The organism is Caballeronia sp. LZ033 (assembly GCF_031451265.1).
In the GTDB taxonomy this organism is placed as follows: Bacteria; Pseudomonadota; Gammaproteobacteria; order Burkholderiales; family Burkholderiaceae; genus Caballeronia.
This window is the reverse complement of the sequence record NZ_JARUXQ010000002.1, coordinates 1076200-1132370: the sequence shown is the minus strand read 5'-3', so window position 1 is coordinate 1132370 and position 56171 is coordinate 1076200. Positions and strand designations below refer to the sequence as shown.

Annotated in this window: 57 protein-coding genes and 1 pseudogene (2 of these 58 only partly in view); 40 read left to right on the top strand and 18 right to left on the bottom strand. The window is 62.0% G+C overall.

Annotated features, from left to right (window positions below; all coding sequences use genetic code 11):
- The 5 genes in view from QCE62_RS20905 to QCE62_RS20885 are tightly spaced (at most 33 nt apart) and all read left to right on the top strand, a layout consistent with a single transcriptional unit that may run on beyond the window.
- On the top strand, positions 1-388 hold the 3' portion of the coding sequence (locus QCE62_RS20905) for an SDR family NAD(P)-dependent oxidoreductase (protein ID WP_309922915.1). It extends 371 nt beyond the left edge of the window; the window shows 388 of its 759 coding nt (coding positions 372-759); its start codon lies off the left edge, out of view; its stop codon occupies positions 386-388.
- An 18-nt stretch (positions 389-406) separates the two neighbouring features.
- Positions 407-709 carry a hypothetical protein gene (locus QCE62_RS20900; RefSeq protein ID WP_409017889.1) on the top strand — a complete coding sequence of 101 codons (303 nt, stop codon included), beginning with the start codon at positions 407-409 and terminating at the stop codon, positions 707-709.
- Positions 706-1761 carry a GTP-binding protein gene (locus QCE62_RS20895; RefSeq protein ID WP_309922666.1) on the top strand — a complete coding sequence of 352 codons (1056 nt, stop codon included), beginning with the start codon at positions 706-708 and terminating at the stop codon, positions 1759-1761. Before QCE62_RS20900 ends, QCE62_RS20895 begins: the two co-directional genes overlap by 4 nt.
- 32 nt (positions 1762-1793) lie before the next feature.
- The gene (locus QCE62_RS20890) at positions 1794-2981 is read left to right on the top strand and encodes an extracellular solute-binding protein (RefSeq protein ID WP_309922913.1); all 1188 of its coding nucleotides are present in this window, start codon (positions 1794-1796) and stop codon (positions 2979-2981) included.
- Between the two features lie 33 nt (positions 2982-3014).
- Positions 3015-4079 (top strand): GntR family transcriptional regulator, encoded by a 1065-nt coding sequence (locus QCE62_RS20885; protein WP_309922664.1) that lies wholly within the window; start codon positions 3015-3017, stop codon positions 4077-4079.
- Positions 4080-4337: 258 nt separating this feature from the next.
- On the opposite strand, the gene QCE62_RS20880 is transcribed toward QCE62_RS20885, so the two are convergent.
- A complete protein-coding gene (locus QCE62_RS20880; protein WP_309922662.1) occupies positions 4338-5243 on the bottom strand; it encodes a LysR family transcriptional regulator in 906 nt (301 codons plus the stop codon).
- A gap of 117 nt (positions 5244-5360) precedes the next feature.
- Between QCE62_RS20880 and QCE62_RS20875 the strand changes: the two genes are divergently transcribed.
- The 6 genes and pseudogenes from QCE62_RS20875 (at position 5361) to QCE62_RS20855 (ending at position 9219) form a co-directional block, all read left to right on the top strand.
- Positions 5361-5951: a flavodoxin family protein gene (locus tag QCE62_RS20875; protein WP_309922659.1), complete on the top strand. Its 591-nt coding sequence runs from the start codon at positions 5361-5363 to the stop codon at positions 5949-5951.
- Between the two features lie 74 nt (positions 5952-6025).
- Positions 6026-7081, top strand: coding sequence for an aldo/keto reductase (locus tag QCE62_RS20870; protein WP_309922657.1), 1056 nt, complete (start codon positions 6026-6028; stop codon positions 7079-7081).
- Positions 7082-7175: 94 nt separating this feature from the next.
- Positions 7176-7466 carry a DUF1330 domain-containing protein gene (locus QCE62_RS20865; protein WP_309922654.1) on the top strand — a complete coding sequence of 97 codons (291 nt, stop codon included), beginning with the start codon at positions 7176-7178 and terminating at the stop codon, positions 7464-7466.
- Between the two features lie 561 nt (positions 7467-8027).
- Positions 8028-8186 carry a hypothetical protein gene (locus QCE62_RS20860; RefSeq protein WP_309922651.1) on the top strand — a complete coding sequence of 53 codons (159 nt, stop codon included), beginning with the start codon at positions 8028-8030 and terminating at the stop codon, positions 8184-8186.
- Between the two features lie 66 nt (positions 8187-8252).
- Positions 8253-8600, top strand: a pseudogene (locus QCE62_RS35300) (group II intron reverse transcriptase/maturase); the annotation flags it as partial.
- A 133-nt stretch (positions 8601-8733) separates the two neighbouring features.
- Positions 8734-9219: a group II intron maturase-specific domain-containing protein gene (locus QCE62_RS20855; protein WP_309922648.1), complete on the top strand. Its 486-nt coding sequence runs from the start codon at positions 8734-8736 to the stop codon at positions 9217-9219.
- 57 nt (positions 9220-9276) lie between these two features.
- On the opposite strand, the gene QCE62_RS20850 is transcribed toward QCE62_RS20855, so the two are convergent.
- The gene (locus QCE62_RS20850; RefSeq protein ID WP_309922644.1) at positions 9277-10149 is read right to left on the bottom strand and encodes a helix-turn-helix transcriptional regulator; all 873 of its coding nucleotides are present in this window, start codon (positions 10147-10149) and stop codon (positions 9277-9279) included.
- Positions 10150-10284: 135 nt separating this feature from the next.
- Between QCE62_RS20850 and QCE62_RS20845 the strand changes: the two genes are divergently transcribed.
- Complete coding sequence (locus QCE62_RS20845) at positions 10285-10983, top strand: class I SAM-dependent methyltransferase (RefSeq protein ID WP_309922640.1); 699 nt, start codon at positions 10285-10287, stop codon at positions 10981-10983.
- Between the two features lie 255 nt (positions 10984-11238).
- Here the strand turns inward: QCE62_RS20845 and QCE62_RS20840 are convergent, their stop codons facing one another.
- From QCE62_RS20840 to QCE62_RS20825, 4 genes are all read right to left on the bottom strand, one after another.
- Complete coding sequence (locus tag QCE62_RS20840; RefSeq protein ID WP_309922635.1) at positions 11239-11676, bottom strand: tetratricopeptide repeat protein; 438 nt, start codon at positions 11674-11676, stop codon at positions 11239-11241.
- On the bottom strand, positions 11640-14333 hold the full coding sequence (locus QCE62_RS20835; RefSeq protein ID WP_309922632.1) for a tetratricopeptide repeat protein: 2694 nt from the start codon (positions 14331-14333) through the stop codon (positions 11640-11642). Before QCE62_RS20835 ends, QCE62_RS20840 begins: the two co-directional genes overlap by 37 nt.
- A gap of 424 nt (positions 14334-14757) precedes the next feature.
- A complete protein-coding gene (locus tag QCE62_RS20830; protein ID WP_309922630.1) occupies positions 14758-15300 on the bottom strand; it encodes a carbonic anhydrase in 543 nt (180 codons plus the stop codon).
- 38 nt (positions 15301-15338) lie between these two features.
- Positions 15339-16310, bottom strand: coding sequence for a nitrilase-related carbon-nitrogen hydrolase (locus tag QCE62_RS20825; RefSeq protein ID WP_309922627.1), 972 nt, complete (start codon positions 16308-16310; stop codon positions 15339-15341).
- A gap of 145 nt (positions 16311-16455) precedes the next feature.
- Between QCE62_RS20825 and QCE62_RS20820 the strand changes: the two genes are divergently transcribed.
- Positions 16456-17412 carry a GlxA family transcriptional regulator gene (locus QCE62_RS20820; protein WP_309922624.1) on the top strand — a complete coding sequence of 319 codons (957 nt, stop codon included), beginning with the start codon at positions 16456-16458 and terminating at the stop codon, positions 17410-17412.
- A gap of 14 nt (positions 17413-17426) precedes the next feature.
- Here the strand turns inward: QCE62_RS20820 and QCE62_RS20815 are convergent, their stop codons facing one another.
- Both QCE62_RS20815 and QCE62_RS20810 read right to left on the bottom strand, forming a co-directional pair.
- Positions 17427-18116, bottom strand: coding sequence for a response regulator transcription factor (locus tag QCE62_RS20815; protein ID WP_309922621.1), 690 nt, complete (start codon positions 18114-18116; stop codon positions 17427-17429).
- Positions 18117-18331: 215 nt separating this feature from the next.
- Entirely contained in the window at positions 18332-19171 is an 840-nt protein-coding gene (locus tag QCE62_RS20810) for a helix-turn-helix transcriptional regulator (protein ID WP_309922619.1), read from the bottom strand.
- Positions 19172-19629: 458 nt separating this feature from the next.
- On the opposite strand from QCE62_RS20810, the gene QCE62_RS20805 reads away from it, so the two are divergent.
- The 5 genes from QCE62_RS20805 (at position 19630) to QCE62_RS20785 (ending at position 24078) form a co-directional block, all read left to right on the top strand.
- Entirely contained in the window at positions 19630-19767 is a 138-nt protein-coding gene (locus QCE62_RS20805; RefSeq protein ID WP_309815055.1) for a hypothetical protein, read from the top strand.
- Between the two features lie 202 nt (positions 19768-19969).
- A complete protein-coding gene (locus tag QCE62_RS20800; protein WP_309922616.1) occupies positions 19970-20962 on the top strand; it encodes an aKG-HExxH-type peptide beta-hydroxylase in 993 nt (330 codons plus the stop codon).
- Complete coding sequence (locus tag QCE62_RS20795) at positions 20955-21677, top strand: class I SAM-dependent methyltransferase (protein ID WP_309922613.1); 723 nt, start codon at positions 20955-20957, stop codon at positions 21675-21677. Before QCE62_RS20800 ends, QCE62_RS20795 begins: the two co-directional genes overlap by 8 nt.
- 125 nt (positions 21678-21802) lie before the next feature.
- Positions 21803-22984: an ATP-grasp domain-containing protein gene (locus QCE62_RS20790; RefSeq protein ID WP_309922911.1), complete on the top strand. Its 1182-nt coding sequence runs from the start codon at positions 21803-21805 to the stop codon at positions 22982-22984.
- On the top strand, positions 22981-24078 hold the full coding sequence (locus QCE62_RS20785; RefSeq protein WP_309922610.1) for a hypothetical protein: 1098 nt from the start codon (positions 22981-22983) through the stop codon (positions 24076-24078). The genes QCE62_RS20790 and QCE62_RS20785 overlap by 4 nt, the downstream gene beginning before the upstream one ends.
- 6 nt (positions 24079-24084) lie before the next feature.
- Here the strand turns inward: QCE62_RS20785 and QCE62_RS20780 are convergent, their stop codons facing one another.
- Entirely contained in the window at positions 24085-25029 is a 945-nt protein-coding gene (locus QCE62_RS20780; RefSeq protein ID WP_309922607.1) for an AraC family transcriptional regulator, read from the bottom strand.
- A 96-nt stretch (positions 25030-25125) separates the two neighbouring features.
- Here QCE62_RS20780 and QCE62_RS20775 point away from each other — a divergent pair, with 96 nt between their 5' ends.
- The 6 genes from QCE62_RS20775 (at position 25126) to QCE62_RS20750 (ending at position 31210) form a co-directional block, all read left to right on the top strand.
- A complete protein-coding gene (locus tag QCE62_RS20775) occupies positions 25126-25965 on the top strand; it encodes an oxidoreductase (protein WP_309922604.1) in 840 nt (279 codons plus the stop codon).
- 88 nt (positions 25966-26053) lie between these two features.
- Entirely contained in the window at positions 26054-26626 is a 573-nt protein-coding gene (locus tag QCE62_RS20770) for a sigma-70 family RNA polymerase sigma factor (protein ID WP_309922599.1), read from the top strand.
- 17 nt (positions 26627-26643) lie between these two features.
- On the top strand, positions 26644-26967 hold the full coding sequence (locus tag QCE62_RS20765; protein ID WP_309922596.1) for a hypothetical protein: 324 nt from the start codon (positions 26644-26646) through the stop codon (positions 26965-26967).
- 54 nt (positions 26968-27021) lie between these two features.
- Positions 27022-28800: an ABC transporter transmembrane domain-containing protein gene (locus QCE62_RS20760; RefSeq protein WP_309922594.1), complete on the top strand. Its 1779-nt coding sequence runs from the start codon at positions 27022-27024 to the stop codon at positions 28798-28800.
- 97 nt (positions 28801-28897) lie between these two features.
- Positions 28898-30697, top strand: a complete 1800-nt coding sequence (locus tag QCE62_RS20755) for a methyl-accepting chemotaxis protein (protein WP_309922591.1) — start codon at positions 28898-28900, stop codon at positions 30695-30697.
- Positions 30698-30775: 78 nt separating this feature from the next.
- Positions 30776-31210, top strand: coding sequence for a pyridoxamine 5'-phosphate oxidase family protein (locus tag QCE62_RS20750; RefSeq protein WP_309922588.1), 435 nt, complete (start codon positions 30776-30778; stop codon positions 31208-31210).
- A 55-nt stretch (positions 31211-31265) separates the two neighbouring features.
- Here the strand turns inward: QCE62_RS20750 and QCE62_RS20745 are convergent, their stop codons facing one another.
- From QCE62_RS20745 to QCE62_RS20730, 4 genes are all read right to left on the bottom strand, one after another.
- On the bottom strand, positions 31266-32435 hold the full coding sequence (locus QCE62_RS20745; protein ID WP_309922586.1) for a zinc-dependent alcohol dehydrogenase: 1170 nt from the start codon (positions 32433-32435) through the stop codon (positions 31266-31268).
- 2 nt (positions 32436-32437) lie between these two features.
- Entirely contained in the window at positions 32438-32692 is a 255-nt protein-coding gene (locus QCE62_RS20740) for a hypothetical protein (protein WP_309922584.1), read from the bottom strand.
- 39 nt (positions 32693-32731) lie between these two features.
- A complete protein-coding gene (locus QCE62_RS20735) occupies positions 32732-33112 on the bottom strand; it encodes a hypothetical protein (RefSeq protein ID WP_309922581.1) in 381 nt (126 codons plus the stop codon).
- Positions 33113-33178: 66 nt separating this feature from the next.
- A complete protein-coding gene (locus tag QCE62_RS20730; protein ID WP_309922578.1) occupies positions 33179-34054 on the bottom strand; it encodes a manganese catalase family protein in 876 nt (291 codons plus the stop codon).
- Between the two features lie 433 nt (positions 34055-34487).
- Between QCE62_RS20730 and QCE62_RS20725 the strand changes: the two genes are divergently transcribed.
- From QCE62_RS20725 to nadE, 3 genes are read left to right on the top strand one after another with little or no spacing between them, the layout of a single operon-like run.
- Positions 34488-36020 (top strand): ATPase domain-containing protein, encoded by a 1533-nt coding sequence (locus QCE62_RS20725; RefSeq protein ID WP_309922576.1) that lies wholly within the window; start codon positions 34488-34490, stop codon positions 36018-36020.
- Positions 36017-37756 (top strand): ATP-binding protein, encoded by a 1740-nt coding sequence (locus QCE62_RS20720; RefSeq protein ID WP_309922574.1) that lies wholly within the window; start codon positions 36017-36019, stop codon positions 37754-37756. Before QCE62_RS20725 ends, QCE62_RS20720 begins: the two co-directional genes overlap by 4 nt.
- 22 nt (positions 37757-37778) lie before the next feature.
- Positions 37779-38612 (top strand): ammonia-dependent NAD(+) synthetase, encoded by an 834-nt coding sequence (gene nadE, locus QCE62_RS20715; RefSeq protein WP_309922570.1) that lies wholly within the window; start codon positions 37779-37781, stop codon positions 38610-38612.
- A 241-nt stretch (positions 38613-38853) separates the two neighbouring features.
- On the opposite strand, the gene QCE62_RS20710 is transcribed toward nadE, so the two are convergent.
- Together QCE62_RS20710 and QCE62_RS20705 are read right to left on the bottom strand one after the other, a co-directional pair.
- Positions 38854-39636, bottom strand: a complete 783-nt coding sequence (locus QCE62_RS20710; RefSeq protein ID WP_309922568.1) for an SDR family oxidoreductase — start codon at positions 39634-39636, stop codon at positions 38854-38856.
- A 100-nt stretch (positions 39637-39736) separates the two neighbouring features.
- A complete protein-coding gene (locus tag QCE62_RS20705) occupies positions 39737-40678 on the bottom strand; it encodes an AEC family transporter (RefSeq protein WP_309922565.1) in 942 nt (313 codons plus the stop codon).
- 100 nt (positions 40679-40778) lie between these two features.
- Here QCE62_RS20705 and QCE62_RS20700 point away from each other — a divergent pair, with 100 nt between their 5' ends.
- From QCE62_RS20700 to QCE62_RS20675, 6 genes are all read left to right on the top strand, one after another.
- Complete coding sequence (locus QCE62_RS20700; RefSeq protein ID WP_309922563.1) at positions 40779-41660, top strand: LysR family transcriptional regulator; 882 nt, start codon at positions 40779-40781, stop codon at positions 41658-41660.
- Between the two features lie 65 nt (positions 41661-41725).
- Positions 41726-41947 (top strand): hypothetical protein, encoded by a 222-nt coding sequence (locus tag QCE62_RS20695; RefSeq protein WP_309922560.1) that lies wholly within the window; start codon positions 41726-41728, stop codon positions 41945-41947.
- A gap of 167 nt (positions 41948-42114) precedes the next feature.
- Positions 42115-42486, top strand: a complete 372-nt coding sequence (locus tag QCE62_RS20690; protein ID WP_309922557.1) for a CidA/LrgA family protein — start codon at positions 42115-42117, stop codon at positions 42484-42486.
- Positions 42483-43217 (top strand): LrgB family protein, encoded by a 735-nt coding sequence (locus QCE62_RS20685; RefSeq protein ID WP_309922554.1) that lies wholly within the window; start codon positions 42483-42485, stop codon positions 43215-43217. The genes QCE62_RS20690 and QCE62_RS20685 overlap by 4 nt, the downstream gene beginning before the upstream one ends.
- A gap of 222 nt (positions 43218-43439) precedes the next feature.
- A complete protein-coding gene (locus QCE62_RS20680; protein ID WP_409017887.1) occupies positions 43440-43964 on the top strand; it encodes a DUF4142 domain-containing protein in 525 nt (174 codons plus the stop codon).
- A 67-nt stretch (positions 43965-44031) separates the two neighbouring features.
- Positions 44032-45300: an FAD-dependent oxidoreductase gene (locus QCE62_RS20675; protein WP_309922548.1), complete on the top strand. Its 1269-nt coding sequence runs from the start codon at positions 44032-44034 to the stop codon at positions 45298-45300.
- Positions 45301-45324: 24 nt separating this feature from the next.
- Here the strand turns inward: QCE62_RS20675 and QCE62_RS20670 are convergent, their stop codons facing one another.
- A complete protein-coding gene (locus QCE62_RS20670) occupies positions 45325-46074 on the bottom strand; it encodes an SDR family oxidoreductase (protein ID WP_309922545.1) in 750 nt (249 codons plus the stop codon).
- 248 nt (positions 46075-46322) lie between these two features.
- On the opposite strand from QCE62_RS20670, the gene QCE62_RS20665 reads away from it, so the two are divergent.
- The 7 genes from QCE62_RS20665 to QCE62_RS20635 are packed head-to-tail and all read left to right on the top strand — an operon-like array spanning position 46323 to position 54186.
- Positions 46323-47690 (top strand): LLM class flavin-dependent oxidoreductase, encoded by a 1368-nt coding sequence (locus QCE62_RS20665; protein WP_309922542.1) that lies wholly within the window; start codon positions 46323-46325, stop codon positions 47688-47690.
- Between the two features lie 26 nt (positions 47691-47716).
- Positions 47717-48793, top strand: coding sequence for an ABC transporter ATP-binding protein (locus QCE62_RS20660; RefSeq protein WP_309922539.1), 1077 nt, complete (start codon positions 47717-47719; stop codon positions 48791-48793).
- Complete coding sequence (locus QCE62_RS20655) at positions 48790-49695, top strand: ABC transporter permease (protein WP_309922536.1); 906 nt, start codon at positions 48790-48792, stop codon at positions 49693-49695. Before QCE62_RS20660 ends, QCE62_RS20655 begins: the two co-directional genes overlap by 4 nt.
- Positions 49692-50510, top strand: coding sequence for an ABC transporter permease (locus QCE62_RS20650; RefSeq protein ID WP_309922535.1), 819 nt, complete (start codon positions 49692-49694; stop codon positions 50508-50510). The genes QCE62_RS20655 and QCE62_RS20650 overlap by 4 nt, the downstream gene beginning before the upstream one ends.
- A 43-nt stretch (positions 50511-50553) precedes the next feature.
- The gene (locus tag QCE62_RS20645) at positions 50554-51624 is read left to right on the top strand and encodes an ABC transporter substrate-binding protein (RefSeq protein ID WP_309922532.1); all 1071 of its coding nucleotides are present in this window, start codon (positions 50554-50556) and stop codon (positions 51622-51624) included.
- A gap of 19 nt (positions 51625-51643) precedes the next feature.
- The gene (locus QCE62_RS20640) at positions 51644-52873 is read left to right on the top strand and encodes an acyl-CoA dehydrogenase family protein (protein ID WP_309922530.1); all 1230 of its coding nucleotides are present in this window, start codon (positions 51644-51646) and stop codon (positions 52871-52873) included.
- A 14-nt stretch (positions 52874-52887) separates the two neighbouring features.
- Positions 52888-54186, top strand: a complete 1299-nt coding sequence (locus tag QCE62_RS20635) for an NtaA/DmoA family FMN-dependent monooxygenase (RefSeq protein ID WP_309922527.1) — start codon at positions 52888-52890, stop codon at positions 54184-54186.
- A gap of 51 nt (positions 54187-54237) precedes the next feature.
- Here QCE62_RS20635 and QCE62_RS20630 read toward each other — a convergent pair whose 3' ends face one another.
- Entirely contained in the window at positions 54238-55425 is a 1188-nt protein-coding gene (locus QCE62_RS20630; protein WP_309922523.1) for an acyl-CoA dehydrogenase, read from the bottom strand.
- Positions 55426-55449: 24 nt separating this feature from the next.
- Positions 55450-56171 carry the 3' portion of an ABC transporter ATP-binding protein gene (locus QCE62_RS20625; protein ID WP_309922520.1) on the bottom strand. The gene runs 1 nt beyond the window's last position, so only the last 722 of its 723 coding nucleotides appear in the window; the start codon is cut by the window's right edge — 2 of its three bases fall inside, at positions 56170-56171; the stop codon is at positions 55450-55452.

The following is a 56171-nucleotide window of genomic DNA, read 5'->3' as shown; positions in this document are numbered from 1 at the left end:
CTCACGACGCGCGTTGCCCGCGATGACAGCGCAGCGTTGGGGGCGCATCATCAACGTAGCGTCGCAACTGGGCATCAAGGGCGGTGCGGAACTGACGCACTATGCGGCGGCGAAGGCGGGTGTGATTGGTTTCACCAAGTCGCTCGCGCTGGAGGCGGCGCCGGACAATGTGCTGGTGAACGCGATTGCGCCTGGGCCGATCGAGACGCCGCTCGTCGATGGCATCTCTTCGGCGTGGAAGGAGATGAAGTCGAAGGAGCTGCCGTTGCGGCGCTTTGGACGCGCGGAGGAAGTGGCGCCTACTGCGGTGCTGCTGGCGTCGGATCCGGGCGGCAATCTGTTTGTCGGGCAGACGCTGGGTCCGAATTCCGGCGATGTCATGCCCTGATGCAAGGAGTGGATGGCTATGTGCGGCATGTGCGGGTTGCTCGGCGGCGGGCGGCATTGGTCGAACACGGTGGCGGCGGGCGAAGGCGCGAACGCGCGGCGGCAACGCTATGTGCAGGTGGCGCATGCGAACCGCGTGCTCGAAGGGTATCGGCTGAGGCTCGCGGATTTTCATGGACAGTCGTTCGTGCTGTCATCGCCGACGGGTGCGCAGCTTATCGTCGAGGACTTCATGCAGATATGGAAGGCCGCTGAAACGATGCTTGGCAAACCGCTCGATCCGCTCGCCATGTTCGCCGATGACGACGAGGCGCGATCATGAGTCTCGCCTACGATGTCATTCCGGTCACGATCGTGACGGGCTTTCTCGGCAGCGGCAAGTCGACGTTGCTGGCCGATGTGCTCAAGGGCGATGCGGCGCGCGACACGGCCGTGCTCGTCAATGAGTTCGGTGAAGTCGGGCTGGATCATTTGCTGATGGGCGAAGTCGAAGCGCAGACGGTGCTGCTCGACAACGGCTGCATTTGCTGTGCGATTCGCGGTGAACTGAAGGATGCGCTGGCGACGCTCTTCTCGCGACGCGCGCGCGGCGAGGTTCCGCCGTTCTCGCGTGTCGTGCTGGAGACGACTGGACTCGCGACGCCCGCGCCCATCGTCGCGACCTTGCTGGGCGACCGGATCGTGTCGAGTCATTATTCGATTGGCGCGATTGTCACTGTGGTCGATGCGCTCAATGCGGAGCAGCAACAGGCGCGTCATCCGGAATGGCTTGCGCAGGTTGCGGCGGCGGATCGGTTGTTGATCAGCAAAGCGGATCTTGCTGGGGATGCTGCTGTCGATGCGCTCGAAGGCATGCTGGCACGATTGAATCCGGCAGCGCGGACCATGCGCCGCACGCAGCGTGACGATGCTTCGCTGGTGCTCGATGTCGCTGCCAATGTGCATGACTTCGCGGATTTGGTGCGCCGCTCAGGTTTGCGCGATGTGCAAGCTATTGACGATGCACGGCCGCTTGCGAGTTTGAATGCGCATCGCGGCAAGTTATCGGGTATCGAATCGTTTTGCATCGACTTCGATGAGCCACTCGACTGGCCCGTTTTCACGCTCTGGTTCACGATGCTGCTGAACCGTCACGGTGATAACATCCTGCGAGTCAAAGGCCTGCTTGCGCTCGAGGGCGCACAGCAGCCGGTTGTCGTGCATGCGGTGCATCATCTCGTGCATCCGGTCCTGCATCTCGATGCCTGGCCGGACGGCGTGAAGCATTCGCGTCTCGTGTTCATCGCGGAACATCTCGATGGCGATGCCGTCCGCGATTCGTACCGGCGTTTCAGCCGGCATCTTCATCCACACACAGCAGAAACCGTCGATTGAACACTGCTCGTTCGAGTCCTTCAGCACCCGCGGTGCATCCCTCCAAGGTCGAGTTACGCGTCCTGGGCACGAGCGTCACGCTTCAGGAACATATCCGCAAGCGGGCGGAACAGGATCTTGGCATCAAGCTGCGCTTTGTCGTGCAGGACGGCGGCAGCGTGCAGCGCGATGGCGTCATGCATCCGGATCGCTACGAACTGTACGACCAGTGGTTTCATAGCATCGATTGTTTGTGGCCGACGCATGCGCTTCAGCCTGTGGAGCTTTCACGCATTCGCCGCTGGGATGAAGTCAATGCGTTGCCGCGGACGGGTCGGCTTGCGAAGACGAAGGCTCAACCAGCAGGTGGCGCGGGCTGTGTGCCTGCTGACCGGCTGTTCGTGCAGGCGGATGGCACGCTCGCGCGCAAGCCGAGCGAGCGCATCAGCATGCTGCCGCTCACGCATAACGCGGATAGCTTCGTGTATCTGCCCGATTCGATGCCTGCTTCGCTCATCGATGGCGAAGAAAGTTGGGCCTGGCTTCTTGCGCCTGAACTCGCGGGGCGCGTGGCGTTGCAGGCGGATGCGGCTATCGGCGCTATCGATGCGGCGCTTGCTGTCGAGGCCAGCGGGCTGATGCGGTTTCGGGATATCGGCAACCTGGAGATCGAGGAGATCGACGGACTCATCGGGACGTTGATCGAGTTCAAGCGGCGCGGGCACTTTGCAGGGTTCTGGTCGAGCTTTGCTGAAGCGGCGCAGTTGATGATCGCCAACAAGGTCGTGATTCAGAGTATCTGGTCGCCGGCTACTGTGGAGCTTGAGCGGGCGGGGTTGAACTTTCGGTTGGCTCGGCCGCGTGAGGGGTATCGGGCCTGGTTTGGCGGCATCGGGATTTCGCGGCTGGCGCATGGAAGGGTGCTCGATGCGGCTTACGAGTACCTGAACTGGTGGCTCGAAGGTTGGGCCGGTGCGACGATGGCGCGGCAGGGGTTTTATATCTCTAATCCCGAGCGGTCACGCGCGCAGATGAGCGACGCGGAATGGGCCTACTGGTACGATGGTGCGCGCGCTTCCGCCGAATTGCCAGGTCCTACCAGCAAGCATCTCGTGCCAGTCGGGCAAGTGCGCGATGGCGGCGGGTATGTCGCGCGCATGAGCCGGATCGCGGTTTGGGATTCGGTGATGGATGAGCATAACTACCTCGTGCGCCGATGGACCGAGTTCATGAGGTCCTGATGGCGCAAGTGCTTCTATGCAGTTGCTTTCACGATGACAAGACGCGCAAGCGCTTCCTCGCATAAGGTTGTTGCGTCGATTGACGCGACGCAAATTGCCGATACGCAGATCGAGGCGGATAGCCGGCTGCGATATCGCGTGATTCATGACCGGCTTAAGTCGGCTATCGCTGTTGGGGCTATCAAGCCCGGGCTCGTGTTGCTTGAAGGGCCTGTGGCAAGGTTGTTTGGGACTAGTCGGGTGCCGGTGAGGAAGGCGTTTGAGATGCTGCATGCCGGGGGCTTGCTGCATACGTTTGAAGGGCGAGGGTATCTCGTTGCTCAGGCCGATGGAGGAGTGCCGGAGCCTTTGCGCGTGCCTTTGTCGGAAGAGACGCTTGGGTTTGATCGCAGGCCGGAGCCGCTTTCGATTCCCTCAACCAGTGAGCGGATCCTTGATTCGCTCGAGGCCGCGATTTCGCTGGCTATTGTTTTTGGTCACTTCAGGATCGATGAGAGTGAAGCGGCTGAGGGGTTTGGGGTTAGTCGGGGGACGGTTCGGGAGGCGTTAAATCGGCTGCGGGATCGGGGGTTGGTCGAGAAGTCCGCTTACTCGCATTGGCTTTGTGGGCCGCTTACGGCTAGAGCCGTGGCGCAGGATTATGAACTGCGAGGGTTGTTGGAGCCGGCTGCGTTGGTGGCTAGTGGGCCTTTGTTGGGGGCTTTGGTGCTTAAAGAGGCTCTGGCGGATGTTGAGAGAGCTATCGCCGATCCGGATTCGGTTGATGCGGGGGAGTTGCATCGGCTCGAGACCACGCTTCATGACACGTTTCTAAGCCGAGCGCCTAATGGGAAGTTGCTTGCCGCTATTGGGCATGCGCATATGCCGCTTATCGTTAATCACGCGTTTTATGATGCTTTTCAGCTGCATCCGGATAGGGGGACGTTGGTGGAGCATCAAGTTGTGATCGAACGCTTGATCCGTCGCGAGTATCGAAAAGCCGCCGACGCGCTCGCCGAACATCTCCATAACGGGCAGGTTCGGACCAGGCAAAGGCTTAAGGTGCTTGCCGTGTTGCCGGATCCGGAATTGCCGGGGTATTTGCAGAGGGTGGCGTGAGGCGCTTTACTGCTTCGGGCGGTGGTAATGGCCGGAATTCGGCCTTTGCGGACGTTCGCCGGTCACGGGCGGGACGGCTGTTCAACTCTCAGCACCGGCCGTTGATACCACGGTCATCTCGAACGGTGGTTCGCCTCCCGACCAACGGGCAAAAGCGGCCAGTTTGGGGCACTCATCGATGATCAGCTGCTGACGCTCCAATGGCCGTTGTGTTCCAAATAACCGACAACCGCGTTCCCGCCGGTTTATGTAGCTTGCCTAGTCAAAATAGGGCTCTAAAACCCCTTCAATCCAGTTCATAAAAGCGCGTACACGCTGGGACAGGTTACGGCGATGCGCCACGACGAGTGACGCGGCGAGAGGCTCGGGACGTAGGTCTGGCAAGATTTCCATGAGCGCGCCACTTTCGATGTGATGCGCGAGCGCTGAATATCCCGCCTGGATCAGTCCGATACCTGCAAGCCCAGCTGCATGATAGGTCTGGACGCTGTTGACCTGCATCGAGGCGGGAAGCGGAAGCGACGCGTAGCCATCGCCGGATGGGTATTCCCAACCGGCATGCCTTGCACCGAGGGTTCGCGTGTAGCTGACCATCCGGTGCCTCTGGCTGCGCAGATCATCGAGTGTGCGCGGCATGCCGTACCGTTCCAGATATTTTGGACTCGCCGCATTTGTCATGCGCAACTTACCCAACGACCTTGCAATCAGCGTCTCATCCACAATGGGTCCCAGACGAAGCACGCAATCGAACCCTTCCTGAACCAGATCGACCCGCCGGTCGGTGCTGGAAAGTTCGAGTTCCAACTGCGGATGCGCCATCAACAGATCGGGGAGTGCGGGAATCACGACGCTTCGTGCCAATTCGGTAGGCATGTCGACGCGCAAGCGACCTCGGAGCGATGCTGCTTGACCGGAAAACATGGATTGCAACTCCTGTGCGTCGGCCAGCAAGTCTCGTGCGCGCAAATAAAAGGCGCGTCCGTCCTCAGTCAATTGAACGCTTCTCGTCGTCCGGTGCAGCAGAGCAACCCCCATCTCGCGTTCGAGGTCACGAACGACGATCGAGACCCGTCCTTTCTGAATTCCCAGACTGTCCGCCGCGCGCGTGAAGCTCGCCATCTCGGCCACACGGGCAAAAACCAGAAGCGCATGGAGGTCTTGCATTGTTATTTCAATGGATAACAGAGCGTCTAATTTACCATCATTTATCACCGAATTTGGTGTCAGTAGACTTGCTCTCCACGTCGCCCACATCGGGCAACCTCGAGAAAGGGAGCTTTTATGAGTCGACACACCTCTCAAGTCAGCGCGGTTGTGATCTACCACTCTGGCTATGGGCATACCGCCCGTATGGCAAGCGCTATCGCCGAAGGCGCCGGTGCGGCACCGATCGCGATCGACGCCGACGGAAACATTGGGGAGGACGCGTGGGCAAAACTTGCTACCGCAGATGCCATCCTTTTCGGCTCGCCGACCTATATGGGCGGCCCGAGCTGGCAGTTCAAGAAGTTCGCCGACGCATCTTCCAAACCCTGGTTCGACGGGGCTTGGCAAAACAAAGTCTTTGGTGGCTTTACGAATAGCGCGAGTCTGAATGGCGACAAGCTCAACACGCTCGAATATTTCTTCCTGCTTGCAGGGCAGCACGGAGGCATCTGGGTCGGCATGGATATCAAGCCCGCAAATGTGAAAGCCTCGACGCGTGACGACCTGAACCGCATGGGCTCATACATCGCACCGATGGCGCAGACCCCGGCTGACGCGTCACCTCAAGAAATGTCGCCAGGAGACCTCGAAACCGCTCGCCGCTATGGCGCGCGCGTGGTAATGATCGCCGGTCACCTGAGGCTTGGAAAATCTCAGATCATCTGAGATACGCGAGTGGGGAGCGCGACGGATTACAGCGCGCCGAATTTTGCATGAAGCTTGTCCCTTAAGGAACGACCTTGAAATATAAGCAGCTTGGCCGGACCGGCCTATATGTATCCGAACTGTGCCTCGGCACGATGACAATGGGCGGCAATGCCGACGCGGGCATGTGGGCGTCGATCGGCGCGCTTGGGCAGAATGAAGGGAACCGGTTGATCGCCCACGCGCTTGCTGCTGGCGTTAACTTTATTGACACCGCCGATATCTATTCTTTTGGCCAATCCGAACGCGTCGTCGGGCACGCGCTGAGAGAGCTTGGAGTGCCGCGCAGCGAGATCGTGCTGGCTACCAAGACAGCCGGAGTGATGGGCCCGAAACCCAATGACCAGGGGGCATCGCGCGGTCACATCATGGACTCCGTGCAGAAGAGCCTGGAACGGCTACAGGTAGACCACATTGACCTTTACCAAATTCACGCTAGCGATCCGGTCACGCCGGTCGAGGAGACGCTGCGTGCTCTCGACGACCTGACGCGGCAGGGACTGGTCCGTTATGTCGGCGTCTCGAACTGGCGAGCCGGCAAGATTGGTAAAGCGCTTGGGATGAGTGCAGCGCTTCACGCCACGCGCTTCGAGACGCTCCAGGCCTACTATTCGATCGCCGGACGCGACGTAGAACGCGAACTGGTGCCACTCATAGTCGAAGAGCAGATGGGACTGCTCGTCTGGTCGCCGCTCGCCGGCGGATTGCTTTCCGGAAAGTTCGGGCCCGGCGCACCCGCCGACCATGATTCGCGGCGCAGCACGTTTGATTTCCCGCCCGTGGATCTTGATCGGGCGTGGCAGTGTGTTTCGGTGATGCGCGCCATCGCCGATGCACGCTGTGTCTCGGTCGCACAAATCGCGCTGGCCTGGTTGCTCGCCAAGCCGCATGTCACGAGCGTCATTATTGGTGCCAGACGGGTCGAACAACTCGAAGACAATCTCAGCGCGGTCGATATCGTCCTATCCGATCACGAACTCGCGCGTCTTGACGCCGTGGGTGCCCTGCCGCCCCACTATCCGGGTTGGATGATCGAGCATCAGGACGCGAGCAGGCTTCCTCGACCTTTCATGGCGGCCGCAACGAAGTAGAACCCGCTACCGCTTACCAACATCTCCGGTGAAGGCATTTCAGCGCCCCGACCCGGACGTGATTTAAATCTGCCAACTACCAATGGAGATATAGATGCCAAAAGGTTATTTAATTGCGCACGTTAGAATTTCGGATGCACATGCGTATGCTGCTTATGCTAAAGCTGCCGGCGATGCAATGAAAGGCTTCAGCCCAAAGGTCATTGCGTCTTCGGGACTTTATGAAAACCTCGAAGGCGAGGCCCACGATCGGCACGTGATCTTCGAGTTTGACTCGTTCGAAGAGGCCAAGCGTTTCTACCACAGCCCCGGATACCAGGCGGCCAGGGCGCTTAGGGCTGCGGCAGCGACGGGAACCTTTGTCATACTCGAAGGGACTTCATGACTCTCCCTGCATTTTTGGACGCAATTACCGGGCTTTAAAACAAGCTCGGCAATACCTTTCGCGCGCGCAGTTTCGACGCAGGGCGTTGCGTTCGTTTAAGGCTGGCGACTTTGGACTATTTCCGAACGGTCGCCGTCTGACGTGTCTGGCGAGTGACGGCTGCAACCTGGAAGTCGCCGTTGCAGCAGAAGAGCATCGAAGGACAGTTAGGGGTGTGCGCCTTGAAAAGGTGGCGCTTTCCAGCGGGTGAAAGCCCGCCCGGCAAATGCTATAGCCGGAAGCAACCGGAGCAGCTATGGAGGCAACAAAGTGGCTGAAGCCTTCGGTGATGCGTGTCACAAATTCGTGGCAGCGCGAGTGTGCAGGCCGTAACGCGAGTGAGCGCCGAGCAAACCTCGAAAAGGTCGATGCGCAGGCCGACCCGACAACCCTATCGGGGAAGGCTGATACGGCTGGGTGAATGAGCAGGCTGGACGCCCAGTCGCTGCGCCGGGGCAGTGGCGACAGCATGTACACAAGGAAAGCGTACGCAACACGGGAAGTCCCTCGGCGTGGTCAGGGATGGGCATCTCGACCTTATGGGATTGGGTGTGCATGACAGCAGCGATGCTGGTGCTCGAACCGATCTTCGAAGCGGACCTTCCACAAGAGCAATACGCTTATCGCGCGGGGCGAAACGCCCAGCATGCGGTGATCGAGGTGGAAGAACGACTGCATTGAGGGCAGACGGACGTCGTTGACGCCGACCTTGCGGACTACTTCGGAAGTATTCCACACGCTGAACTGATGCTGTCGCTAGCGCGACGCATTGTCGATCGGCGCGTGCTGCATCTGATCATGATGTGGCTGGAATGCCCCGTTGAAGAAACCGACGATCAGGCCGGACGTACGACGGAGGCCAAAGACGGCAGACCTGGCATGCCGCAAGGCTCACCATCTCACCACTGCTGGCGAATATTTATATGCGCCGGTTTGTGCTGGCATGGAAGGAAGCTCGGACTTCAGCGCAGTCTTGGAAGTCTAATCGTGACCTACGCGGATGATCTGGTGATCCTGTGCAAGACGGGTAAGGCTGAGGAAGCCTTGCTGCGTCTGCGCGAGATCATGGGGAAGCTGAAGTTGACGGTCAACGAGGAGAAGACACGAATCTGCAAGGTGCCGGATGGCGAATTCGCCTTCCTAGGCTACACGTTTGAGCGATTTTACTCTGCGACGACAGGACAGGCCCGTATGGGCATGCGTCCGTCGAAGAGGGAGCATCCGGCGCATGGTCGAAAAGATTCATGCGATGACCGCCCTCAAGACGGTGTGGCAAGAGACCACGGAGCTGGTGGGCAGGTTGAACCGCACGCTGCGCGGCTGGGCGAACTACTTCAAGGTAGGCTCGGACAGACGCGCGTATTGGGCGCTCGACAGCTACACCGCTACGCGGTTGCGTCGGTGGTTACGAAACAAATACAAGGTTCGACGTCGCAGGGGCGGGACTTATCCTTCCCAGCACCTCTTCGGGCACTTCGGTCTCGTGCGTCGACTGGTCCATGGTTGTGAACCTGCCGTGTGTGAAGGCGTGATGTCCTGTCCGAGAGCCGGATCCGGGAGATCTGCATGTCCGGTTCGACGAGCGGGATGTGGAAACAGAGTTAGGGCGAGGTTATTCGGGCACCGCCGAACGAAAGAGGCGGCAAGAGACAAACCGAACTTACTTCTACCGCGCCACATTTCGACTCTACCGACTTCGGCAGTTCGATACTGACCGCGTCCGGCCACTATCTGACAATCGACATCGATCACTTTGATCGTCAACAATCCGTCACGCGCGCTCGGCCATGTATCGCGCGGGAGGCGCGCCCAGCTTCTTACGAAACATCGAGACGAAACTACTTGCGCTTTCATACCCGAGGTCGTCAGCGACCTGCTGTACCAACGCACCGGAACCCAGCCATTGGACGGCTAGCATCAGATGAAGCTGCTGTCGCCAGTTGCCGAAACTCATGCCTGTCTGATTGTTCAGTGCGCGTGCCAGCGTGCGTTCACTCATACCGACTCGCCGTGCCCACGTCCCCATCGTGCTCCGGTCAGCAGGGTTACTTTTCATCATGTCGACCATTCTTCGCAATCGCGTGTCGGTCGGCATCGGCAGATGAAGATTGCCCAGCGGCGCTATGGCGATTTCATCTAGAAGCAAGGTAACAAGATGAGACTCGATGCCGCCGCTCTCATACATCGATGGCAGGCTGGCAGAACGAATCAGCAGTTCGCGCAAAAGGGGGGTCGCGGTGAGCGCGCAGCATGTCGTCGGCAGCGCCGACGCAATACAAGGTTCGATGAAGGCGACATAACACTCAAGCGTGCCGGAGGCAATAAACTTATGAACGACGCCGCCCGGCACCCAGATCGCGCTTTGCGGCGGCACGATCCACAAGCCGCCATCGACTTCGCAAGTCAGCACGCCTTGCATGGCGAGCATGAGTTCAGCTTTGCGATGCTGATGAAAGCCCATCTCCTTCCGGTCTCGAAGGAGGGCGGCCGCTTTCTTATCTATCGATTTCATGTCGAAACCGACCGTGCCGAAGGTCACCACTGGACGAGGAACATCATCGGGGTCCAGCCATTCGGCTGGGTCTGACATCTGGCTGAGGACAGGCATGAGCAGGGGCGCAAACTCGCTTGGCAGGAATTCCACATATTTTGACCATACTTCCTGATGTTGCCGAGCGCAAGGTTCGTTAGCATTGCCTGAACGCTGACGACACGTGCGTAAGAGGGGCGTTTCGTCATCGTGCCTGACACTCCAAACCTTTTCCGATGGGACCAATCCATGAATTCTCTCAGTACCACGCGCGTCGCCCAGACCTTGCAGCAGATGTTTGTAGAGGCGGAACAAGCAGATCGCGCGTTGATGGCGCAATTTCAAGACGTCGAGAACTCCGAGCAAATGCTGGCAGACGTGATCGCCGCGCATTTCGCCGAAGAGCAAAGGGATTTGCGTGGCTTTTACCATGGCTATGCCGACAACTATCTGAACGTGACCCAGGAATATGGGAAGTTTCTGTATCAATGCGCACGCGCTAGCAAGGCAACCCGGATCGTCGAATTCGGGACGTCGATGGGCATATCCACCGTCTACTTGGCGGCAGCGCTGCGCGACAACGGCGGCGGTCATCTGATCGGCACCGAACTGGAACCCAGCAAAGCAGCACGCGCGCGCGCCAGCCTGGAAGCTTCGGGCCTAGCGGACATGGTCGACATCCGAGTGGGCGATGCGCGTCAAACTCTCGCTGACATTCATGAGGAAGTCGACCTGGTATTGCTGGACGGCGCGTTCAGCCTCTACCTGCCGGTGCTGAAGTTGCTCGAATCATGTCTGAGAGCCGGCGCGCTGATTCTGGCGGAAAACGCGTTCGATCAGGACAATCCTTATCTGGACTACGTGCGCAATCCTGCAAACGGTTATCTGTCGCAGTCCATCCCGATAAGCCCGGGCCGGGGAAACGAATTCACCGTTGCTACCAAATGAATCAATGTGCTTTCAGCAGTTGCGGTCAATGAGATATATTTTTCATCGCCTGAAAAGTCGGTTTGAACGAGTTGAACGTTCGCTTTAATGGATTGCGCTTGGATTGCGCGGCGCGGTTAATGTTGGCCGGACGCGATCGGCCGCCCGCGTCCGGCCAACAAGCGACCTTCGCTGGCGTCACTGATGCAACACCGGCGATGAATCCTCGAGCGGCGCGTCCAATCACTTAAAGGTCATTCACGTCTGTGTTGGGCGTTAGCTTCGTTTAAGTTTTGCCAAGCCCTCGCGAGCTTCGCGCGCCCAGCGATACTCAGGTCGCACGCCAAGTGCCTCGAAGGCGTCAAGCGCCTCAAAAAAATCATTGGTCGCCTCTTCGTTTTCGCCGCAGAGCGCATGAAGCTTACCTCGATCCACTAGGAGCCGAAGAATCGCCAGGTCGCGCGGCGGTAGGCTTGTTGAAAACCGTTGTTGCGCCAAGCCGAATAAGTTAGCCGATTCTGCATAGCGCCCAGCGTCGCGGTACGTGCACGCAATATTGGCAAGCATCGTAACGGTCCAAGGGTGCTCAGGACCAAAACTCTTTTCGTAGATCGCTCGGGCGCGCTTATGCAGCGCCTCAGCGTCCGCGTAGCGCCCGGTGTCGCTGCACACGTTGGCTATATTCGCAAGCATCGTAGCGGTCCAAGGATGCACTGGACCGAAAATTTTTTCGTAGATCGTCCGCGCGCGCTCAGCAGCGCCTCGGCCTCGGAGTAGCGGCCGCTGTCACTGTACACGTTGGCAAGATTAGCGAGCGTCGTGGCGGTCGAGGGATGTTCCGGGCCGAGGGTTCTCTCCTGAATTGCTAGGACGCGCTTATGCAGTGCTTCGGCCTCGGCATAGCGCCCGGTGTCGCGGTATCCGCAGGCAAGATTAGCGAGCGTCATGGCAGCCAAGGGATGCTCTTGACCGAGAGTTTTCTCCTGGATTGCCTGGACTCGCTTGTACAGCGCCTCGGCCTCGGCATAACGCCCGGTGTCGCGGAATACCCTGGCAAGATTGGCGAGCGTCTTGGCGGTCGAGGGGTGCTCTAGGCCGAAGATTTTCTCCTTGATCGCCCGTACTCGCTCTTGCAGTGCCTCGGCCTCGGCATAACGCCCGGTGTCAAGGTAAAGGCTTGCAAGATTACCAAGCGTCGTGGCGGTCAGCGGATGCTCCGGGCCAAGGACTTTCTCCCGGATCGCCCAGACGCGCTTAAACAGCGGCTCGGCTAGCGCATAGCGCCCGGTGTCGCCGTACACGCTAGCAAGGTTGGCGACCGTTGCGGTGGTCCAAGGGTGCTCTGGACCGAAAGTTCTCTCTTGGATCGCCTGGACGAACTCATACAGTGCCTCCGCCTCGCCGTAGCGACCCGTGTCGCGGTAGACCTTGGCAAGATTGGCGAGTGTCGTGACGGTTGAGGGATGCTCCGCACCTAGGGCTCTCTCTTGGATTACCCGGACGTGCTCATATAGCGCCTCGGCTTCGACATAGCGCCCAGTGTCGCCGTATAAGTTGGCAAGACTGGCGAGTGTCCTGGCTGTTGACGGATGATTCGGACCGAGAGTTCTCTCTTGGGTCGCCTGGACCCGCTTATACAGTGCCTCGGCCTCGACATAGTGGCCGTTTGATAATGCGGCGGCCGCGAGCCACGACCAGATGGTTGTTGTCAACCGGTGCTCTGCGCCATAATTGGTCTCTGCCAACGGAAGAACAAGCTGACACACTTCTTCCAAAATGCGCCATTTGCCTGCCTCATCAAGTTGAGGCATTTGAGTGCTGGCCCAATGAACCGCCTTTTTTTGGTCGAACTGAGATAAATGCCTGATCGCCGCCAATACGGCTGGCTCTTGTTCTTGCGCAACCGTGCTTAATTCGCTTGATCCGCTTCGAATATCGAACCAGTCAAACAACGCTTGATGGATGTCCCGGTACAACTCCGGTCTGTCGTCCTGCTCGCGTTTCTGCAGCGCTTTTCGCAACAGGTTGTGGACAAAGCGAAGCCCCTCTCTCTCTTCAGAAATTAAACTTCGGCCATAAAGACGAGACCAGTCTGTGCTCGCCCGACCACCAAGAAATTTGTCGCTTAGCATATCCAGCACCTCCGAATCGAGGGCGGATAGATAACTGGCAACGCGCAGGAGCTTATCGCTTTCGCCGTCAAGGTGTTCCAAAAACCGGGCAAGAATCTGTGGCTGATCGCTCCCAAAATCTTCGGGACGCGGCACTCTGCCTTGGGCTGTGATGTTCCGATAGGTCAGGGCCTGCAGCTCGAGATAAAAAGGCAAATAAGCTTCTGTCTGTTCATCTACCGTGTGGCTTTCACCACTAGAGGATCCAGCGATCATGCGTATTCGTATCGTTGATTCCTGAACTCGCCACTTGATAAGGAGCGCGTTAGCATCGCGCCGGTTCAAACCGCCGAGTAAATATTCACTAATGACATCATTCCAGCGCGCCTCCGGATCTATTTCGTGCCACCGCAACTTGTCTCGTCCAAAGATAATGAACATGACACCGGGCGAATCCTGGACCAAAAGCCTTACCCAGTCGTCGATGCGCAGGGCCCCGGGGCCATCTCTCAGGCCACGGCCGCGCCACAAGGCCTCGTAGGTGTCCAGCATGATAACTATCCGTGGCGGCCGCTTACGAGCTAGCGCGTCCATTAAGTCGGCGCCAAAACAACTCGGCAACCGACGAAGCAATGCATCCTGCGAAAGTTCGTCGATATCGTAGAGCGTCCGGCCGCCGCTATCATTCCACCAGTCGATGAACGTCTGCCCCGCTTTCCCTAGCAGCTTAGTACCATATTTGGTAATCAAGCTGAAGCCAGGTATGGCGTGCACCGCCCCGCCTAGCTCGCCCAGCGCGAACATCGCTTGAAGCAGGGAGTCGAGATAGGGCGCGCCTGCGGTGAAGAAGCGAGTTCGCAGGTCTTTGAGATCGACGTCTGGCTGGGTTAGCGCCAAGTAACGCAGGCAGGCGAATTCAAACGTCGGAAAGTGCAGTCCTGACGTCGCGTGAAGTTGTCCGCGGATCGCCAGCAGGGCGGTTGCGATGGCGCGATTGTTAGCGTTTTCAAAGTCAATGAGCGCGTGCGCGAGAGGAGGAATAGACCGCGCGGTCGCCTGCTTCGACTTCAAAATTCGATCGAACTCCTCGACCAGCGCGGTCTTGCCCTGGCCGCCGACTCCAAACCACGAAAGAATTCGATATTCCGCTGAAAGTTGAGGTTTATCAAGGTTCTCTTTAAATCGCTTTTTTGACACCTCACGGTCGGTAAAAAGCTCACTTGGAAGCGGTTGCGGTTGCGAGTGCGTTGGCGTCGGCATTCCAAATACCTCTCATGAACGTGGACTAGTAGCCACATGGCGTACCCGGCAATGCGCAAAAATTGGAACGTGATGCATGAGCGCACGCCTCGAATCTAAGCCCTCAGGGTATCGCAGGTTGTCGGTTCGTTACAGTACTCGCTGCGCGCGGCTGAATGGCTGCTGTGCTTTGGAATGTGCCACAGGAGTCACGACATGGTGGCCGGCCGCTCCGGGTCGATTTCGCCTTTTGGTCGGGAGGCGAACCGCTGTTCGCGATGACCGTAGTTGTGAACGACCGGTGTCGAGGGGTTGAAGAGCCGTCCCGCCGGCAAACGACGAACGTCCGCAAAGGCCGAATAGCAGACCCGACACAATGCGGAGTTTGTTCAAGCCGGAGACCGTCGCTCTACGTCGCGATAGTACGGCGCACCTCAATCCAACTTCAGCCCGAAGTATCCCGCAACGCCCCAGGCGGAACAACAACCTTCACCCGCCCCGTCTTAACGTCATAAACCACCCCCGAGACGACGAGCCTATCGTCAAGATCCATGTTCGCGCGGACCGCAGCGACATCAATCGCCACAGCCTCATACGGATCGGTGACAGCGAGTCCATCAAGCTTATCCGCGTCAACATCGAGATGCTTCGCCAGCAAAGCGGGCGCATGCTTATAGCACCCGATGATCCCGCAATCCGTATGTTGTAGCAGCACAAGATTCCGCGCCCCATCGGGCCGACCTGCGGCCTTCGATACGACTCTCAGCACCGCGAGTGTCTCTAGCAGGTTCTTATTGACCCGCCCACCGACATTACGAATCACAGCCGCCTCACCCTGCTTCAACCCAAGCACATACGCAGGATCCACCCGAGGGTCAACACAACCGACGACGATGGTTCCCGTCGAAGGCATCATCTTCAACTCGGACGCGAACTCGGCGCTTACGAATTCGGCATTGCGTTCCAGCATGACATTGTTGAAGTCCATCTTGCCTGCTCCTATAAGTGACTCAAATCACACTAAGCTCAAACAATCTCCGCCTCATCGCCCATCGCAAACCCCGACCTCTCCACAACATGCAACTTCGGCTCCCGATCGATGACGAGCCCGAGCACATCCGGCCGACTGTAATGCCCGCGTGAATCCATCATCCGTTTGCGCTTATCGATCTGCCAGAAGTCCACATCCGCGATGACTTCCCCTTCACCCTCCCTCAACGGCGCGCCCCCCAAATACTCTCCTTCAGGCGAAACAATCGCGGTAAAGCATCCGCTGGAAATCGGCCCGACTTGAGTCGTATTGGTATCGCGCAAGATCTGCTGTTGCTGCTCAGAAGTGAGCCATGCCGTAGCATTGACGACGAACGCCCCAGCCTCCAGCGCATGCTGCCGGATATTCACCGAAATCTGCTCCGAAAAAAGATCCCCAGCAAACGACCCCGGATACATGGCCGAATGAATCTCTTCCCCGTCGGCCATGAGCGCATAACGGGCGAGCGGGTTGTAGTGCTCCCAGCAGGCCAACTGCCCAACCCGCCCCACAGCCGTATCAACAGCCCGCAAACCCGACCCATCGCCCATTCCCCATACCATTCGTTCGTGATAAGTCGGCGAGAGTTTCCGACGCCGCTGCACGAGCGTGCCATCGGCATCAAACAGCAGTTGAGTGTTGTAGAGCGTTCCACCGTCGCGCTCATTGACGCCGATGGACACCACCATGCCCGCCTGCCGCGCCGCCTCACCGATGGCGCGCGTCATATCCGAAGGCACCGTCACCGCTTGCTCGAGCAGCTTGTAATGCTCCGCCCCCATCGCAAACGGCGATTCGATGAAAGAAAAGTACGGATAATAGGGAACGACAGTCTCAGGAAACGTCGCGAACTGAACGCCTTGTTTAGCGAGTTCCAGAATCTTCCTTATGACCTTATCAACGGTCCCTTCCCGGCTATAGAGAACAGGTGCGATCTGAACGGCGGCGGCCCGAATGATTTTCGACATGGCGGCGATCCTTGTTGCTGCGAAGCGGTGAGAGAAGTGCTTGTACCTTAGCGTCGCGAGCTATTACGATCCATGTCGTTGTTGCCACCTTTCATGACATCCCCAAGCCCCAAAACCGCAGAACCGCAGAACCGCAGGATCAACCATGCACCGTGTTGGCTTCATAGTGCCGAGAAGATTCCAGATGATGAGCCTCGCCGCCCTGACGGTGTTCGAGGTCGCGAACCTGCCGCACGGAGGCCAGAGCTACGACGTCCACGTGTTGTCTGAACACGGTGGTCCTGTCGAGTCATCGGGCGGCATGAAGCTGGAGACTGAAGCGTTCGGCGATGCCGCGTTCGACACGGTCATCGTGGGCTCGATCACGGAGATGAGCATCCCGTCATCGGCTCCAGCCGTAGTGGCTTTCGTGCAAGAGGCAGCAAGAGCATCGAGACGGATCACATCGATATGCAGCGGCGCATTCGTCCTGGCCGAAGCCGGATTGCTGGACGGCAGGCGCGCCACCATGCACTGGGCGCATGCAGCAGAATTCAGGGCACGGTTTCCAGACGTCATTACGCAGGAAGACCGGATCTTCATTAACGACGGCCCCATCTGGACGTCGGCCGGAATGACGGCGGGCATCGATCTCGCACTGGCATTGCTCGAAAACGACCTCGGTGCGGAGACCGCGAAGAGAGTGGCGCGACTCCTCGTCATGAATCAGCGTCGTCTCGGCGGGCAGATGCAGCACTCCGCGCTACTCGACATGACGCCCAAGTCCGACCGTATCGAACTGGTCCTCACGCACATTCGCCGCAACCTGCGCAATCCGCTCACCATCGAGGAACTGGCCGACGTGGCCAACCTCAGTCCTCGTCAGTTCAGCCGAGCCTTCGCTGCCGAGACGGGGCAATCACCGGCCAAAGCCGTGGAACAGCTTCGCCTGGAAGCAGCGCGATTCATGATCGAGCAGGGCCGGCACACGATCAACGTGGTGGCGCAGGAAACGGGATTCGCGGACCGGGAAAGGATGCGCCGCGCGTTCCTTCGCACCTTTGGTGTGCCCGCAGACGTCCTGCGCAGAAGCGCCCGGCGGGAACCGGTCACAGACAGCTAGCGAGCGTTATCACATCAATGCGCCATGGCCGCACGAGAACCCTGTTCCCCCCGAACCAGCATCCATCCCATCCCGCGCACATTCCGAATGAGCGCACGTCCATACCGCTTGCGCATTGAGTGAATGAGCACGTCGAGCGCATTGCTCTCGACTTCCTTGCCCCACCCATAAATCCGCTCTTCCAGTTGCGAGCGCGAGAGAATCGCACCAGGCCGCTCAAACAACGCATGCATCAGCGCGAACTCCCGCGCCGACAGCAACGAAGCCGCCCCATCCCTCCACAGCGTCCGATGATCGAGATCGAGTCCGATCTGTTCATCGCCGATACGGGACGTCGCATATCCCGCCTGGCGCCGCAGAACAGCACGAATGCGGGCGAGCACTTCACGCACATCGAACGGTTTGAGCACGCAGTCATCCGCGCCGCTATCGAGGCTGCGCACACGTGCATGCGGGTCGCTTGACGTCGTGAAGGTCAGAACAGGCACCTTGTTACCCGCTTCACGAGAAGCACGCAGCAAATCAAGACCCCCGCCGCATTCGAGTCCAAGATCGAGCAGCACAAAAGCGTAATAAGCCGCATGAATCGCAAGACCGCCGGCGCGCGAATCGCGCACCCAGTCGACTTGATAATCCGCTTCCTTCAGCGCACGGAAAAGGCTTTGACCGACTTGCAGATCGTCTTCAATGAGTAACACGCGCATGATGTCCCTTCTTTCCTGGCGACGGTCCGTCGCAATCAATTCAAGGAGGCTGAACAGCGTCTGTTCATTCGAGATCCGAACTATGGTGAACAGACGCTTCAGAAGATGAGCCCGGCGCCGCGTTTTATTGAGTGCGATCAGTCGAGCAAATGCAGTGTAGATCGATCATTTGTTCATGTCTGTCCTATCGAAACAGGACAGACATGCGAGGTGCATCAACCGAGCAATGCCGTCAGCGCAACGAGTTCGCGCTGCGTCGCGATGCCAAGCTTGGCAAGCGCGCGTTGCTTGTACGTCACCACACTGGCCGGAGAGAGTTCGAGCATCGCGCCCACGGTCTTCGCGGTCTCACCGCTTCCTAGCAGCTTCGCGACACAGCGCTCGCGCTCCGATAAAGCCGTATGCCACTTCACCGACACTTCCCGTGGCACGCGAGGCGTGGCGCATAGCCGTGTGTGAATGGAAACGAGCGAAGCGAGCAACTCAGTGAAGGCCCAGATGCGTGCCTTGTCCTGATCGGTGAAACAGCCCATTTCCTTCGAGCGATAGAGGCTGAGATAAGAGGTGTGCTCCACATCGGGAACGACGATGGACAACTTGTCCACCAGACCCGGCTCCACGAAGAAGCGTTCGAAATAAGCTTCGTTGAAAGTGTATGCGGGCATCAGGGACCGCATCGCCGGCGTGCATGAGGCATCTCCGGAGACAGAGAATTCGCGCACCAGCGGATCTTCCCGATAGCATCCGCCGATATAGGCCTCTGTCAGTCGAGCGCCAACGCCCCTGCGGCGGCTCGCAAACGCCGCCATTTCCGCATGACGCGGCTTGACGTTCACCAGTGCGCAGTGATCGATCTCGACCAGTCCTTCAAGCGCACCAATCAAGCCGATGCCGAAGTCCTCGGTGCCAGCCGAGCGCACACAGTGAGTGAAGGGAAGAATGCCTGCACAGTCTCGCGGTTTCATAAGATTGCTCATAGCCTTGAAAACGATGCCATAGGGATCGCGCTCGAGCACCATGAGCAGATAGTCGACTGAGCGCAGGTCGTCTATCACTGGAAATGCGCGGTGAGAGCACCGCATCACTCCGTCTGAACCAATTCTGTACCAACTAGAAGCTTACTAACCGCCATATGTCCACTTGAATACCAGTGGTTCAGTGGGCGCTATCTTAAGAACGCCAATCAGGCCAGTCTTGGCGCTCTGACCCAAGAAAAGCGACGATTTCAGCACAATTTCATGATTCGGTATTCGCACGATCGTGCAACTGGTCATGGAGATGTCGCATCGCAGCAATTCAATCCGAACGTTCGGGACGGCTCGTCGTTTTTCGGCATGTGCGTGTCGCGGGCTGGATGGTTTCCGATCCCTCCGCGTGGCTGGCGCCCAACCCTCGAGGCAACCGTCACACCCATAACTTTGCGCTAACAGATGCGGCCTACATTCATGACTGGACGCTGGTTCTCACCTGAGAAAGCAGATTGATCCAATTCACCTCACTTTGGAGAAGCATCATGAATGCAACTGTGAATCTGACCAACGAGCAAGTCATCAACGACCTCATCGCGCCGCAGGAACAAGCGTTCACGCTGCCCGAAGGCATCGTCGCCGACGGCACGGACTTCGTTCCCACTGTCCAGTACCTGATGTGACCGCACGCGGGGCGCGCAGTCGCTACGACGTCATGTAGCGGCTCGCCGCCCCGCGATTCTTCCGTTCATGCGGACGCGTCGAGCGTTCGCCAGTCCGATGAAAACCACTCCCCGAATTCTCCTTGAACCGGACCTGTGCCAAGACCTCGTGCTGCCATCCTCCGGACGCAGCACCCTCATACGGACCGCCTTGCAGGAGAACATGAAAGACTCTCTGCAAAAGGTTCTGCCGCCGATTGCTCGTTTGCTGCCGGATTCGGCTGCCGGTCTTGAGGATGAAGTCGAAGGACTGGACACCGCGCGCCGCTTTTCTCCGCGTCTGTACTTCGACTACTTCACGCTGCTTCAAGGCATGGCGCAGTCGGACGGTCGTGCCGTCGCCGCGCGCTGTGCAGCCTTGCGCAGGTGTCTGCACATGCCTTACGCGGATCGCTTTGAAGTTCGCGAACGGATGGATGAAATCGCGCTGTCTTTCATGCGCGCTCACCGGACCGCGACGCTGTCCGAAGCAAGTCATCTCGCGATCGACGCTCAAGAATCCGTTACGTACCCCGGATACACCGGCAGCATTCCCCGCTGGACAGCCGCATCGGCGCGCCGTCATCTCGCGACGCTGCAAATGGCGCTCGCCGCGAGCGAGCCTCATCTCGCGGACGAGCTCTCCAGTCTGGTTTCCGTCGTGCAGTTGATGCCGCAGTCGTTTTCCGCCGAAGCCGCATCGAGTCTTGCGGCGTTCGGTACGGTCCTCGTGCGGCCGCCGATGGATTCGCCCGAGAAGTCCACGCGGTTCTTCTACTTCGATCGCATTGTTCACGAGTCAGCGCATATCTATCTGAACATGCTCATGACTTTCGATCCGCTGCTGACGAACGGCGCGGCGCTTGCCGAGTCGCCTGCACGACAGACGCTGCGGCCCTTGAAGGGCGTTCTGCATGCGCATTTCGTGTTCTTCCGTCTGCTGCATGCCTATCGGCACGCGCCGGATGCTATCCGCAACACCGAGGCGCCCTGTCCGTCGCGTGCCGAGATGGATCGCATGAGCCTGTCCGCGCTGCCGCTGTCCTTTGCTGCACGAGAGGCGGTCTATCTCGACAAGTTCATTCAGGGAGACTCGATCCTCCGGTCATCGGCGGCATTCACGCCGTGCGGCCAGCGCTTTTTCGATGCAATGACGGAGACCCTGTGTCATGTGTGATTCTCCATTGCGCGTGCTCGAGCAACGTCTCGTCGAACGCCTGAGCCAGTTGAAGCCGTATCCCGACACGCTGCTGGAGATGGGATGCGGCGAAGGCCGTACGCTGCTTGCCCTGAAGCACGGGCACAACATCCACGTCAGTGGCGTGGACGTTCACGAGCCTTCACTGTCTGCCCTGAAGCACGCCGGTGTCGATGCACGAGCGTGCGACATGCGCAGCCTCCCATTCGAAGACAACACCTTCGACTGGGTGCTGATCGCCAACTCGCTGCACCACATTGCCAATCCGAGGGACGCCATCCGGGAAGGCGCGCGCGTGGCCCGCCACGGTCTTGTCATTTGCGAGCCATGGCTCGACCAGACGATCGCCTCGCAGCGCACGACTTACACACTATGCGAGTGGTCGAACTCACTGCTGCAAAGCTTTGGCTTCTTTCATCGCGCCGGTCTTTCCGCTGGCGAGATTCTGGAATCGATCGACTTCGCCGCAGCGTCCGCCGAAGTGCATCAGGAACTGCACATTGCACGCTGGAACGTGCAGCAATGGCTGGCGGATCTCGAGCCCTGGATCGACAAGCTGTCCCACGATCATTACCTGCGCTGGCGCCTCAATCAATTGCTCAGGACCTTGCCCGTGAGCGCGGCGACCGAAGCCGGCCAGACGATCGTCGTCATCAGGAAGGCCCCCGCGCGCGCAGACTCCTTATCTTCCTAGAGGCACTTTCCGTGAAACTTCAAAGGCAGGTCATTGTTATCGTCGGTGCGGACCGCAAGGGTTTCTATATCGGGCCGACGTTGCATGGGCGTGGTTATCAATGCGTGCATGTGAGAACAGGTCCGATGGCAGCGGACGCCACTTCGGCGTGCCCCGACTGGTGCAGCCGCGAGATCCAGCTGACGTCGCACGATGACGCGGCAATTCTCGAACTCGTTGCCGAGCTGAAGCCCTATCAGGTCAAGGCTATTGTCGTGGCGGGGGACAGCGGCGTCATTCCTGCGAACAAGCTGGCGCAGTTCTTCGACGTTCCGTGCAATCCTGCCGGAAGTGCACGCCTGCATCGTCACAAGTACCACATGGTCGAGGCGCTGCGCCTCAATGGTGTTCCGTGCGCGGCGCAATTTCATTCGCATGATCTCGACGCCATCCTGACATGGTATGAAACGTCCGGCTTCAGGCGCGTGGTCATGAAGCCCGCGCTCGGCGCGTACTCGGATGGCGTCGGCATCTGCGAAAGCAAGGCCGAGATTGCCGCGATCTTCGAGCGCAATATCGGCCGCCTGAATGTGGTGGGCGAGACCAAGGATGAATATGTCATCCAGGAACATCTCGAGGGCCGCCACTTCGTCGTGAATACCGTGTCGGTAGCAGGGCGGCACTTCGTGACGGATATCTGGCATGAAGTGAACCATCACCGGGGCACGCAGATCATCGACGAATACGCGGACTCGGTGCGCCGCGACGCCCCCGATTTTTCCGTTCTGTCGGCCTATGTGCACGACGTTCTCGATGCCTTGCAGATCCACAACGGCGCGGCTCACACCGAAGTCATGCTGACGGCAGACGGTCCTCGTCTGATCGAAACGGGTGCGAGGCTGGCGGGTGGCATCGACTACTCGGTCGTCGAGGAATGCCATGGCTATAGCCAGGTCTCGGTACTGGCGGACAGTGTGATCGCGCCTCATCTCTTCGAGGCGAGACAGGCGGCGTGCGTGACGGCGCCCGTGCGTCATGCCCGCTTCATCTACATGAATTCGCAGTTTGCCGGTACGGTGGCCGAACAGCCCCACCTCGCGCGCTTCCTGTCCGTGCCGGGCCTCATGAGCATCAAGCTGACATTCGCAAAGGGCGCAAGGCTCGAACGAACCGGGCAGACGTTCGGACATCCCGGTTACGCGATGCTCGTCGCGGATAGCCCGCAAGAACTGGCCCGCGACTACGCTCACTTCCGCGCGATGGAAACAAGCTTCTTTTGCGAAGCCACGAACGCCGGCGCAGACTCTGAATGGGAGCACGCAGCATGAACCACACTTTGTGGCTACGGGCCGAATACAGAACAAAGGAACGTCGGACCCCGCTGATTCCCGTTCATGCGGGCATTCTGGTCAAGAACGGTTTCACGGTATGCGTCGAATCATCGGAGAAACGCATCTATCCCGATTCCGCCTATTCGGACGTGGGATGCACGCTCGTCGAAAGCGGCAGCTGGCGTTTCTCCCATCGTGACACGCTGGTTCTCGGCCTCAAGGAATTGCCGGATGCAACGTTCCCGCTGCGGCATCGGCATATGTACTTCGCGCATGCCTTTGAACGGCAGCAGGGAGCGGCCAGTCTGCTCGCACGCTTCGAACGCGGCGGCGGCTTCCTGTACGACCTCGAACAGATCAAGGACAACTTCAGCGCGCAACTGGTCACGGGCGGCGCAGGTTATCTCGCCGGCATGGCCGCGGCAACGGCGTGCCTCGACATCTGGAAGCAAAAGCAAGGCGTTCGCGCCGGGCGCTACCATGTGCCGGAGCAATTCACGAGCGTGAATGAACTCGTGCGTTATGCACGAGCCCTTGTGCGCGATGATTTCCGCGCGCCGCGCACGCTGGTGATCGGACATCAGGGTAAATCCGGCAGCGGCGTGACGTGGCTGCTCGACGAACTCGGACTCGCGTACGATCGCTCACCGAAAATCACGCAGGATCATCCCGAACTTCGTGAGCGGCTTCACGACTACGAACTCGTCTTCAATTGCATCAAGCTGGCCGCCGATACGCCGCTGTTCCTCAACGATGCAATGATCGGCCCGCATACGAAGATCAGGTTGATCGGCGACGTGAGTTGTGAAGCGACGCATCCGCGCAATCCCATTCCGCTGTATTCGGCCCCGACGAGTTTTGCCGAGCCGGTCTGCCGCGCGAAGTCGGGCATCGAGATCATGGCCATCGATAACATTACCGCGATGCTGCCGGTGGAATGCAGTCAGATGCTGAGCGAGCAGATCTTTCCTTATCTTTGCTATTTCATGCTTGCAAGAGACGTGCACGACGCTTCGCCTTTTCAGCGCGTGGCCAAGGCATTCCACGCCGCCTGCATCGATGCGAGACGCACTGAATCGACGGCTGCCTGACGCACTTCAATGCGACGACACATACTCCGCACCATCGAACGCCGCCGGTATGGCAAAACTCTCGCGCATGCGTCGGGTTTCCGCCGCCGGCGTCAGTCCGAACAAGCGCTTGAATTCGCGATTGAACTGCGAGGCGCTGGCATAGCCCACGGCCATGCACGCGGCCTCCGCCGTCAGTTCCTCTCGCACCATCAGCAAGCGTGCCTGATGGAGGCGCGTCGACTTGACGTACTGCATCGGCGAGACCTGGGTGATGGACTTGAAGTGGCTATGGAAGCTCGGCACGCTCATTCCGGCTTCCTCGGCCAGTTGCGTGACGTCGAGCGCCTGCGCATATCCGGCATGGATCATCCGCAATGACTTGCCGATCCGCCCGAACTGTCCGCGCATGGCCAGCGCCTCGCGCATCGCGCTGCCTTGCGCGCCGGTGAGCACCCTGAAGTACAACTCGCGCAGCAGGCCCGGACCCAGCACGGCGGCGTCCAATGGCCTGTGCAGCGCTTCGAGGAAGCGCAGGACGGAGCCCTGCATTGCATCGTCCATGGGCGTGGACATCATGCTTTGAGGCGCCTGCACGGCCGCCGCGACGCCCGTGCGATCGATCTCCACCGCAAGCTCCGCTGCCAGCGTGAAGTCGAGATGGAGATAGAGTGCGAGCAGGGGGCGCTCGGCGCTTGCATCGGTTTCCATGCTGAACGGCACGGGCACGGACACCGCCAGATAATGATCCTCGTCGTACAAATACAGGCGTTCGCCGAAATAGCCGCGCTTGCGTCCCTGACACACGATCACGATGCCCGGGTCATACAGGACCGGCGTGCGCGCCAGCGGCCGGTCCGAGCGCAGGATGCGCACACTGGGCAAAGTAGTGAGGTTATAGCCTTCGTCGGGCGCGAGCGAGCGCAGCAGCGCAATCGTGCGTTTGCGGCCGGATGAGGACTGATTGCTCATAGTTTTAGGCAACATAAATAGCGATTTGTGGCTGATCCGTCTCGCCAAAGCATACTATTCTGCCTACTCCGAAACACATCACGGAGAAAATATTCCATGGCATCCACCCAGAAAACCCTGCTCATCACGGGCGTCAGCAGCGGCTTCGGCCGGGCGCTCGCAGTGGAGGCGCTGGCGGCGGGACACAAGGTCGTCGGTACCGTGAGAAGTGAAGAAGCGAAGCGTGAATTCGAGGCTTTGTCTTCGAACCACAGCGCCTTCGCGCGCGTGCTGGACGTGACCGACTTCGACGCCATCGAGCCTGCTGTCGCCGAGATCGAGCGCACCATCGGTCCTGTCGACGTGCTCGTGAACAACGCCGGCTATGGTCACGAAGGCGTCATGGAGGAATCGCCGCTGTCCGAGATGCGCAAGCAGTTCGACGTCAACGTGTTCGGCGCGGTCGCAATGATGAAGGCCGTCCTGCCCTTCATGCGCGAACGTCGGCGAGGCCACATCCTGAACATCACGTCGATGGGCGGCTTCATCACCATGCCCGGCATCACTTATTACTGCGGCAGCAAGTTCGCGCTGGAAGGCATCTCCGAAGCGCTCGGCAAGGAAGTGGCGTCGTTCGGCATCGCCGTGACCGCCGTTGCGCCCGGCTCCTTCCGCACCGACTGGGCGGGCCGTTCGATGCGTCGCACGCCACGTTCCATCGCGGATTACGATGCGGTCTTCGATCCGATCCGCCAGGCGCGCGAGGAGAAGAGCGGCAAGCAACTGGGCGATCCGCGCAAGGCGGCGCAGGCGATGCTCACCGCCATCGCGTCCGGCCATCCGCCTGCGCATCTCCTGCTCGGCAGCGATGCGCTCGGGCTCGTGAGAGGCAAGCTGTCCGCCATGGAGAGCGAGTTGCGCGAGTGGGAAACCGTGACGGTCTCGACGGACGGCTGAAGCAAGCGTCACTGCCTGCACGGTCAAAGAAATAAAAAATAATCCGGGCACGCCACAATATCTCCGTCCCCGAAACGTCATCACGGGTATGGAAACGCCGCACACCCCGAGTCCACTGCCGGAACAGGATCGTGAAATCGCAGCTGCCGTCGCCCGTGAGCGGCCGCGGCTGCGCAACTTCATTCGCCGGCGGGTGATCGATCAGGACGACGCCGAGGACATTCTCCAGGACGTGTTCGAGGAACTGGTCGAGGCCTACAGGCTGACGGATCCGATCGAGCAGATGGGCGCATGGCTGTTCCGCGTCGCGCGCAACCGGATCATCGACCGGTTTCGCAAGAAGAAGGAAACACCGCTTCCCATCGACGACAACGAGACCGATGAAGACTACCGGCTCGACCTCGCGCTGCCTTCGCCGGAAGCAGGCCCCGAGGCCGCGTACGCACGCGCCGCGCTGCTTGCAGCGCTACAGGCCGCGCTCGACGAACTGCCTGCCACTCAGCGCGATGTCTTCATCGCCCATGAACTCGACGGCCGCAGCTTCAAGGACATTGCGGCTGCGACGGGCATCGGCATCAATACGCTACTGGCGCGCAAGCGTTATGCGGTGCTGCATCTGCGTGCCCGCTTGCAGGCGTCCCACGACGATTTCGAATCTTGAACGGAAGGAGAGATGACATGAGGTTTCGCCGCAAATTTTTCGCCAAGGCAGTGCTGTTCGTGCTTTTCATCGCGGCAGTGGGCTGGGTGGTCATGCGACTGTATAACTGGGTCGTGCCGGGACTTTTTGTCGATGCCCAGATGATCGACTATCCGCGCGCACTTGGCCTGCTGGTTCTGTGCCGCATCCTGTTCGGCGGCTTTCGGGCACGCGGCGGACGCGGCGGTTGTCACGGAGGCCGGCACTGGCAACGCTGGCAGCGCATGACGCCAGAAGAACGCGAGCAACTGCGCGACAAGATGAGCGCCGCTTCGCGCGGCAATCCGGAAAGCGGTCTGTGAATCCGTCACTCGATAGATTGATACCATCGGCTCATTCACCGCTCATTCCCGCTCATGTCATCTGCTGAAGCTTCCACCCGCCGTCTGGGTCCGCTCTTCGCGCTCGGTCCTTTCCTGCGCCCTTATGCCGGGCGCTGGGCGCTCGCGTTCCTGGCGCTGCTCACCTCGGCGGGCGCGACGCTCGCCTTGCCGATGGCCTTTCGCTATCTGATCGACCGCGGTTTCGCGAGCGGCAGCCGCGCGCATATCGATCGTTATTTCATTGCGCTCTTCATCGTCTCGCTGATTCTCGCGGGCGCGACGGCGCTGCGCTTCTACTGGGTGTCATGGCTCGGCGAACGCGTGACCGCCGACCTGCGCCGCGCGGTCTACGATCACATCATGCGCATGAGCCCGCAGTTCTTCGAGTTCACGCAAACCGGCGAAGTCCTCTCGCGCCTCACCACCGACACCACGCTGATCCAGACCGTGGTCGGCACCAGTCTCTCGCTCGGCTTGCGCAACGCGCTGCTGGCGGCGGGCGGCATCGGCATGCTGGTGCTGACGAGCCCGGTGCTGTCCGGTTACATCATTGCCGTGCTGATCGTGGTCGTCGCGCCCATCGTGTTCTTCGGGCGGCGCGTGCGCCGGCTGTCGCGCGCCAGTCAGGACACGGTCGCGAACGCCAGCGCGCTGGCCGGCGAAGTGCTCAACGCGATGCCGACCGTGCAGTCCTACACGCAGGAGACGGTCGAGTCGAAGCGCTTCGGCGCGGCTGTGGAAAGGGCCTTTCAGACCGCGCTGGCCCGCATCCGCGCGCGCGCCGCGCTGACCGCCGTGGTCATCGTGTTCGTCTTCGCGGCCATCGTGTTCGTGCTCTGGCTCGGCGCACAGGCGGTGCTGGCGGGACAGATGTCGGCGGGACAGTTGTCGCAGTTCATTCTCTATGCAGTGTTCACGGCGGGCGCCGTTGGCGCGCTTGCCGAGGTCTGGGGCGATCTCCAGCGCGCCGCCGGCGCCACCGACAGGCTCATGCAACTGCTCGCTGCGCGCTCGCCGGTCACGGAGCCGTCCACGCCCGTGCCGATGCCGTCCAAAGGCGAGGGCATCCGCTTCGATCAGGTGGGCTTCTCGTATCCATCGCGTCCGGGCATCGAGGCGCTTTCAGCGTTCTCGCTCGCGGTGCGTCCCGGTGAACACGTCGCGCTGGTCGGGCCTTCCGGCGCGGGCAAGACGACGCTGTTCCAGCTGCTGCTGCGCTTCTACGATCCGCAGTCGGGCACCATCTCGATCAACGGCGTACCCACGCGGCATCTGTCGCTCGACACGTTGCGGCAGTTGATCGGCGTCGTGCTGCAGGACTCGGTGATCTTCTCAGGCAGCGTGCTCGCCAATATCCGCTACGGCATGCCCGATGCATCGTCCGAGCAGGTGCGCCGCGCGGCGGACATGGCGGCTGCGGCGGACTTCATCGAGCAGCTTCCGGAAGGCTATGACACCTTCCTCGGCGAGCGCGGCGTGCGGCTCTCGGGCGGGCAGCGGCAGCGCATTGCCATTGCACGCGCCATTCTTCGCAATCCGCCCATCCTGCTGCTCGACGAGGCCACCAGCGCCCTCGACGCCGCCAGCGAGCGGCTCGTGCAAACCGCACTCGATAACGCCGCGCAGAACCGCACGACGCTGGTCATCGCGCACCGGCTCGCCACTGTGCAGCAGGCCGACCGCATCGTGGTGATGGAGCATGGGCGGATCGTCGCGCAAGGACGTCACTCGGAACTGTTGCGCGACTCGCCCTTGTACGCCCAGCTTGCAGCGCTCCAGTTTGGTGCAATGGCCGCCAGCGACGCCGTTTAGAACATTCCGCTAAAACTCTGCCGCTCGCGTCTCAAGTTTCTCCTGACAGGGCCGTAATGTCTGAAAATAACTTTTCAGCAGGCACTTAAGGGGATACATGTTTTCGACCATTCGTTCGCGCGTCGTCACGGCCAGCATTGCTGTGCTGGTGATCGCGCTCATTGCCAACGCCGCGCTCAGCTATACGGTCGCGCGTTCCTATAACAACAAGACGATCAGCGAGAACCTGTCCGCCGTGGCGAGCGGCCATGTCAGCGGGATCGGCGAATGGATTGCGTCGAAGAAGCAGATGATCGTGTCGATCCAAGATGCGGCGCTCTCGCCGGACCCGGTGCCGCTCTTCAAGCAGATTGCAGCGGCGGGCAATTTCGTCAACGTGCTCGCCGGCTACGAGGACAAGACTTCGCTCTTCTCCGAACCCACCAAGCTCCCGCCCGACTATGATCCGCGCACGCGCCCCTGGTACACGGCGGCGGTCAGCGCAGGTGGCCCGGTAGTCACGGCGCCGTACATGGATGTATCGACGGGCAAGCTGATCGTCGCGTTCACGCAGGCGCTGAAGCGTGACGGCAAGCTCGCGGGCGTGGTCTCGGGCGCGGTCGCGATGGACTCGGTCATCGACAACGTGCTCTCCGTGCACCCGACGCCCGCCAGCTTTGCCGTGCTCGTGGACGGCAAGGGTTCGATCGTCGCGCACGCGGACCGCAAGCTGACCGGCAAGCCGCTCACGGACCTGTTCCCGGACCTGTCGGGCACGGCGTTGAAGAACCTGATCGGCGCAGCCGAGCCGCTCGATACCCACGCCGGCACGCAGGACGTGCTCGCTCATGCGCGCGCGGTGCCCGGCACGGACTGGACCCTGATCATCGCGCTCGACAAGGCCGAAGCCACTGCCGGCATGCGCTCGATGATCGTCACGTCTGCCATCGCGCTGTTCGTGATCATTGCGCTCGGCGCGCTGATTGTCGGACTGGTGACGTCGATTGCGCTCAAGCGGCTCTCGTCGATTCGCGACGCGATGGATTCCATCGGCTCGGGCACGGGCGACCTCACGCAACGGCTGCCCGCCGACGGCAACGACGAAGTCGCGCAGATCGCGCGTGCCTTCAACACCTTCATCAAGAAGCTGCATGACGTGATGACGCGCGTGCGGGATTCGAGCGAATCGGTGCGGCTTGCATCGAGCGAGATCGCGGCGGGCAATCAGGACTTGTCGGGCCGCACGGAATCGGCGGCGGCGAGCTTGCAGCAGACGGCGGCGTCGGTGGAGGAAATCAGCTCGACCATTGCGCACTCCACCAAGGCCGCCAATCAGGCCAACGTGACGGCAGCATCGGCGGCGGCGACGGCGTCGGCGGGCGGTCAGGTGGTCGGCGAGGCGATCACCATGATGACCGAGATCGAGGATTCGTCGAACCAGATCGGCTCCATCATCGGTGTCATCGATGCCATTGCCTTCCAGACCAACATCCTTGCGTTGAACGCGGCCGTTGAAGCGGCGCGTGCTGGCGAACAGGGACGCGGCTTTGCGGTGGTGGCGTCGGAAGTGCGCGGGCTTGCTGCGCGCAGCGCTCAGGCGGCGAAGGAGATCAAGAGCCTCGTGACGTCGACGGTCGATGCCGTGGCGTCCGGTTCGACCCAGGTTCGCAGCGCGGGCGAGACGATGAACGAGATTGTCGGCAGTGTGGCGAATGTCTCGACCATCATGGCAGAGATAACGGATGCGGCGAACGAGCAGACCCGCGGCATCCAGGAAGTGAACAAGGCCGTGTCCCAGCTCGATCAGATGGTCCAGCAGAATGCGGCGCTCGTCGAGCAATCGGCGGCGGCGGCTTCGGCCTTGCAGACGCAGGCGATGGAACTGGCGATGGCCGTGAGCGAGTTCAAGCTGTCGTAGTTCTGACTGACGCGTGGCATGCCGGTTGCGTGAGTCCGGCTCATGACCCTCTGACAACCACTATCAGGAGCATGAGCCATGACTACATTGACCCTCGAACAAGTCGCCGAGAAGATGGCGGACATCGACTTCGCGATGCTCTCCACGCGCGCGCTGAATGGCAACATCGCCGTCCGGCCGATGAGCAACAACCGCGATGTCCGCTTCGACGGCGACAGCTACTACTTCACGTCGGAAGAGACGCACATGGTGAAGGAGATCAAGGCGGACGCGAAGGTTGGGCTGTCGTTCACGGGCGCGACGGGCGCGGGCGGGAAGCCGCAGTTGTTCGTGGCCGTTGAAGGCAACGCCGAACTGATCCGCGAGAAGCCCGCGATGAAGGAGCACTGGAACGAAGACATCGCGAAGTGGTTCTCGGATGGCTTTGCAACGCCGGGTATCGTGCTGATCAAGGTGAGCGCCGAGCGCGTGCATTACTGGCTCGGCGAGGAAGACGGCGAGATCGTGTTGTAATTTGCGATGCAACCGCGCCATCCTTGCTGATGGCGCGGTAATTACCTCCAAACGTTCAAGGCGTCAGCACCACCTTGATGCAGCCATCCTCCTTGTCCCTGAAAGTCTCATACATCTGCGGTCCGTCCTCGAGCTTCATGCGGTGCGTGATCACGAACGACGGATCGATCTGACCTTCCTCGATACGCTTCAACAAGTCTTCGCTCCAGCGATTGACATGCGTCTGGCCCATGCGCCAGGTCAACCCCTTGTTCATTGCAGCGCCAAAAGGGATCTTGTCGATCAGTCCGCCATAAACGCCGGGAACGGACAACACACCCGCCGGCCGGCAAACGTAGATCATCTCACGCAGCACATGCGGCCGGTCGCTTTCGAGCATGACGGCTTGCTTGACGCGGTCGTAGATGCCATCGAACGAGCGCGTTGCGTGCGATTCCATGCCGACCGCATCGATGCATTTTTCCGGTCCCTTGCCTTGGGTGAGGTCGCGCAACCGGTCGAGCACGCTTTCTTCCTTGAAGTTGATGGGAATTGCACCCGCTGCCTGCGCCATGGCCAGGCGCTCGGGAACCTGGTCGATGACCACCACCTGCTTCGCGCCCAGCAGCACAGCGCTGCGCACCGCCATCTGTCCGACGGGGCCCGCGCCCCATATCGCGACCGTATCAGTCGGCTCGATCTCGCAGTTCACCGCCGCCTGCCAGCCGGTCGGAAAGATGTCGCCGAGAAAGAGCACTTGCTCGTCGGTGAGTGCGTCCGGAATCTTGATGTGCGTCTTGTCCGCAAAGGGAATGCGCACGTACTCCGCTTGACCCCCGGCATAACCGCCCGTTAAATGGGTGTAGCCGAACAGGCCGGCAGTCGTGTGGCCAAATAACTTCTCCGCCGTGTCCTTGTTGCGATTGGAACGCTCGCACACGGAAAAATTGCCGCGCTTGCATTGATCGCACTCGCCGCACGTGATGGTGAACGGCACGACGATCCGCTCGCCAATCCTCAAAGCCGTGTTGTCGTGGCCCACTTCGACCACTTCTCCCATAAACTCGTGGCCCATGACGTCGCCGTGTTTCATACCGGGCATGAAGCCGTCGAAGAGATGAAGGTCCGAGCCGCAGATGGCACAGGTCGAGACCTTGATGATGGCGTCGCGCCCGTCTTCGATCTCCGGATCGGGAACCGTGTCGTAGCGAATGTCTTTCTTGCCATGCCAGACGAGTGCTTTCATGTCTACCTCCTGGCGCCTTGCTGTGGATGAGAAGACTGTGCAGGATCGGGTTCGAGATCCGGATCCTTGTGATCGTGCTCGGGCGTATAGGCGCCTTCTTCCGGATGATCCTTGCCCTTTGGAACCAGGCTCGCGTCCATGTTGCCGTGTTCGCGCTGCCGTATGGTTCCGTCGGGCTTTTCATCGACATCGCCGGCGCCGAGTTCCTCGCGCCGCTGGTCGGCCCGTTCGACGGGATCGGAAGGTTCGTTGTTCATGGTCGCTCCTTCGTGGCTGTGTAAAGAAGACGGCGCCCCTCAAGGCGTCAGGCGCTTCACCACTTCGCCTTCCGTATCGAGAATCACATTCGGGCGCGGCGCGTCGGCGGTATCACTGACGTCGTAGACGATTCGGGCGTGGTCGGTGCCGCGAGGGGTAACGAGCGTCGCCATGACGTCTGCCGCGGTGGCATGCAACGTCTCCATTGCTTCCGTCGCGTAATTCAGCGCATAGCTCGGCCAGCGGGCAAACAACGCAGGTTGATCAGCTTCTCCGGCGAGTGCCGTGTCGATCGTCTTCCGGTTGAGTTCGCTGAACTGCCTCAGCGCGTCGTTCATTGTCAGCGACAAGCGCAGACAGGTCTCGACGTTGGCGCGGTAAAAGTCAAGGCTCGGCGGGTTGAGCGTAGGTGACAGCATGGCTACTCCTGAATAAGGTCGTCGAAGCAATGCCTCGGAGGCGGCACCCGCCTCCGAGGCGCACTCTTACACCTGGTTGGCCTTGCCCGCACCGAGATCCGCACCCGTGGTCGGATCCGCCGCCGGGTCCGACGCCGTGCGCGACGCCATGGCCTGAAGCGTCTCCACATCCTGCTCCGAGACATTCACGGTCGCCAGTCCATCGCCGCCATCCACGGCCGGCTGCGGGTCTTCGATGAAGCGCCAGTCGCCGCCTTCGTTCCACGGACCGCGCATGTCTTCGCCCTTGGACATGTTGTAGTAGACGCTCGTGAACTCTGGATTGCCGGGCAACTTGCCTTGCGGGAAGTTCGGTTGAATGGAATGCAGCGCCTTCTCGAAGGACTTCTGGTGCGCGATCTCACGCGTCATCAGGAAGCCCAGCGCTTCCTTGATGCCGGGGTCGTCAGTCACGTTGATGAGGCGTTCATAGACGATCTTCGCGCGCGCTTCGGCGGCGATGTTCGAACGCAGGTCGGCGGTCGGCTCGCCGATGGTGTCGATATAGGCCGAGGTCCAGGGCACGCCCGCCGAATTCGTCAGCGGCGCGCCGCCGCCATAGAGAATCGACGTGATATGCGAGTCATTGCCCGCGCCGGTCAGCGAGCGATACATCTCTGCCTCGGATTCAACGCCCTCGGCCAGCTGGCCCTTGGCGCCCTTGTTCAGCATGGCGACAATTGAACCGATGATTTCGAGGTGACTGAGTTCTTCAGTGGCGATATCGAAGAGCAGGTCCTTGCGGCCCGGATCGTCCTCGGCCACGGCCTGGGTGAAATAGCGGCAAGCGGCGGCGAGTTCGCCTTGCGGCCCGCCGAACTGCTCGAGCAGCAGATTGGCCAGCCCCGGATTCGGGGAAGCAACGCGAACGGTATATTGCAAACGCTTGTTGTGCACGAACATGGCGGAAGCTCCTTATCGTAGGGACGAGCGCAGTCCTTGCGCGGACTGCGCAAATGTCGAAGATGAAAAGTGGGTGCTCGAAAAATTGACCGAGAGGAGCGCCATGGCGTCACTTGCAGTCTTGCTTTCCGAGTCTCAGCGCGACGGACGTGCGCTGGCGTGATGCGGCGAGCCGCTGTTCAACGAAGATGAGCCGAGCCTTGAGTGATCGATGCTCGGTTGCATGATCAGTCGAGCAACGGTTGTGCCCACGGATCGAGCGACCATGCATATGACATCGGTCACGCCGGGCACACTCCGCTGACCGATTCGATCGGACGTGCACTTGGAAAGAAGTACACGTTACACTTTGAATATCGCGCCCCGATGACCTGAGGATGCCACTCAGGGCGAAACAGATACCATCGATCGACAAAGCTATCGCTTCGAATCCATGACAGACCCGAAACCTCCCCGCATTTCTTCCGGCCTCACGGCCCTCGATGACATCCTGAACGGCGGCTGGCCCGCCAGCAGGCTCTATCTGATCGAAGGCGCGCCGGGCTCGGGGAAGACCACGCTGGGTCTGCAGTTCCTGCTGGACGGCGTGGCCGCCGGGGAGACCGTGCTCTTCATCACGCTCTCGGAAACTTCTCAGGAGCTGGATGAAGTGGCGAACGCGCACGGCTGGTCGATGGACGGCATCACCGTCTTCGAGATGGAAGAAGCCGAATTGAAGCTCGGCATCGACGGCGACCAGAGCCTCCTGCATTCGTGGGAGATCGAACTCGGCGAGGTGATCCGCCATATCACGGAACACGTCGAGCGCGTCAAGCCGTCGCGCATCGTGTTCGACAGCTTGTCGGAATTGCGCCTGCTCGCGCAGGACCCGCTGCGCTTTCGGCGCCAGTTGCTGTCGCTCAAGCACTTCTTCAACAACAACGCCGCCACCGTCCTGCTGATGGACGACATGAGCGCGCGCGGCATGCATGACGTCGATCTGCACAGCCTCTGTCATGGCGTGCTGACGCTGGAGCGCCTCACGCTCGACTTCGGCGTCGCGCGGCGGCGCCTGCAAGTGCAGAAGCTTCGGGGAAGCGCGTTTCGGGAAGGTTTTCACGATTTCGCGATCCGCGAGGGCGGTCTGCAAATTTTTCCGCGCCTGGTTGCGCTGGAACATCACGCCGAATTCGTCGGGGACGTCCTGCCGAGCGGCTCGGCGGCGCTCGATGCATTGCTCGGCGGCGGCCCGCTGCGTGGCACAAGCACGCTGATCACGGGCCCCGCCGGTACCGGCAAGACTACGCTGTCCCTGAAATATGCGGCGCAGGCGTGCGCACGCGGCGAGCGCTGCGTCATCTACGAATTCGACGAACGTATCGGCACGCTGCTCGTGCGTTCGAGGGGCATCGGAATCGACTTGCAACCGCACATCGATGCCGGTCTGCTGGAAATCAGGCAGGTTGACCCGTCCGAGATCTCGCCCGGCGAGTTCACGAGCCTCGTGCGTTCGGAAGTCACCCACAACGATGCGCGGCTCATCATCATCGACAGCCTGAACGGCTATGTGGCCGCGATGCCGCAGGAAAAACAGCTCATCCTGCAACTACACGAGTTGCTGTCATTCCTGAACCAGCAGGGCGTCGCGACCTTCCTCGTCAATCCGCATCAGGGTTTGATCGGGAACATGCATTCGGGCTCGCTGAACATCAGCTATATCGCCGACGCCGTCATCCTGCTGCGTTTCTTTGAAGCCGAAGGGCGTGTGCGCAAGGCGCTCTCGGTGCTCAAGAATCGCGGCAGTCTGCACGAGAGTACGATTCGCGAACTGGTCATCAGCTCGCGCGGGCTGGAGTTGAGTGAACCGCTGACGCGCTTCAACGGCGTGCTGAGCGGCACGCCCACCTACATGGGCGGTGCGGCGGGACTCGGCAAGCAGCGCGATTCGGTCCAGTTTGGCGGCGAGAACGGCGTTCCCTTGGAATGAAGGCATTCTCGCGCCTTATCGTCATCTTCGCGCGCTTCGGACGCGACGCGCAGACAGCCGAAATGCTGCTGCGCAAGCGTGCAATCGCCACGACGACCGTGCACAGCTTCGACGCGTTCGTCGAGGCTATCGATCCCTACGTGGGCGGCGTGCTGCTCACCGACGAGTCGCTGTCCGGCGCGGACCTTTCCGTGCTGGCGAACAAGCTCGACGCGCAGCCGTCATGGTCCGACGTGCCGTTCATCATCCTGACGCAGCGCAGCCGCTTCGAGCACGCGCATCATCGCCGTCTGGCGGGGCGGCTGCCGGCGCGCATGACCAACCTCGTCTATATCGAGCGGCCCGCGAGTTCACTTGCGTTGACGAGTGCCGTCGAGGCCGCGCTCTCCGGCCGCGAGCGACAGTTCCAGATTCGCGACGAACTGCGCGCGGCGGCGACGATGAACGAGCGTCTGAGCGCAGCCGAAGGGCGGCTGGCGCGCAGTCATGCCGAGCTCGAACGGCAAGTTGCAGCCCGTACGCATGAACTGCGCGAGACGAATCGCAGGCTGACGGAAGAGGTGCAGGAGCGCACGCGCGCGGAAGAGGCGCTGGCGCACGCGCAAAAGATGGAAGCGGTCGGCCGGCTGACGGGGGGCATCGCGCATGACTTCAATAACCTGCTGATGGCGCTGGTCGCCAATCTCGAACTCGCGCGCCGGAAGCTGGACAGCGATCACGCCGTCCTGCCGCTGTTGAACAATGCGCTGCGCGTGACGGAGCGCGGCTCGAAGCTATCCGGCCAGCTGCTTGCGTTCTCGCGCATCCAGAAGCTGGTCCTGCAGCCGGTGGACATCGACGCACGCATGCGCGACCTCATGGACCTGGCGCGTCACTCACTCGGTGTGTCGCATACGATCGAAGCGCATTTCGCGGCGGAGTCGCACTTCGTGATTGCGGATTCGAACCAGATCGAACTTGCCATACTGAATCTCGTGAACAACGCACGCGACGCCATGCCGGGCGGCGGCGTCATCACGCTGTCCACGTCTACACGCATGCTGGACGAGCCGGACGCGGACCTGCCTTCTGGCGAGTATGTCGAGATCAAGGTGTCGGATACGGGCACGGGCATCAGCGAAGAAGCGCGGCAACGTATCTTCGATCCGTTCTTCACCACCAAGCCGGTGGGCAAGGGCACCGGGCTCGGGCTCGCGCAGGTCTGGGGGATCGCTCACCAGTGCGGCGGCACGGTCAAGGTGGACAGCGAGTTCGGCAAGGGCGCGTCCTTTTCGATTCTTCTGCCCGTCGCCGGATCGGAAAGAGAAGAGCCGGCCGGGACCCTGCCCGTAGCGGACGGGACCGCGGGGGACGCAGCGGGCGCGGAAGGGACGTCTGTCCTCATCATCGATGACGACGACAACGTGCGCGAATCGCTGGTCGCCGGCCTCGAGATGGACGCATTCGAAGTACGCGATGCGCGCAGCGGCACCGAAGGGCTTGCGATGATCGGCGAGGACTTCCCGAACGTACTGGTCGTCGATTACGCCATGCCCGCGATGAACGGCGCGGAGGTGGCACGCGCTGCGCAGAAAATCCGGCCCGGCTTGCCCGTCGTCATGGTGACCGGCTATTCGGATACGGCGGCGCTGGATGGCGTGGCGAACGCGGAAGTGCTGCGCAAGCCGTTTTCGCTGGCTGAGCTGAGCCGGCATATTGCGAGGCTGCGGCGCTCCACGGCGCGACCGTCATCGTAGTCGAAGCGATCAGGGAGGAAGCATGAGCGAAGACGGGCGAGCGTGGCAAGCGCAGGTGATCCGCGAGTTGAACGTGGCGGCAAGCTTCGCTGTCGACAGCGAACGCGAGCGCCGCATCGGCTTCCTGTGCGATTACCTGATGTCGCACGGATTGCGGACCTATGTGCTGGGCATCAGCGGCGGGGTGGATTCATCGACGGCGGGGCGGCTCGCGCAACTGGCCGTCGAACGTCTGCGCGCGCAAGCGTATGAAGCACGCTTCGTCGCGGTCCGGCTGCCGTATGGCGTGCAGCGCGATGAAGACGACGCCCGGCGCGCGCTCGAATTCATACAGCCCGACGAGACGCTCGAAGTCAACGTCAAGGGCGCATCGGATGAGATGCTCGCGGCGCTCGAACTGGGCGGCGCGCAGTATGCCGATGACTTCCAGAAGGACTTCGTGCTCGGCAACATCAAGGCGCGCCAGCGCATGATCGCGCAATACGCGATAGCGGGCGCGCGAGCCGGCGTGGTGATCGGCACGGATCACGCCGCTGAATCGCTGATGGGCTTCTTCACCAAGTTCGGCGATGGCGGCGCGGATGTGCTGCCGCTTTCGGGCCTGACGAAGCGTCGCGTGCGCGCGCTGGCGATGTCGATGGGCGCTTCGACGCAACTCGCCATGAAGGTGCCGACGGCCGATCTCGAAACGCTCACGCCGCAGCGTCCGGACGAGGACAGCTACGGCATCACCTACGAAAACATCGATGACTTCCTGGAGGGCAGGGAAGTCAATGAAGCAATCCTGACGACGATCCGCCGCTTCTACCTGGCAACGCGTCACAAGCGCGCATTGCCGGTGGAAGTCGGCGCGTAACTTTCCTTTCAGCTTTCATGCCTTTGCCACCCATTGCACCTGATCTTTTCGTCAAACAGATCAACGAGCTCCTACCGGATAAACAGGGTTATACGCCGGACCTCGTCGTCTTCCTGACGCCGCGCGGATGCCAGGAGCCCAAAGCAACAGGATGGGACTGGCAGCCTCACTCACCCGAGACAGATGCGGCCGTCAAACAGGCATTCGAGGACATCCGGCACCTGCACGGCTTCTAGAAGCATCACGCCTGCGGCGGCTGTCCGTTCGAGGCGCTGAGCCCGCCATCCACCGGCAAATTCACGCCGGTAACGAAGCGCGCGTCGTCGCTTGCGAGAAAGGCGATGACGGCCGCGATATCTTCAGGCGTCGCCACGCGGCCGAGCGGAATGCGCTCTTCGAACTTCGCCATCAGCTTTTCATTGCCGAGCATGTCTTGCGTCAGATCGGTCGCGGTCAGGCTAGGGCAGACCGCGTTCACGCGCACGCCATCGCGGCCATGATCCATGGCGAGGGCGCGCGTGAAGTTGGTCACGGCGCCCTTGGCCGCGTTGTAGAAACTCATGCCCCAGTCGCCTCCCAGTCCCGATACCGACGACACATTCACGATGCAGCCCCGCGAATCGATCAGATGCCGGATCGCGGCACGGCAGCAATAGAACACGCCGTCGAGATCGGTGGACATGACCGCGCGCCAGTCGTCGAGCGAGGCTTCGTCGATGCGCCCTGTCGGCGCCACGCCCGCGTTGTTGACGAGGACGTCGATGCGGCCAAAGCGGTCGATGGCCGCGTCGATCAATTGCTTTGCGTCGTCGGGCTTCGAGGCGTCGAATGTGTGCACGAGCGTGCGTGCCGGATCGAGATCGCGCGCGAGGCGGTCAAGCTTCTCGCGTGTGCGGCCGGCCAGCACCACCGAAGCGCCTTCGCTTGCAAAGCGCCGCGCCGTGCCTTCGCCGATACCCGAGCCTGCGCCCGTCACGATGACGGTTTTCGCTTCGAAGCGGGCGGTGTTGTTGAAGTCGTTCATGACGGATGTGGAGAGAGGGGTGATGGAGCCTGCGGTGCTGCAAGTGTCGTTCCACTTCCGTTTCGGGTTTATTCACGAGTGACGATGACGCCTCGGCGCGCTAAGCGCCCGACCGGACGTACACGAGAATGACCGAAAGCGTCACGAGCGAGGCAAGCGTGGTGAACAGGATCGTACGTGACGTCACCTGCGCTTCCCGTCGATAGAACTCCGCGAGCATGAATGGCCCGGTGCCCGTGGGCAATGCGGCGAGCACGAGCGTCATGTTGACCATCGGCGTCGGCATCGAGAAGACTCGCGCGGCGAGCCACCATGCAAGCGCGGGTTGCAGGAGCAGCTTGGTGCCCGTGAGCAGAAGCGCACTCCGTTGTGTAGCAACCGCGGCCCTGCGCTCGGCGAGAAACAGACCCAGGCTGACCAGCGCACACGGACTTGCGGCGCCGCTCAGGAGTTTGAGGAACGCGACCACGCTATCGGGCAGCGCAACATGCGCAGCCGAGAACAACACGCCGGCCAGCGGCGAGACGATCAACGGATTCCTGCCCAGCGAGACCAGCACCTTGCTCGCGAGTTTGTGCGGCCGCCGCTCGGCTTGCAGGCTCAGTTCAATCAACACGATCGCGACGGCGAACAGCACGCATGCAATCAGGATCGTGGCGATGGTGGTCGGCGTGAGACTCTCCGGGCCGAATGCCATGAGGCACAGCGGAAAGCCCACGTAACCGGTATTCGGATAAGCGCCCGCGATGGCGTCGATGCTCGCGTCCGCGAGGTGCAGGCCGTTGATCATCCGGTAGGCGAGGATCAGCAGGAAGGTCACGCCGCCGGCGATGCTGAAGACGGCGATGAACGCGGGCTGATCGAGCTGTTTCCACGTGGCATGTGCCATCGTGTTGAAGAGCAATGCCGGCAAGGCCAGCCAGACCACGAAGCGGTTGAGTTCGGAGGCGGCCGTGGGCCCGAGCACGCCGCGCCTGCGGCAGACAAAACCCGCCAGGATGAGCGCGAAGACGGGAAGCAGGATCCCAAGCGTCGAAAGCATGATGCAGTTATCGAGAAAGAAAGAACGGAGCAAGGGTAATCCCTAGGGGAGATACAATCCAATACCGTCTTCGACCCCTTTCGAAACCTTTTTTGCATCGATGATCGATTTCAAGCGCTTGCGCTACTTCGTGGTTCTCGCCGAGACGCGGCATTTCGGGCGCGCAGCGGCGCGGCTGCATCTGTCGCAGCCGCCGCTCAGCCGGCAGTTGATCGCGCTCGAAAAGGAACTGGGCGTGAAGCTGATCGAACGCGGGCCGCGTGGCGTGACGCTGACGGCCGCCGGCGAGCGCTTCCATATCGATGCGAAAGCCGTGCTAGCCGCGCTGGAGCAGGCGCAGACGAACTGCCGGGCGGCGGCGGCGGGCACGGCGGGCGCGTTGTCGCTGGGCTTCACGATGTGCGCCGCCTACAGCGTGGTGCCCGGTTATGCGCGGCGCTTCAGCGCGGCCTGTCCCGATGTCGATGTGAGTCTTCGCGAGGTCGTCTCGAACGATCTGTCGCAGCGGGTCGTCGACGGCAGCCTGGACGCGGCCATCATGTTTCCCGGCATCTTCGACAAGAGCCTCACGACCGAGACCATCTTCTCGGAGCCGTTGTGCGTGGCGCTGCCGCGCGGGCATCGGCTGGCGAAACAGCGGCGCATCAGGATCGCGCAACTTGCGGAAGAAACCTTCGTGCTCGCCATGGAAGAAGTGGCGCCCAAGTTCAGGGCCGTCATCGACCAGCATTGCCGCTCGGGCGGTTTTGAACCGGTCGTCGGCTTCGAGGTGCAGTTGCAGCAGACCGTGCTGAGCCTCGTCAACGAGGAAGCGGGCGTGGCGCTCGTGCCGCGGTCGATGAGCAAGGCGAGGCTGGCCGGCGTCGTGTTCCGCGAACTCGTCGATGCGCCGTGCGTCGAGCAGGTGCTCGTGTGGTCGCGCGCAAATCGCAATCCCTGCCTGAAGCAGTTCATCGAGCTGGTGCAAGGGGCGGAAGCTTGAAACGGTCGAGTCCAGCGGTATGCGGCTTGCTGTGCAAGAGCTACGTCAATTTCATGGAGGTCGATATGGCCGGAGATACCGCTTACAAGCCGGGCGAAATCGTGAAGGTCTCGGGAATCTATTCCGTGGTCCACGATGACGGCAAGAATACGTTCGAAGTCACCTGTGTCGAAGGCGAGCACTTCCCGCCGACGCGCAGTGGCAAAGGCGCGCATTTCGAACTGAAGTACGGGGCGACTCATTCGCACAAGCATGACGAGTTGAAGGGCACGGAAGCGCGCGGCTGATCAACGAAGTCAGCGCAGCGATGGGGGCGGCAGCGGCAGTAGAATGATCGCCCCGCATTCGGCCGGTGCGGCTGCCGCGTGCATGTTGCCGTGCATGCCATGCATGCCGTGCTTGCGCCGAGCGCGGGACAGGTGTCACGACCTATCCCACGCCCGAGGCCCCCATCATGCTTGCCGCCATCGCCACTCTGCTCGTCTTCCAGTGTCTCGGAGAAGGGCTTTCCTACCTCTTCAGCATTCCCGTTCCCGGTCCCGTCGTCGGCATGCTTCTGTTGCTTGCCTGGATGACGCTGCGTCCCGCGCAAGCCGCCGCACTCGAAGGCACCGCGCTTGAACTGCTCCGGCATCTGTCGCTGCTGTTCGTGCCGGCGGGCGTCGGCATCATGGTGTCGGCGAGCGCGTTGCGCGGCGACGTGCTGGCCGTCGCGCTCTCCGTCGCCATCAGCACGGCGCTGGCCATCACCGTCACCGCGCTCGTCATGCGCGCGATGCTGCGGCGTCAACGCCGCTTGTCCGATCCGACCGGAGGCCGCGCATGATCCCGGCTCCCCGCTTCGGCGCAATCTGGGTCTACCTCGCGGCCACGCCGCTGCTGGGACTCACCATCACGCTGCTCGCCTATCTGATCGCGCAGCGCCTCTATGCCACTTGCCGCTTCAATCCGCTCGCCAATCCGGTGCTGATTGCCGTGGCGATCGTCGTCGTCGTGCTGAAGACGAGCGCGACGCCCTACGACACCTACTTCGACGGCGCGCAGTTCGTGCACTTCCTGCTCGGACCCGCGACCGTCGCGCTGGCGCTGCCGCTCTATCGCCAGCTGCCGAATCTGAAGCGGCTGGCGATACCCATCGTCGTCAGTCTCGTCGCGGGTTCCTTGACGGCGATCGTCTCGGCGGTGGCCGTGGCGAAGCTGCTCGGCGCATCGCATCAGTCGATCGCCTCGCTGGCGCCCAAGTCCGCGACGACGCCCATCGCGATGGCGGTGGCGAAGGAAATCGGCGGCGTGCCGTCGTTGACGGCAGTGCTGGTCATCACGACGGGCGTGTTCGGCGCGGTGATTGCGCGGGGTCTGCTCAACCTGCTGCGCGTGACCGAGGTCGAGGCGCGCGGCTTTGCGCTGGGCGTGGCGTCGCATGGGATCGGCACGGCGCGCGCCTTTCAGGTCAGCGAGGAGATGGGCGCGTTTGCGGGACTCGGCATGGGGCTGAACGGCATCCTGACGGCGTTCGTCGTGCCGGTGCTGCTGCCGTTCCTGTCGCGGCTGTTTTAACGCGGGCAGGTCCGTACGTTGCTCGACAGTGTTTGTCCCCGCTCCGGGACGTGACGTTGTTGATGGCTTGGCCCGCGGTGTTTCAGCGGGCTTTTTTTCGCCGGTTACCAAGAGCAATGGAAGCAGGCAGGGCACAGGCGACGTGGCATTCGCATTGCTGTCGCATCAGGACCCATGTGAATGTCAACCGAGGAGACTCTCATGAAAGCCAGCCCCGCCCTGATGTCCCTGTGTGCTTCCGCGCTGATCGGCATGACGCCGCTTGCCGCCATGGCGCAAACGCAGGCCGCGAGCACCACGCAGGCCAACGATCTGCCTGAAGTCGACAAGGCGTTCGTCCAGGCCGCCACCCAATCCAGCTCCACGGAGATCGATACCGCCAAGCTCGCGACAAGCCAGTCGCAGGACAAGGACGTGAAGAACTTCGCGCATCACATGATGATCGACCATACGAAGCTGACGTTGCAGCTCAAGATGGCCGCGCCGCATGGTGTCGCGGTGCCGAAGGACAACTCGGATACCTCGGTGATCGATGCCCTCAAGCCGCTGAAGGGCAAGGAGTTCGACAAGATGTATATCCAGAAGGTCGGCGTGGAAGGACATGAGAAGGCGGTTGCCGCGTTCCAGAAGGAAGCGCAGGAAGGCCAGAATGCCGATCTCAGGAAGGCCGCTCAGAAGGCGCTGCCCACCATCCAGAAGCACCTGAAGATGGCGCAGGATCTGGCGGCCATGAAGGGCGTGCAGTAAGTCGGAGCGGTAGCGGTGACGCGTCGATGCTAGAGTCCTGATCGACGCGTTCACCTTTCTCTCTTCGATGCACAGCACGCCTTCCTCTTCGGTTTCCACTGACGTCGCCGTCATCGGCGCAGGCATCGTCGGCCTGGCGGTCGCGCATCACGTGCGCAAACTGGGCCGCAGCGTCACGCTGATCGATCGCGCCGAGCCTGCATCGCAATGTTCCATGGGCAATGCGGGCGCGCTCTCTTACCATTCCGTCGCACCGCTGGCGATGCCGGGCGTGTTGAAGAACGCCATGTCGATGCTGCGCGACGAGGACGGCCCGCTCTATCTGCCGCCGTCCTACTTGCCGCATGCAGCGGGCTGGCTCTGGCGTTTCGTGCGATCGGCGGGCGAGAACCGCGTGCGCGAGATCGCGAGCTCGCTGAGCGCTTTCTTCGACAGTGCCGAAGCGGATCACCGTGAACTCGCGGAAGAGGCCGGTTACGCGGCCGGCCTGCGGACGACGGGACAACTGCATCTTTACCGCTCGGATGCGCAACTGGCCAAGGACGCGCTTGGCTGGGCGCTCAAGACCGAACATGGCGCGAAGCTCACGCGTTTGTCGGGCGGCGCGATTCAGGACATGGAGCCCGACGTCTCACGGGACTACACGCTGGGCCTGTTCGTCGAGAACGATCACTCGGTGCTCAATCCACACGGCTATGCGCTTGCGATTGCGCGCGCCGTCATGCAGGCGGGCGTGAGCTTCAGGCGCGCGGAAGTGAAGGCATTGCGTCCGGAGGCGCAAGGCTGGGCGCTGACCCTCGCGGACGATTCGACCTTGTTCGCGCGCGACGTGATTGTGGCCGCGGGCGCCTGGTCCACGCATTTGCTCGCGCCGCTCGGCGTGCGTGTGCCGCTGGAATCGCAACGCGGTTATCACGTCCACGTGCCGGAGAGCGGCACGCGCCTGTCCCGCACCGTTGTGCTGACCGACCGCAAGGTCTTCATCACGCCGATGGACACCGGCTTGCGCATCGCGGGCACGGTGGAATTCGGCGGACTGGTGCGGCAAGCGAATCCGCGCCGCGCGGCGTTGCTGGCGCGGCATGCGAAGGAAGGCTTGCCCGCGCTCGATCTGCTCGGTGGATCGAGCACCTGGATGGGCCACCGGCCCTGCATGCCGGACTCCATGCCCGTGCTCGGCGCGGTGCCGCGTCACGCCGGGCTATGGCTTGCTTGCGGTCACGGGCATCTCGGGCTGACGGGTTCCGCGACTACCGGGCGTCTGCTGGCGAAGGCCATTCACGGCGAGGCTGTGCCCGAACTCGATCCGTTCTCGATGTCGCGCTTCGGCGGCTAGTGACGCACGGCCCGAAGCGAAGGTTCAAGCATAAGGCGGCCCGCCGCCATCCACATACAGCCGCGTGCCGGTGACGAAACGCGCTTCATCTGACAGCAGATAGGCTACCGCCGACGCGACGTCTTCCGGCGTGCCCGGTCCATCGAGCGCGGTGAGACGCGTGGGCTCCGCGTCGTTCTGGCCCGACGCCATCGACGCGAAACGCGGCGACTGGATCGGCCCCGGCGCGACGGCGTTGACGCGCACGCCATGCGGCCCGTACTTGCGCCCGAGTCCTTGCACGAGCAAGTCGAGGGCTGCATTCACGCTCGAACCCGGAAAGTGATTCGGCGGCGGCGCGATGCCGCCGCGTCCCGAGATCGCGACGACCGCCCCCTTGCCCTGCGCAATGAAGCGCGGCAGCGCGGCGCGTAGGGGCCGCACGGAGCCGAGCAGCTTCGCGTCGATGACGCGTTGCCAGTCGGCGTCGGTGAGATCGAGGAAATCGCCGAACGCGCCGACATTCGTGCTCAGCACGAGGCCGTCCAGACGCTGGAAGCGCTCTTCGATCTGCCTGAATGCTTCGCGCACGCGCGCATCGTCGGCGACATCCACCGATAAGGGCACGACGCGCGGCAAGTCGGCGAACAGCGTGTCGTCGACATTCCGCGACGACGCCACCACATGCGCGCCCGCCTCGGCGAGCCGCCGTACGGTGGCCGCGCCGAGCGCGCCGAAAGCGCCCGTGACCCAGTACACGCGGTCTTTGAAGTGTTCCTGATCCTGACTGGACATGGTTGAAGTCACCGTGGCTGAAAGCCTGCCATGGTGCTGCGTCGCGCGAACGGAACCAACGGATGATTTTGCGAAAGCTTCCGATCCTCGCATGGCTAAGTTATCCACCCGGCTTGCCATGCCCAATGCAGCCGCGGCGCGCTTTACTTAGCAGATGAACTTGGTTGGTCGCAGGCCCGCGCGCTCCTAGTCTGTATGGCTCCGAATTCGTCGGCGCTGACCGCTGACTGTTGACCGCAGGCCCGCACATGACCACACATCTGCATTTCAACGCGTTTCACATGAATGCCCCGGCGCATTCGTGGGCCGGATTCTGGCGGCATCCGCGCGACCGCTCGCTCGAACACAACACGCTCGGCTATTGGGTCGAGCTGGCGCAGACCGCCGAGCGCGGCCTGTTCGACGGCATGTTCCTCGCCGATGTCTTCGGCATCTACGATGTCTATGGCGGCGGCGTGGACGCCACGCTGTTCTCGGCTGCGCAATCGCCGTCGCACGATCCGCTATTGACCGTGCCCGCGATGGCGCATGCGACGAAGCACCTGGGCTTCGGCGTGACGGCGAACCTGACCTACGAGCATCCGTACCAGTTCGCGCGGCGTTTCTCGACGCTCGATCACCTGACCGGCGGACGCGCGGGATGGAACGTCGTCACTGGCTATCTGGAGAGCGCGGCGCGCGGCATGGGACTCGACAAGGCGCGCGAGCACGACGAACGCTATGCGGCCGGCGAAGACTTTCTGGAGGCCGTCTACAAGCTGTGGGAAGGAAGCTGGCTGGATGGCGCCGTGGTGCGCGACAGGCGCGGGGGCAAGCCGTACACGGACCCGTCGCGCATCCGCCGTGTGCAGCATGAAGGGCCGTATTTCCGCGTCGATGGCTTCAATCTCGTCGAGCCCTCGCCGCAACGCACGCCGGTGCTGTACCAGGCCGGTGCATCCGGACGCGGCAAGGCGTTCGCGGGCAAGCATGCCGAGTGCGTGTTCCTCGAAGGCCAGACGCCCGCCATAGTGGCGGCTGCGGCGCGCGACATCCGCGCGCATGCGGTCGATGCTGGCCGCGCCGCCGACGATCTGCTGCTCTATCTCGGTGCGACCGTGGTGGTGGCGCCCACGTCGCAGGAAGCACGCGAACTGCACGCTGAATACGCGGAATACGTCGATACGCTCGGGCAACTGGCGCTGGTATCGGGATGGACAGGCATCGACTTCGCGGCCATGGATCTTGACGAACCGATCCGCTATGTGAAAAGCAACGCGCTGCAATCGACCGTCGAGAATCTGACGAAACGGGCCGGGCGGCCCATCACGCCGCGCGACATGACGCGCTTCGACCAGACCGGCGGGCGTGGACCGTTCATCGTCGGCAGTCCCGCCGAGGTTGCTGATCAGCTGATTTCATGGGCCGATGAAACCGGCGTGGACGGCTTCAACCTCCGCCGCACCGTGATGCCGGAAAGCCTGCATGCCTTCGTCGATCTGGTCGTGCCCGAGTTGCAGAACCGGGGGCGTTATCGCACGGCTTATGCCGAGGGCACCTTGCGCGAAAAGCTGTTCGCGGGCCGCGGGCCGCATCTGCGCGACACCCATCCGGGCGCGCGTTATCGCTCCATTTGAACGCGGCTTGCGAAGAAGGATTCATCATGGCAACTGTCCAGCTGCACAACGTCGTCAAGCGCTATGGCGGCGCACCCGTCGTCGATTCGGTTTCGCTCTCCGTGCGCGACGGCGAATTCCTCACGCTGCTCGGCCCGAGCGGCTGCGGCAAGACCACCTGCCTGCGCATGGTCGCGGGCTTCGTGCAGCCGGATGCGGGGTCGGTGCATATCGGCGGCGAGGACGTGACACGCGTGCCCGCGCACCGGCGCAACACGGGCATGGTGTTCCAGCAGTACGCGCTGTTTCCGCACCTGACGGTGGCGCAGAATCTCGCGTTCGGCCTGCGCATCCGCAAGCTCGCGGGCAAGGAGATCAGGACACGCGTGGCCGAGGCGCTCGCGCTCGTGCGCCTGTCCGGCTATGCCGACCGCTATCCGGAGCAACTGTCGGGCGGACAGAAACAGCGTGTCGCGCTGGCGCGGGCGCTGGTCATCAATCCGCGCGTGCTGCTGCTCGACGAACCGCTCGGCGCGCTCGACCAGAAGCTGCGCGAGGAATTGCAGGCCGAGATCAAGCGCATTCAGCGCGAAGTCGGCATCACGACGATCTTCGTTACGCACGATCAGAACGAGGCGCTCAGTCTCTCGGATCGCATTGTGGTGATGCGGCAGGGCGTCATCGGCCAGATCGGTTCGCCGCAGGAGCTGTATGACCGGCCGGTGGATCGCCATGTCGCGAGTTTCATCGGCAAGATCAATCTGCTCGAAGTCGCGGCGTCGCACGTGGACGGCAACGGCCTCCTGCATGTGCGGGCCAGGTCCTCCGGAACCTTCGAGGTCGATCTCGAAGGCCGGCCCGCGCCCCGGCCCGGCGATCCGCTGCTGCTGGCGCTCAGGCCGGAACGCATCAGGATGGGCGAAGGCGCGGCGAACCGCGTGCAGGGCCGCGTCGAACTCGCGACCTATGCCGGCGACGGCTGGTATCTCGAAGTGCGCACATCTGCGGGCGATCCGCTCATCGTGCGCACCACCGGCCGCGCCGCGCCCGCGCCCGGCGAGCATGTCGCGCTGGGCTGGGAACGCGGCGACGGCGTCCTGCTGCATGACGAGGTGTCCGCATGAGCGACGACACGCTGCTCGTCGCGACGGAGCTCGCCCGTGCACCTGCGCAGCCCTCCCTGGAACGGCGGCGGCAGGCGGTCTATGGCGCGCTCGCGTTGCCGGGACTCGCTTTCCTCGGCGTGTTCTTCGTGGCGCCGCTGGGCTATCTGCTGGTGCTGTCGCTGCATGGCGGCGGTTCGCTGGGACGGGTCGATGACGCCTGGACTCTCGCGAACTACGTGCGCTTCCTGTCGGACGCGTACTACCTGCATATCCTGCTCGATACGCTGGGCTTCGGCGCATTGACCGCGCTGATCTGCGCGGTGTGCGGCTTTCCGTTCAGCTACTGGCTGGCGCGCACACACTCACGCTGGCGCACGCCGATGCTCTTCGTCACCGTGCTGCCCTTGCTCATCAGCGCGGTGATCCGCAATCTCGGCTGGATTCCGGTGCTGACCGAGCACGGCATGCTCAACAGCGTGCTGCTCGCGCTCGGCGTCATCAAGACGCCGCTCGAATGGATCTTCAACTATATCGGCGCGCTGATCGGCATGGTGCACGTGGAGTTTCCTTTCATGGTGCTGATGCTGACCGGCGCGATCCGCAAGATCGATCCGGCGCTCGAAGAGGCCGCCATCAATCTCGGTGCGACGCCCGCGCAAGCCTTCGTGCGCGTCGTGCTGCCGCTGTGCCGGCCCGGACTCGCGGCGGGCGCGTCGATGGTCTTCATGGCCGCGATCAGCGCGCTGGTGACGCCGGGAATACTCGGCGGGCATCGCGTGATGTTCATGGCGCTCTATATCGATCAACAGATGCATAACGTACTCAACTATCCGGTCGGCTCCACCGCGGCCATGCTCACGATGTTCGCCGCGCTCGCGTCGATGTGGCTCGCGCTGCGCGTGAGCGGAGCGCGCACATGAACGCCGTCGCTTCCTTCCTGCCGAAATGGCTGCTGCGCATCGCGATCTTCGCGGTGCCGGTGTTCCTGCTGCTGCCGTTCGTCGGCATTGTCGGCGCATCGTTTTCGAAGAGCGGCGCGCTCGCGTTTCCGCCGAGCGACTGGACCCTTGGCTGGTATCGCGGCATTGCGCCCGGCTGGTACGACGCGCTGCGCTACAGCGTCTGGCTCGGCGCGGCGACCACGGCGCTCGCTACTGCCGTCGGCGTGCCGCTCGCGCTGTCGATCGTGCGCGGGCGCTTCGCGGGCCGCGGCCTCGTCAATGCGCTGTGTGTTGCGCCGCTCGGCGTGCCGACCATCGTCATCGCGGTGGCGGGCTTCAAGTTCTTCATGCTGGCCGCGCAGCTCCAGGACATCGGCCTGAACGGGAACACGGCCGCCATCGTGCTGATGCAGGCCGTCTTCACGTTTCCGCTCGTGGTCCGCGCCGTGATCGCCAGCTTCGCGCACTACGACAGCGCGCTCGACGAAGCCGCGCAGAGCCTCGGCGCCACGCCGTGGCAGGTGTTCTGGCGCATCACAGCGCCGCTCATCGCGCCGGGTGTGATCGCGGGCATGTTGTTCGCGTTCGTCCTGTCCTTCGACGATGTCGTCGTCGCGTGGTTCATGGGCGACCCAGGCCGTCCGACAATGCCCGTCAAGCTCTTCAACGCGATGGAAGTCGAATTCGACAACGCCATCACCGCGCTGTCCACGCTGATCGTCGCCTTCTGGGCGGTGCTCGCGCTCGTGCTCAACCGCTTCTTCCATCTCGAACGCATGTTTTCCCGGCGCTGAGTGCGCTTCATCGATCCATCCGCTTCTCTATGAAAGGCTTATTTTGAAAGTACTCGGCAAACTCGCGTTGGCGCTGGTCGCCTCTCTCTTCACGTACGTCGCGCATGCGCAAGGCGCCGACCAGAAGGACGTCGTGTTACGTGTGTCGTCTTGGGGCGGCAAGTCCACGCAGACGCAGATCAAGTATGCGGGCGACATCTTCACCAACAAGACCGGCGTGAAGGTGCAGTTCATCGACGGGGCGTCGATCGATCACGTCGCCAAGCTGATCGCCGCGAACGGCCGCAACGTGCCCTATGACGTCGTGCTGCTCGATGGCGACGTGCGCGCGCAGGCCATCAAGGCAGGCGTGCTGCAAAAGTTCGATCCCGCGAAGGTGCCGAATACGCGCTTCGCTTTCGACGAAGCGAAGAACGCGCAAGGCTATGGCCCGGACTTCGATTTCGTGTCGGCGATCTTCGTCTACAACGCGGACAAGTTCGCGCAGGCGGGCATTCCCGCGCCGACTTCGTGGAAGGACCTGTGGAACCCGAAGCTCGCGGGACACGTCGCGCTGCCCGATCTCGCGAACGGCGCGGGGCGCGCGTTGCTGATCGAAACTTCGCGACTCAATGGCGGCGACGAAGGCAATCTCGACAAGGCCGTCGCCGAGATTGCGAGGGTCAAGGCGCGTACTTTCTGGCAGACCTCGCAGCAGGCGGAACAGCTCATCAAATCGGGCGATATCTGGCTGACCGTCATCGCCGATGGCCGCGCCTATGCGCTGCAGGACGCCTACAAGCCCGCGCGCGCGGTGCGTCCGAAGGAAGGCTCGATTGCCTTTGCTTCGACGGCGGACATCGTGAAGGGCACGCCGCATCCCGAACTCGCCGCGCAGTTCCTCAACGAGATCCATGGCGCGCTGTATCAGCTGGGCAATGCGACGGACTTCTACTACGGCCCGACCAATCGCCTGCTGACGCCGGTCATCGACGGCGATCCGCAACTGGCCGCCAAGCTCATCTACAAGCCCGAGCAGGCCAAGACGCTCTATCACCCGAACTGGGACAAGTTCTGGGCCGCGCATGAACGTGCGCAGGACCTGTGGAACCGGACCATCGTGTCGGGCCGCTAACAAGACGAGGAGCATGGCGATGAACCAGATCGACCCGGCGCATGTCGACGATGTTCCCGCGCGCCTGCACCGCGCGCTCGACATTGCGACGCCACTGCTGAAGCAACGTGCGGCGCAAGTGGACGAAGCCGCGTCTTATCCGTACGAGCAGATTCGCACGCTGCATGAGGCCGGTTTGCTCACTGCGGGATTGTCGAGCGCACGCGGCGGTGCGGACTTCGGCCGCACGACGAGCTTCGCGCATTACTTCGATACCGTTACCGCGATAGCCCGTGCATGCAGCAACACGGCGCAGTTGTTCACCGTGCAGACGGGCGCGCTGTTCTCGCTCGAACTGCTGGGCGAAGCTACGCTGGTCGATGAAGTGGCGCAGGCGGTGCGCGAGCGAGGCGCGACCTTCTGCTTCACGGCCGCCGAACCGGACGAGCGCTTCACCTATGACAACAAGCGCATCAACATCAAGTCGAGCGCCGAACGTCTCGCCGACGGCCGCTGGCGCGTGAAGGCGGAGAAGGCGTTCGCGACAGGCTCGGTGGGTTGCGGCTTCGCGCTGTTCCAGTGCGCGACGGTGAGCGCGGACCCGAACCGACCGCCCGAGTCCGTGCTGGTGGTGCTGCCACGTGAGCATGAAGCGGTGCGCGTGCTGGATACGTGGGACGGCATCGGTCAGCGTTCGACGGCCAGCGGCAATTTGATTGTCGATGAAACTATTATTGAGGCGCGGCAGATTGTCGGCAATCCGGCCAGCGTGCCGGCGGCGGCCATCTTCGCGCCGTTCTATCAGCTCGGCTTCGCGGCGATTCTCGCGGGCATCGGCGAAGCGGCGCTCGACGACACGCTGCACTTCATCCATCACGTGCAGAAGCCGACCAACGGTTATGCGCGCGCGGCCGAAGAACCGGCGCTCCAGGCGCATGTCGCGGACGTGCGCATCGCGCTCTCGGCGAGCCGGGCGCTGATTGCCGAGGCGGCGCGCAAGATGGACGCCTTCACGCGCGGCGAAGCGGATATCGCCGATGTCTTCGTTGCCGTCTATCAGGCCAAGGTGCATGCGAGCGGCAGTTCGATCGAAGCGGGATCGCGCCTGTTCCAGATCGGCGGCGCGCGCTCGGCCACTCGCAGCGTGGCGGCGGACCGGCACTGGCGCAATGCGCGCACGCTCTCGCTGCACGATTCCGTCGACAAGCAGAAGGGCATCGTCGCGCGGCATGTGCTGGGCGTCGAGCGCCCCAACGTGTCCACGCGCTGACCAGGAGGCGAACCGTGCTGCTGGCTTTCTTTCTCTCGCATTCGGCGTCGCCGCATACGGTCGGGCAATGGCGGCTGCCGCGTTCGTTCCAGGGCTATCGTTATGATCGCGCGCCGTATTGGGAGCATGTCGCGCGCACGGCGGAACGCGGCGGCATCGACACGATCTTCCTGTCCGATTCCTACTCCATCTACGAGACCTATCGCGGCGACAGCGACGACACGCTGCGCTGGGCCGTGCAGTGTCCGCGTCACGATCCGTTGCCGCTGATTTCCATCATGGCGCGCGTGACGCAGCATGTCGGCCTCATCACGACCTTGAGCACCGCGTTCCTGCCGCCGTACTGGGTCGCGCGCCAGTTCGCGACGCTCGATCATCTGACCGAAGGTCGCGTTGGCTGGAATCTCGTCACGACAGCTGGCGAGCCGGAGGCGCGCCAGTTCGGCCAGGCGCTCGATGAACACGACACGCGTTATCGCCGTGCCGATGAATATCTGCGCCTGTGCCAGACCTTGTGGGACAGCTGGGAGCCGGATGCAATCGTCGCGGATCGTGCGTCGGGCGTGTTCGCGGACCCGTCGAAGGTCGCGAAGATCGACTTCGACGGAGAGTTCTTTTCGAGCCACGGACGCTTCACCGTGCCGCGCTCGCCGCAGGGCAGGCCGCTGATCGCGCAGGCGGGATCGTCGAGTGCGGGTGCGGCCTTCGCGGGCCGTCACGCGGATCTCGTGTTCGGCTTGCGGCATTCGGCGCGCGGCATGCGCGAGTTCGTCGACAAGGTGAAGGGCGCAGCGACGCAAGCCGGACGCCACGCCGATGACGTGCGCATCCTGTGGGGCATCGTGCCGATCGTCGGGCAGACGCGCGAAGAAGCGTTGCAGAAGCAGCAGGCGATTCGCAGCAACGTGACGGTGGAAGCAGGCCTGACGATGCTTTCGGCCTTTCTCAACACGGACCTTTCACGCTTCGATGCGAATGCGCCGTTTCCGGATATCGGCGGGACGAGCGGCATACGCGGACATCTTGCGACCATCACCGAGGACTTCGCGCCGGAAACGCCGCTTGGCGAGATCGCGCGGCATTTCGCGGCGGGTCAGGGGCCGCATGTGGTCGGCACGGCGGCTGAGGTGGCGGATCAGCTGGAGAAGCTGCTGGACGAAGGCGGCGGCGATGGTTTCATCTGCATCACGCATGCGCTGCCGGCCTGCATGGACGAGTTCGTCGATCTCGTGGTGCCCGAGTTGAAGCGGCGCGGTCTGCGTCCGGAGGCCTACGAACACGCGACTTTGCGTGAACGCGTGCGCGCGGGATGATGTGGTTGTTGTTGCAATTACGCCGGCACTGCGCCGGCGTAATTGCATGGATCAGAAGTATGAGAGGTTGGGCAGCGGTGTGTCGTGCGTCGCCTGCCGGCCTATCGCGAGCGCCTTGTAGATCAGCGGATTGTGCGCGGTCACCGTGCGCAATGCGCGCCAGTGCCGGTCGAGCCGCTTGCCAATGCGCGTGCTCGATGCACCACCCACTTCGAATAGTTCCCCGGCGGCACGGATGGCCAGATCATCGATGACGACCTTGGACTTCGCCGTGCTCGCGGCTGCTTGCTCGAAGGCATGCGACGAGACATCGCCGGACGCTGCGCTCGCGAAGCCGCGTTCCAGCCATTGCGTCGCTTCCAGTACGCCGACGCGCGCCAGATGCGCGACGCTTTCGAGCCGTCCGATCACGCTCAGCAACAAGGGATCGTCGCCCGGCACTTCCGCGACCGCGTGATAGAAGTTGCGTTCGCGCGACTTGAGCAGCAGCGCGGCATCCTTGACCACGCGTTGCAGCACGCCCGCCACCACCGCCGAGAGATACAACTGCGCGAACGTCGCCACATAAGGAAGCTTCGTCACGTTCTCGTTGTCGATGATCTCGTCGGGCGTCACGCGCACGTCGGTGTAGGTGGTCGTTCCGCTCGCCGTGAACTGCTGGCCGAAGCCGTCCCAGTCATCCGCGATATGGACGCCCGCGCGTGTCGCCGGCACGACGACCTTGACCGGCTTGCCTTGCGCATTGACGGCATAGACATGGATATGGTCCGCGTACAGATTGCCGGTGCTGTAGAACTTTTGGCCGTTGAGGCGCAGGCCGTCTGCGCCTTGCGTCACGGCGGTTTCGTAGTCGAAGTTGCCGACGTTGCGCTTGCCCAGTTCCGTCGCCGATGAGCCGAACGTCTCGCCGCGAGCGACACGATCAATGAAGGTCTCATAGACCGGCACGCGTGCGCGATCGATCAACAGGCCTTCGACGAAGTTCAGCGGGTTGCGGAACGCATGCGCGACGTTCGGATCGGCGGCAGCCAGATCGATGACGAAGTCGAACAACTGTACGAGCGTGATGCCCGCGCCGCCACGGTCGCGCGGCAAGCGCAAGGCGCCCAGGCGCGCGTCTTTCAGGCGCTGCATCGTCGCCTTGAAGGCGGCGGTGTCGCGGTGCGGAGTGGCTTCCTGTTCGGCAACCCACGGCAGCAATGCGCGCAGGTCGCTCAGTTCGAGTTGGGCTGTAGTCACGGTTTCAAATGAGGTAAAGGAGCTTCAGGCGGTTTCAGCGGCCACGCCGAGCGCGGCCAGCAGACGTTCGCGCAAGGCGGCGAAGGCGGGATCAGTCGGACGTCGGGGACGCGGCAGATCGATCTCGATGTCGCTGCCAATGCGGCCATGCTCCAGCATCACCACACGGTCCGCGAGCAGCAGCGCTTCATCGACGTCATGCGTGACGAGCAGCACCGTCGCGTCGTGCGCCTTCGATACCTGCGCAATGAGCCGCTGCATCTGGATGCGGGTAAGCGCGTCGAGTGCGGCGAAGGGTTCGTCGAGCAGCCAGACTTTCGGATCGCGGACCAGCGCACGCGCGAGCGCGACGCGTTGCGCCTCGCCGCCCGACAGGGTCAGCGGCCACGCATCCAGCCGGTGCGCCACGCCGACTTCCTTCAGCGCCACGGCAATCACGGCGCGTGCATCGGGTTTGCGCAGACCCAGCGCGAGATTCTGTTCGACCGTCTTCCACGGCACCAGACGCGGTTCCTGGAACACGACGGCGCGCTTGTCGGGTACCTGGACGGTGCCGGCGGGTGCGCTGTCGAGCCGGGCCAGCGTGCGCAGCAAGGTGGACTTGCCGGAACCGGAGCGGCCCAGCAAGGCGACGAAGGCGCCGCGTTCGATGTCGAGATCCAGGCGGTCGAGCACGGTGTGTTCGCCGAAGCGGCGCGTCAATTGACGCACGCGGATCAGAGGTTCGGTTGGAGTGCAGGTCGCCA

Bases quoted from the DNA above. Each gene is read 5' to 3' on its own strand.
- QCE62_RS20710 (WP_309922568.1), bottom strand. From the start codon at position 39,636: ATGAACGACTTCAACAACACCGCCCGCTTCGAAGCGAAAACCGTCATC.
- QCE62_RS20795 (WP_309922613.1), top strand. From the start codon at position 20,955: ATGTGTGATTCTCCATTGCGCGTGCTCGAGCAACGTCTCGTCGAACGC.
- QCE62_RS20690 (WP_309922557.1), top strand. From the start codon at position 42,115: ATGCTTGCCGCCATCGCCACTCTGCTCGTCTTCCAGTGTCTCGGAGAA.
- QCE62_RS20665 (WP_309922542.1), top strand. From the start codon at position 46,323: ATGACCACACATCTGCATTTCAACGCGTTTCACATGAATGCCCCGGCG.
- QCE62_RS20855 (WP_309922648.1), top strand. From the start codon at position 8,734: ATGGTCGAAAAGATTCATGCGATGACCGCCCTCAAGACGGTGTGGCAA.
- QCE62_RS20675 (WP_309922548.1), top strand. From the start codon at position 44,032: ATGCACAGCACGCCTTCCTCTTCGGTTTCCACTGACGTCGCCGTCATC.
- QCE62_RS20875 (WP_309922659.1), top strand. From the start codon at position 5,361: ATGAGTCGACACACCTCTCAAGTCAGCGCGGTTGTGATCTACCACTCT.
- QCE62_RS20770 (WP_309922599.1), top strand. From the start codon at position 26,054: ATGGAAACGCCGCACACCCCGAGTCCACTGCCGGAACAGGATCGTGAA.
- QCE62_RS20720 (WP_309922574.1), top strand. From the start codon at position 36,017: ATGAAGGCATTCTCGCGCCTTATCGTCATCTTCGCGCGCTTCGGACGC.
- QCE62_RS20660 (WP_309922539.1), top strand. From the start codon at position 47,717: ATGGCAACTGTCCAGCTGCACAACGTCGTCAAGCGCTATGGCGGCGCA.
- QCE62_RS20680 (WP_409017887.1), top strand. From the start codon at position 43,440: ATGTCCCTGTGTGCTTCCGCGCTGATCGGCATGACGCCGCTTGCCGCC.
- QCE62_RS20695 (WP_309922560.1), top strand. From the start codon at position 41,726: ATGGCCGGAGATACCGCTTACAAGCCGGGCGAAATCGTGAAGGTCTCG.
- QCE62_RS20895 (WP_309922666.1), top strand. From the start codon at position 706: ATGAGTCTCGCCTACGATGTCATTCCGGTCACGATCGTGACGGGCTTT.
- nadE (WP_309922570.1), top strand. From the start codon at position 37,779: ATGAGCGAAGACGGGCGAGCGTGGCAAGCGCAGGTGATCCGCGAGTTG.
- QCE62_RS20860 (WP_309922651.1), top strand. From the start codon at position 8,028: ATGGGCATCTCGACCTTATGGGATTGGGTGTGCATGACAGCAGCGATG.
- QCE62_RS20785 (WP_309922610.1), top strand. From the start codon at position 22,981: ATGAACCACACTTTGTGGCTACGGGCCGAATACAGAACAAAGGAACGT.
- QCE62_RS20750 (WP_309922588.1), top strand. From the start codon at position 30,776: ATGACTACATTGACCCTCGAACAAGTCGCCGAGAAGATGGCGGACATC.
- QCE62_RS20740 (WP_309922584.1), bottom strand. From the start codon at position 32,692: ATGAACAACGAACCTTCCGATCCCGTCGAACGGGCCGACCAGCGGCGC.
- QCE62_RS20800 (WP_309922616.1), top strand. From the start codon at position 19,970: ATGAAAGACTCTCTGCAAAAGGTTCTGCCGCCGATTGCTCGTTTGCTG.
- QCE62_RS20735 (WP_309922581.1), bottom strand. From the start codon at position 33,112: ATGCTGTCACCTACGCTCAACCCGCCGAGCCTTGACTTTTACCGCGCC.
- QCE62_RS20755 (WP_309922591.1), top strand. From the start codon at position 28,898: ATGTTTTCGACCATTCGTTCGCGCGTCGTCACGGCCAGCATTGCTGTG.
- QCE62_RS20780 (WP_309922607.1), bottom strand. From the start codon at position 25,029: ATGAGCAATCAGTCCTCATCCGGCCGCAAACGCACGATTGCGCTGCTG.
- QCE62_RS20655 (WP_309922536.1), top strand. From the start codon at position 48,790: ATGAGCGACGACACGCTGCTCGTCGCGACGGAGCTCGCCCGTGCACCT.
- QCE62_RS20815 (WP_309922621.1), bottom strand. From the start codon at position 18,116: ATGCGCGTGTTACTCATTGAAGACGATCTGCAAGTCGGTCAAAGCCTT.
- QCE62_RS20745 (WP_309922586.1), bottom strand. From the start codon at position 32,435: ATGAAAGCACTCGTCTGGCATGGCAAGAAAGACATTCGCTACGACACG.
- QCE62_RS20900 (WP_409017889.1), top strand. From the start codon at position 407: ATGTGCGGCATGTGCGGGTTGCTCGGCGGCGGGCGGCATTGGTCGAAC.
- QCE62_RS20790 (WP_309922911.1), top strand. From the start codon at position 21,803: ATGGCAGCGGACGCCACTTCGGCGTGCCCCGACTGGTGCAGCCGCGAG.
- QCE62_RS20760 (WP_309922594.1), top strand. From the start codon at position 27,022: ATGTCATCTGCTGAAGCTTCCACCCGCCGTCTGGGTCCGCTCTTCGCG.
- QCE62_RS20705 (WP_309922565.1), bottom strand. From the start codon at position 40,678: ATGCTTTCGACGCTTGGGATCCTGCTTCCCGTCTTCGCGCTCATCCTG.
- QCE62_RS20725 (WP_309922576.1), top strand. From the start codon at position 34,488: ATGACAGACCCGAAACCTCCCCGCATTTCTTCCGGCCTCACGGCCCTC.
- QCE62_RS20670 (WP_309922545.1), bottom strand. From the start codon at position 46,074: ATGTCCAGTCAGGATCAGGAACACTTCAAAGACCGCGTGTACTGGGTC.
- QCE62_RS20825 (WP_309922627.1), bottom strand. From the start codon at position 16,310: ATGTCGAAAATCATTCGGGCCGCCGCCGTTCAGATCGCACCTGTTCTC.
- QCE62_RS20820 (WP_309922624.1), top strand. From the start codon at position 16,456: ATGCACCGTGTTGGCTTCATAGTGCCGAGAAGATTCCAGATGATGAGC.
- QCE62_RS20865 (WP_309922654.1), top strand. From the start codon at position 7,176: ATGCCAAAAGGTTATTTAATTGCGCACGTTAGAATTTCGGATGCACAT.
- QCE62_RS20805 (WP_309815055.1), top strand. From the start codon at position 19,630: ATGAATGCAACTGTGAATCTGACCAACGAGCAAGTCATCAACGACCTC.
- QCE62_RS20845 (WP_309922640.1), top strand. From the start codon at position 10,285: ATGAATTCTCTCAGTACCACGCGCGTCGCCCAGACCTTGCAGCAGATG.
- QCE62_RS20650 (WP_309922535.1), top strand. From the start codon at position 49,692: ATGAACGCCGTCGCTTCCTTCCTGCCGAAATGGCTGCTGCGCATCGCG.
- QCE62_RS20700 (WP_309922563.1), top strand. From the start codon at position 40,779: ATGATCGATTTCAAGCGCTTGCGCTACTTCGTGGTTCTCGCCGAGACG.
- QCE62_RS20685 (WP_309922554.1), top strand. From the start codon at position 42,483: ATGATCCCGGCTCCCCGCTTCGGCGCAATCTGGGTCTACCTCGCGGCC.
- QCE62_RS20765 (WP_309922596.1), top strand. From the start codon at position 26,644: ATGAGGTTTCGCCGCAAATTTTTCGCCAAGGCAGTGCTGTTCGTGCTT.
- QCE62_RS20830 (WP_309922630.1), bottom strand. From the start codon at position 15,300: ATGGACTTCAACAATGTCATGCTGGAACGCAATGCCGAATTCGTAAGC.
- QCE62_RS20640 (WP_309922530.1), top strand. From the start codon at position 51,644: ATGAACCAGATCGACCCGGCGCATGTCGACGATGTTCCCGCGCGCCTG.
- QCE62_RS20880 (WP_309922662.1), bottom strand. From the start codon at position 5,243: ATGCAAGACCTCCATGCGCTTCTGGTTTTTGCCCGTGTGGCCGAGATG.
- QCE62_RS20730 (WP_309922578.1), bottom strand. From the start codon at position 34,054: ATGTTCGTGCACAACAAGCGTTTGCAATATACCGTTCGCGTTGCTTCC.
- QCE62_RS20885 (WP_309922664.1), top strand. From the start codon at position 3,015: ATGACAAGACGCGCAAGCGCTTCCTCGCATAAGGTTGTTGCGTCGATT.
- QCE62_RS20835 (WP_309922632.1), bottom strand. From the start codon at position 14,333: ATGCCGACGCCAACGCACTCGCAACCGCAACCGCTTCCAAGTGAGCTT.
- QCE62_RS20775 (WP_309922604.1), top strand. From the start codon at position 25,126: ATGGCATCCACCCAGAAAACCCTGCTCATCACGGGCGTCAGCAGCGGC.